At 61.0% G+C, this 47,641-nt stretch carries 39 protein-coding genes (1 of these 39 running past the window's edge); 23 read left to right on the top strand and 16 right to left on the bottom strand.

Annotation, left to right across the window (positions count from 1 at the left end):
• The first annotated feature begins 433 nt into the window (after nt 1-433).
• From paaA to paaZ, 6 genes are all read left to right on the top strand, one after another.
• Entirely contained in the window at nt 434-1,423 is a 990-nt protein-coding gene (paaA, locus tag EIY72_RS12995) for a 1,2-phenylacetyl-CoA epoxidase subunit PaaA (protein WP_093216999.1), read from the top strand.
• A 28-nt stretch (nt 1,424-1,451) separates the two neighbouring features.
• Nucleotides 1,452-1,733, top strand: coding sequence for a 1,2-phenylacetyl-CoA epoxidase subunit PaaB (gene paaB, locus EIY72_RS12990; protein ID WP_007943393.1), 282 nt, complete (start codon nt 1,452-1,454; stop codon nt 1,731-1,733).
• 8 nt (nt 1,734-1,741) lie between these two features.
• Nucleotides 1,742-2,503 (top strand): 1,2-phenylacetyl-CoA epoxidase subunit PaaC, encoded by a 762-nt coding sequence (gene paaC, locus EIY72_RS12985; RefSeq protein ID WP_093216995.1) that lies wholly within the window; start codon nt 1,742-1,744, stop codon nt 2,501-2,503.
• Nucleotides 2,490-3,023, top strand: coding sequence for a 1,2-phenylacetyl-CoA epoxidase subunit PaaD (paaD, locus tag EIY72_RS12980; protein WP_093216991.1), 534 nt, complete (start codon nt 2,490-2,492; stop codon nt 3,021-3,023). Before paaC ends, paaD begins: the two co-directional genes overlap by 14 nt.
• A 34-nt stretch (nt 3,024-3,057) precedes the next feature.
• A complete protein-coding gene (gene paaE, locus EIY72_RS12975) occupies nt 3,058-4,134 on the top strand; it encodes a 1,2-phenylacetyl-CoA epoxidase subunit PaaE (RefSeq protein WP_093216989.1) in 1,077 nt (358 codons plus the stop codon).
• A gap of 204 nt (nt 4,135-4,338) precedes the next feature.
• Nucleotides 4,339-6,393 (top strand): phenylacetic acid degradation bifunctional protein PaaZ, encoded by a 2,055-nt coding sequence (gene paaZ / locus EIY72_RS12970; RefSeq protein ID WP_093216984.1) that lies wholly within the window; start codon nt 4,339-4,341, stop codon nt 6,391-6,393.
• Nucleotides 6,394-6,563: 170 nt separating this feature from the next.
• On the opposite strand, the gene EIY72_RS12965 is transcribed toward paaZ, so the two are convergent.
• From EIY72_RS12965 to EIY72_RS12955, 3 genes are read right to left on the bottom strand one after another with little or no spacing between them, the layout of a single operon-like run.
• Nucleotides 6,564-7,472 (bottom strand): helix-turn-helix domain-containing protein, encoded by a 909-nt coding sequence (locus tag EIY72_RS12965; RefSeq protein ID WP_093216981.1) that lies wholly within the window; start codon nt 7,470-7,472, stop codon nt 6,564-6,566.
• Nucleotides 7,469-8,887, bottom strand: coding sequence for an aminotransferase (locus EIY72_RS12960; protein ID WP_093216976.1), 1,419 nt, complete (start codon nt 8,885-8,887; stop codon nt 7,469-7,471). Before EIY72_RS12960 ends, EIY72_RS12965 begins: the two co-directional genes overlap by 4 nt.
• A gap of 57 nt (nt 8,888-8,944) precedes the next feature.
• On the bottom strand, nt 8,945-10,051 hold the full coding sequence (locus EIY72_RS12955) for a polyamine ABC transporter substrate-binding protein (protein WP_093216971.1): 1,107 nt from the start codon (nt 10,049-10,051) through the stop codon (nt 8,945-8,947).
• A 214-nt stretch (nt 10,052-10,265) separates the two neighbouring features.
• Here EIY72_RS12955 and EIY72_RS12950 point away from each other — a divergent pair, with 214 nt between their 5' ends.
• The 5 genes from EIY72_RS12950 to EIY72_RS12930 all read left to right on the top strand — a co-directional run bounded on the left by EIY72_RS12950 (nt 10,266) and on the right by EIY72_RS12930 (nt 17,167).
• Nucleotides 10,266-11,048 (top strand): enoyl-CoA hydratase-related protein, encoded by a 783-nt coding sequence (locus EIY72_RS12950; protein ID WP_093216966.1) that lies wholly within the window; start codon nt 10,266-10,268, stop codon nt 11,046-11,048.
• Nucleotides 11,045-12,226 carry an acetyl-CoA C-acyltransferase family protein gene (locus EIY72_RS12945; protein WP_093216961.1) on the top strand — a complete coding sequence of 394 codons (1,182 nt, stop codon included), beginning with the start codon at nt 11,045-11,047 and terminating at the stop codon, nt 12,224-12,226. Before EIY72_RS12950 ends, EIY72_RS12945 begins: the two co-directional genes overlap by 4 nt.
• 890 nt (nt 12,227-13,116) lie before the next feature.
• Entirely contained in the window at nt 13,117-14,286 is a 1,170-nt protein-coding gene (locus tag EIY72_RS12940; protein ID WP_093216952.1) for an aromatic ring-hydroxylating oxygenase subunit alpha, read from the top strand.
• Nucleotides 14,287-14,431: 145 nt separating this feature from the next.
• Nucleotides 14,432-16,093, top strand: a complete 1,662-nt coding sequence (locus EIY72_RS12935) for a choline dehydrogenase (protein WP_093216948.1) — start codon at nt 14,432-14,434, stop codon at nt 16,091-16,093.
• 9 nt (nt 16,094-16,102) lie between these two features.
• Nucleotides 16,103-17,167: a GlxA family transcriptional regulator gene (locus EIY72_RS12930; protein ID WP_093216943.1), complete on the top strand. Its 1,065-nt coding sequence runs from the start codon at nt 16,103-16,105 to the stop codon at nt 17,165-17,167.
• Between the two features lie 8 nt (nt 17,168-17,175).
• On the opposite strand, the gene EIY72_RS12925 is transcribed toward EIY72_RS12930, so the two are convergent.
• Nucleotides 17,176-17,940 carry a class II aldolase and adducin N-terminal domain-containing protein gene (locus tag EIY72_RS12925; protein ID WP_093216939.1) on the bottom strand — a complete coding sequence of 255 codons (765 nt, stop codon included), beginning with the start codon at nt 17,938-17,940 and terminating at the stop codon, nt 17,176-17,178.
• A 273-nt stretch (nt 17,941-18,213) separates the two neighbouring features.
• Here EIY72_RS12925 and EIY72_RS12920 point away from each other — a divergent pair, with 273 nt between their 5' ends.
• The 3 genes from EIY72_RS12920 to EIY72_RS12910 all read left to right on the top strand — a co-directional run bounded on the left by EIY72_RS12920 (nt 18,214) and on the right by EIY72_RS12910 (nt 22,123).
• Complete coding sequence (locus tag EIY72_RS12920; RefSeq protein WP_093216934.1) at nt 18,214-19,164, top strand: choline ABC transporter substrate-binding protein; 951 nt, start codon at nt 18,214-18,216, stop codon at nt 19,162-19,164.
• 248 nt (nt 19,165-19,412) lie between these two features.
• Complete coding sequence (locus tag EIY72_RS12915) at nt 19,413-20,534, top strand: HlyD family secretion protein (protein WP_093216931.1); 1,122 nt, start codon at nt 19,413-19,415, stop codon at nt 20,532-20,534.
• Complete coding sequence (locus EIY72_RS12910) at nt 20,531-22,123, top strand: DHA2 family efflux MFS transporter permease subunit (RefSeq protein ID WP_093216926.1); 1,593 nt, start codon at nt 20,531-20,533, stop codon at nt 22,121-22,123. Before EIY72_RS12915 ends, EIY72_RS12910 begins: the two co-directional genes overlap by 4 nt.
• A gap of 106 nt (nt 22,124-22,229) precedes the next feature.
• Here EIY72_RS12910 and EIY72_RS12905 read toward each other — a convergent pair whose 3' ends face one another.
• Complete coding sequence (locus EIY72_RS12905; protein WP_132680138.1) at nt 22,230-22,667, bottom strand: hypothetical protein; 438 nt, start codon at nt 22,665-22,667, stop codon at nt 22,230-22,232.
• A 294-nt stretch (nt 22,668-22,961) separates the two neighbouring features.
• Nucleotides 22,962-23,402: a carboxymuconolactone decarboxylase family protein gene (locus EIY72_RS12900; RefSeq protein ID WP_093216917.1), complete on the bottom strand. Its 441-nt coding sequence runs from the start codon at nt 23,400-23,402 to the stop codon at nt 22,962-22,964.
• Between the two features lie 215 nt (nt 23,403-23,617).
• On the opposite strand from EIY72_RS12900, the gene EIY72_RS12895 reads away from it, so the two are divergent.
• Complete coding sequence (locus EIY72_RS12895; RefSeq protein WP_093216912.1) at nt 23,618-24,124, top strand: sigma-70 family RNA polymerase sigma factor; 507 nt, start codon at nt 23,618-23,620, stop codon at nt 24,122-24,124.
• Nucleotides 24,124-25,086, top strand: coding sequence for a FecR domain-containing protein (locus EIY72_RS12890; protein WP_231985530.1), 963 nt, complete (start codon nt 24,124-24,126; stop codon nt 25,084-25,086). Before EIY72_RS12895 ends, EIY72_RS12890 begins: the two co-directional genes overlap by 1 nt.
• Nucleotides 25,087-25,191: 105 nt before the next feature.
• On the opposite strand, the gene EIY72_RS12885 is transcribed toward EIY72_RS12890, so the two are convergent.
• From EIY72_RS12885 to EIY72_RS12875, 3 genes are all read right to left on the bottom strand, one after another.
• On the bottom strand, nt 25,192-26,634 hold the full coding sequence (locus EIY72_RS12885; RefSeq protein ID WP_093216908.1) for a mechanosensitive ion channel family protein: 1,443 nt from the start codon (nt 26,632-26,634) through the stop codon (nt 25,192-25,194).
• Between the two features lie 222 nt (nt 26,635-26,856).
• On the bottom strand, nt 26,857-27,540 hold the full coding sequence (locus EIY72_RS12880) for an isochorismatase family protein (RefSeq protein WP_093216903.1): 684 nt from the start codon (nt 27,538-27,540) through the stop codon (nt 26,857-26,859).
• A gap of 92 nt (nt 27,541-27,632) precedes the next feature.
• The gene (locus EIY72_RS12875) at nt 27,633-28,499 is read right to left on the bottom strand and encodes a pirin family protein (RefSeq protein WP_093216898.1); all 867 of its coding nucleotides are present in this window, start codon (nt 28,497-28,499) and stop codon (nt 27,633-27,635) included.
• Nucleotides 28,500-28,603: 104 nt separating this feature from the next.
• On the opposite strand from EIY72_RS12875, the gene EIY72_RS12870 reads away from it, so the two are divergent.
• Nucleotides 28,604-29,512, top strand: coding sequence for a LysR family transcriptional regulator (locus EIY72_RS12870; protein WP_093216893.1), 909 nt, complete (start codon nt 28,604-28,606; stop codon nt 29,510-29,512).
• A gap of 128 nt (nt 29,513-29,640) precedes the next feature.
• Complete coding sequence (gene dkgB / locus EIY72_RS12865; RefSeq protein ID WP_093216890.1) at nt 29,641-30,444, top strand: 2,5-didehydrogluconate reductase DkgB; 804 nt, start codon at nt 29,641-29,643, stop codon at nt 30,442-30,444.
• On the opposite strand, the gene EIY72_RS12860 is transcribed toward dkgB, so the two are convergent.
• The 7 genes from EIY72_RS12860 to EIY72_RS12830 all read right to left on the bottom strand — a co-directional run bounded on the left by EIY72_RS12860 (nt 30,441) and on the right by EIY72_RS12830 (nt 40,929).
• Nucleotides 30,441-33,677, bottom strand: coding sequence for a transporter substrate-binding domain-containing protein (locus tag EIY72_RS12860; protein WP_093216886.1), 3,237 nt, complete (start codon nt 33,675-33,677; stop codon nt 30,441-30,443). The two genes, dkgB and EIY72_RS12860, sit on opposite strands and share 4 nt — an antisense overlap.
• On the bottom strand, nt 33,678-34,304 hold the full coding sequence (locus EIY72_RS12855) for a response regulator transcription factor (protein WP_093216882.1): 627 nt from the start codon (nt 34,302-34,304) through the stop codon (nt 33,678-33,680). It abuts the gene before it with no gap.
• A gap of 60 nt (nt 34,305-34,364) precedes the next feature.
• Nucleotides 34,365-34,814 carry an ANTAR domain-containing protein gene (locus EIY72_RS12850; RefSeq protein WP_231985529.1) on the bottom strand — a complete coding sequence of 150 codons (450 nt, stop codon included), beginning with the start codon at nt 34,812-34,814 and terminating at the stop codon, nt 34,365-34,367.
• Between the two features lie 104 nt (nt 34,815-34,918).
• On the bottom strand, nt 34,919-35,635 hold the full coding sequence (locus EIY72_RS12845) for an MgtC/SapB family protein (RefSeq protein WP_093216878.1): 717 nt from the start codon (nt 35,633-35,635) through the stop codon (nt 34,919-34,921).
• Nucleotides 35,636-35,703: 68 nt separating this feature from the next.
• On the bottom strand, nt 35,704-38,418 hold the full coding sequence (gene mgtA, locus EIY72_RS12840) for a magnesium-translocating P-type ATPase (protein ID WP_093216875.1): 2,715 nt from the start codon (nt 38,416-38,418) through the stop codon (nt 35,704-35,706).
• Between the two features lie 557 nt (nt 38,419-38,975).
• The gene (locus tag EIY72_RS12835; protein ID WP_093216871.1) at nt 38,976-40,313 is read right to left on the bottom strand and encodes a lysine N(6)-hydroxylase/L-ornithine N(5)-oxygenase family protein; all 1,338 of its coding nucleotides are present in this window, start codon (nt 40,311-40,313) and stop codon (nt 38,976-38,978) included.
• Nucleotides 40,314-40,446: 133 nt separating this feature from the next.
• A complete protein-coding gene (locus tag EIY72_RS12830) occupies nt 40,447-40,929 on the bottom strand; it encodes a sigma-70 family RNA polymerase sigma factor (RefSeq protein WP_093216868.1) in 483 nt (160 codons plus the stop codon).
• A 307-nt stretch (nt 40,930-41,236) separates the two neighbouring features.
• Between EIY72_RS12830 and EIY72_RS12825 the strand changes: the two genes are divergently transcribed.
• The 5 genes from EIY72_RS12825 to EIY72_RS12805 form a co-directional block, all read left to right on the top strand.
• Complete coding sequence (locus EIY72_RS12825) at nt 41,237-42,409, top strand: efflux RND transporter periplasmic adaptor subunit (protein WP_093216864.1); 1,173 nt, start codon at nt 41,237-41,239, stop codon at nt 42,407-42,409.
• Nucleotides 42,410-44,383 (top strand): MacB family efflux pump subunit, encoded by a 1,974-nt coding sequence (locus tag EIY72_RS12820; RefSeq protein WP_093216859.1) that lies wholly within the window; start codon nt 42,410-42,412, stop codon nt 44,381-44,383.
• 7 nt (nt 44,384-44,390) lie between these two features.
• The gene (locus EIY72_RS12815) at nt 44,391-45,800 is read left to right on the top strand and encodes an efflux transporter outer membrane subunit (RefSeq protein ID WP_093216855.1); all 1,410 of its coding nucleotides are present in this window, start codon (nt 44,391-44,393) and stop codon (nt 45,798-45,800) included.
• Between the two features lie 239 nt (nt 45,801-46,039).
• Entirely contained in the window at nt 46,040-47,449 is a 1,410-nt protein-coding gene (locus tag EIY72_RS12810; RefSeq protein WP_093216850.1) for a PAAR domain-containing protein, read from the top strand.
• Nucleotides 47,446-47,641, top strand: partial view of a hypothetical protein gene (locus EIY72_RS12805; RefSeq protein ID WP_093216845.1) — the 5' portion only. It continues 188 nt past the right edge of the window; the window shows 196 of its 384 coding nt (coding positions 1-196); the start codon lies at nt 47,446-47,448; its stop codon lies beyond the right edge, outside the window. The genes EIY72_RS12810 and EIY72_RS12805 overlap by 4 nt, the downstream gene beginning before the upstream one ends.

Below are 47,641 nucleotides of genomic sequence, written 5' to 3'. Positions count from 1 at the left end.
TAGGCCCCGTCGGCAGGCTGAGTGGAGGGGTTTATCCGGGGGTGGGAGCGCAGCGACCGTGCGGCGAAGCCGCACACATCGAGAGGAGGTGCAGCGAAGCAAACCGTAGGCGATGCCCCCGGATGAATCCCGGAGCGAAGGAACCCGAGCCACGGCGAGGGCCGAACGCTGGGGCAAGACTTTTTGGTTCCTTTTGTGTCGTTTGACAAAAGGGACTCGCCGTAAGGGCGAAACCATAAGCAGCCGTTACCGCAGCAACGGATATGCACACAAAGCACAAAGCACAACGCACAAAACAAGAACAACAATCGACCACTCATCCCAAAGCGATACAAAAACACATACGACACGATATTTTCCGTTTGATATTAATTTCTGTATCGCTTATAAAGTTCCCAATGCCCCAGAACAGATTCCAGGCGGGAACACAAAAATGTACGCACAGCTCGTAGAAACCGGCGTCAAGCGCATCAAGGACCTCTCGGAGATGTCCGAAGAGGAACGCGCATTCCAGGAAAAAATCGATTCAGAAATCAAGATCGAAGCCAAGAACTGGATGCCAGATGCCTACCGCCAGACCCTGATCCGGCAGATTTCCCAGCACGCCCACTCCGAAATCGTCGGCATGCTGCCCGAAGGCAACTGGGTCACCCGCGCGCCTTCGCTCAAACGCAAACTGCAACTGATGGCCAAGATCCAGGACGAAGCCGGTCACGGCCTGTACCTGTACAGCGCCATGGAAACCCTGGGCGCCGACCGCGATGAAGAAATCGCCAAGCTGCACAGCGGCAAGGCCAAGTACTCGAGCATCTTCAATTACCCGACCCTGAACTGGGCCGACATGGGCGCCGTGGGCTGGCTGGTCGATGGCGCCGCGATCGTCAACCAGGTGGTGCTGCAACGCACCTCCTACGGTCCGTACTCGCGGGCGATGATCCGTATCTGCAAGGAAGAGAGCTTCCACCAGCGCCAGGGCTACGAAATCCTCCTGACCATGATGCGTCATGGCAATCAGGCGCAAAAAGACATGGTCCAGGACGCGATCAACCGCCTGTGGTGGCCGTCGCTGATGATGTTCGGCCCGAGCGACGAACACTCGCCGAACAGCGCGCAATCCATGGCCTGGAAAATCAAGCGCCAGAGCAACGACGAACTGCGCCAGCGCTTCATCGACCAGACCATCCCGCAACTCGAATTGCTCGGCTGCACCTGCCCGGATCCTGACCTGAAGTGGAACGCCGAACGCGGTCACTACGACTTCGGCGAGATCCAGTGGAACGAATTCTACGAAGTGCTCAAGGGCAACGGCCCGTGCAACCAGGAACGTGTCGCCACCCGCCGCAAGGCGATGGAAGACGGCGCCTGGGTTCGCGAAGCCGCCGTCGCCCACGCCCGCAAAAAACAAAACAAGAACGCCGCCTGATTCGGCCACCTGATCTGGAGACACCGCCATGTCCGAATGGACCCTTTTCGAAGTCTTCGTGCGCAGCAAGCACGGCCTGAACCACAAGCATGTCGGTAGCGTGCACGCCGCCGACACCACCATGGCCATCGAAAACGCCCGCGAGCTGTACACCCGTCGCAGCGAAGGCGTGAGCCTGTGGGTGGTGCCGTCGGCGCTGATCACCGCTTCGTCGCCGGATGAAAAAGACCCGCTGTTCGATCCGTCGGACGACAAGGTGTATCGCCATGCCAGCTTCTACGAGCTGCCGGCCGAAGTCGGGCACATGTGAGGTCGACCATGGACAACAAGACTGATCTGATCGAATACCTGCTGCGCCTCGGTGACAGTGCCCTGATCCAGGGCCAGCGCCTGTGCCAGTGGTGCGGCAAGGCCCCGGCCCTGGAAGAAGAGCTGGCGCTGATGAACGTCGGCCTCGACCTCGTCGGCCAGGCGCGCAACTGGCTGGAATATGCCGCCGAACTGCTGGGCGATGGCCGTGATGCCGATCACCTGGCGTTCCGTCGCGACGAGCGCGCCTATCGCAACCTGCTGCTGGTGGAACAACCCAACGGCGACTTCGCCGTGACCATGCTCAAGCAGTTCCTCTACGACGCCTGGCATTTGCCGGTGTTGCAGGGGCTGAGCCAGTCCAGTGACGAACGCCTTGCCGGCATCGCCGCCAAGGCGGTGAAGGAAGTGACCTATCACATTCGCCGCTCCGGTGAGTGGATCGAGCGCATGGGTGACGGCACCGAGGAAAGCCACCAGCGCATGCTCGCGGCGATTCCTGAAGTCTGGCGTTTCACCGTCGAGCTGATCGCCGCCGATGACAGCGAACAGCGTCTGTGCGCCGCCGGCATCACCCCGGACATCGCCAGCGTCGCCGCGCAATGGCAGGCAAAGGTCGAGGCGATTTTCGCCAGCGCCACCCTGCCCGTCCCGGCTGCAGCGAACTACTTCTACCTCAATGCGCGCAAAGGCCTGCACACCGAACACCTGGGCATTTTGCTGGCGGAGATGCAGTTCCTGCCACGAGCGTACCCCGATGCAACCTGGTGATCTGATCGCCAGCGACCTCGGCGCCCGGCCGGCTCAACCGACCGACCTGGCAGCCGCGTGGGCGATCCTGTCGGAGGTCATGGACCCGGAAGTGCCGGTGGTCAGCGTGGTTGACCTCGGCATCGTCCGCGATCTGGACTGGCAGGCCGGTCATTTGCACGTGGTGGTCACGCCGACCTACTCCGGTTGCCCCGCCACCGAAGTGATCGAGAGTGACATTCGCGAGGCGCTGGAACTGGCCGGATTCAAGGCGCCGCAATTGGAGCGCAAATTGACCCCGGCCTGGACCACCGACTGGATCAGCGCCAGCGGCCGTGAACGCCTGCGCGCCTACGGCATCGCGCCGCCCGAGGGCAGTTCCAGCAAGCGCAGCCTGCTCGGCGAAAGCCCGCAGGTGCTGTGCCCGCAATGCGGCAGCGCCCACACCGAGGTGCTCAGCGAGTTCGGCTCCACCGCGTGCAAGGCGCTGTACCGCTGCGTCGATTGCCGGGAACCGTTCGACTATTTCAAGTGCATCTGAGCGGCGAGTCGCCCGTCTCAGCTGGAGAACAACAATGAGCAAATTTCACAGCCTGACCATCAAGGACGTGCGCGCCGAGACCCGCGATGCGGTGTCCATCGCCTTCGAGATTCCCCAGGAGCTGCAAGACAGTTTCCACTTCACCCAGGGCCAGCACCTGGTGATGCGTACGCATCTGGACGGCGAGGAAGTGCGTCGCTCCTATTCGATCTGCACCGGGGTCAACGACGGTGAACTGCGCGTGGCGGTCAAGCGTGTGGCCGGCGGGCGTTTCTCTGCGTTCGCCAACGAACAGCTCAAGGCCGGACACACCCTGGAAGTCATGCCACCGGCCGGCCACTTCTGCGTCGAGCTCGACCCGGCACGCCACGGCAACTACCTGGCGGTGGCCGCGGGCAGCGGCATCACGCCGATCCTGTCGATCATCAAGACCACCCTGGAAACCGAGCCCCACAGCCGCGTGACCCTGCTCTACGGCAACCGCTCCAGCTCCGGCGCATTGTTCCGCGAACAGCTCGAAGACCTGAAAAACCGCTACCTGCAACGCCTGAACCTGATCTTCGTGTTCAGCCGCGAGCAGCAGGACGTCGACCTGTACAACGGCCGGATCAACGCCGAGAAATGCGAGCAACTGTTCACTCGCTGGCTGGACGTCAAAACCCTTGATGCGGCCTTCATCTGCGGCCCGCAGGAAATGACCGAAACCGTGCGCGACAGCCTCAAGGCCAAGGGCATGCAGCCCGAGCGCATCCACTTTGAACTGTTCGCCGCCGCCGGCAGCGAGCAGAAACGCGCCGCCCGCGAAGCCGCCCGTCAGGTGGACGCTGCTGTCAGCCAGATCACCGTGATCAGCGACGGCCGCGCCCTGGCCTTCGACCTGCCGCGCAACAGCGTGAGCATCCTCGATGCCGGTAACGAGCAAGGCGCGGAACTGCCCTACTCGTGCAAGGCCGGCGTGTGCTCGACCTGCAAGTGCAAGGTCATCGAAGGCGAAGTGGAAATGGACAGCAACCACGCCCTGGAAGACTACGAAGTGGCCGCCGGTTACGTGCTGTCGTGCCAGGCCTTCCCGATCAGCGACAAGGTCGTGCTGGATTTCGACCAGCTCTAAAAATCTCTCGAATACCTGTGGCGAGGGAGCTTGCTCCCGCTCGGCTGCGCAGCAGCCGCCCATCCGCTGAATCCGGTTTTTCTAAAGAACCGATTCCTGCATTTTGGGGTCGCTTCGCAACCCAGCGGGAGCAAGCTCCCTCGCCACAGTGCAGCTCAGTTTATTCGGCATCGCGCCATGCCTATTTTGATTCCAGGAGCCAACATGTCCCAAGCCCCTACCCTGCAAAGCTTCATCGCCGGTCGCTGGATCGGCCAGCAAGGCGCACAAATCCTGCGCAGCGCCATCGACGGCCATGAAATCGCCCGTACCCACGAAGAGCGCCCGGACTTCGCCGAGGCCATCGAACATGGTCGCCGCCAAGGCGTCAGCGGTCTGATGGCGCTGGACTTCCAGCAACGCGCCCAACGCTTGAAGGCCCTGGCCCTGTACCTGGCCGAGCGCAAGGAACAGCTCTACGCGATTTCCCACCACAGTGGCGCGACCCGTGCCGACAGCTGGATCGACATCGAAGGCGGCAACAGCACCCTGTTCACCTACGCCAGCCTCGGTTCCCGCGAGCTGCCGTCGGGCAACGTCGTGCACGAAGGCCCGGCCCTGCAACTGAGCAAAATGGGCTCGTTCGCCGGTACCCACATCCTGGTACCGCGCGGTGGTGTGGCCGTGCACATCAACGCCTTCAACTTCCCGATCTGGGGCATGCTGGAAAAGTTTGCGCCAAGCTTCCTCGCCGGCATGCCGTGCATCGTCAAACCAGCCAGCGCCACCAGCTACCTGACCGAAGCCGTGGTGCGCCTGATGGACGAATCCGGCCTGTTGCCGGCCGGCAGTCTGCAACTGATCATCGGCGGCACCGGCGACCTGCTGGACCGCCTGCAAGGCCAGGACGTGGTGACCTTCACCGGTTCCGCCGACACCGCGGCCAAACTGCGGGTCAACCCGAACCTGATCCGCAACTCGGTGCCGTTCACCGCCGAGGCTGACTCGCTGAACTGCGCCATCCTCGCCCCGGACGTGACCCCGGACGACGAAGAGTTCGAGCTGTTCATCAAGGAAGTCGCCCGCGAGATGACCACCAAGGCCGGGCAGAAATGCACCGCCATCCGCCGCGCCATCGTCCCGGCCAAACACATCGATGCAGTCGCCACACGCCTGCGCGATCGTCTGGCCAAGGTCGTGGTCGGCGACCCGTCGGTGGAAGGCGTGCGCATGGGTGCTCTGGCGTCCCACGATCAGCAGAAAGACGTCGCCGAGCGCCTGGAAATGCTGCTGCAGAGCAGCGACCTGCTGTTTGGCGCTCGCGACGGTTTCGAGCCGCGCGGCGTGAACGTCGACAAGGGCGCGTTCTTCGCCCCGACCCTGCTGCAAGCCCGCGACCCGCATGCCGAAGGTGGCGCCCACGACATCGAAGCCTTCGGTCCGGTCAGCACCCTGATGGCTTACGATGACATCGACGAGGCCCTGGCCCTGGCCGCTCGCGGCAAGGGCAGCCTGGTCGCCAGCCTGGTGACCAAGGATCCAAAAATCGCCGCCAAAGCCGTTCCGGTTGCCGCCGCCCTGCACGGTCGTCTGCTGGTACTGGACCGTAACTGCGCCGGCGAATCCACCGGTCACGGCTCGCCGCTGCCGCAACTCAAGCACGGCGGCCCGGGTCGTGCTGGTGGCGGTGAAGAGCTCGGTGGCCTGCGCGCGGTCAAGCACTACCTGCAACGCGCCGCGGTACAAGGCTCGCCGACCATGCTGGCAGCCGTCACCGGCGAATACGTGCGCGGCGCCAAGGTCATCGAGACCGACGTGCACCCGTTCCGCCGCTACTTCCAGGACCTGCAGATCGGCGAGTCGCTGCTGACCCACCGCCGCACCGTCACCGAAGCAGACCTGGTCAACTTCGGCTGCCTGTCGGGCGACCACTTCTACATGCACTTCGACGACATCGCCGCCAAGGAATCGCAGTTCGGCAAGCGCATCGCCCACGGTTACTTCGTGCTGTCGGCAGCAGCGGGTCTGTTCGTCTCCCCTGGTGTAGGCCCGGTTCTGGCCAACTACGGCCTCGACACCCTGCGCTTCATCAACCCGGTGGGCATCGGCGACACCATCCAGGCGCGCCTGACCTGCAAGCGCAAGATCGACCAGGGCAAGAAGAGCCCGCAGGGCGTTCCGCAAGGCGTAGTGGCATGGGATGTGGAAGTGACCAACCAGCTGGGTGAACTGGTGGCGAGCTATGACATTTTGACGTTGGTGGTCAAACGCGAGGATTGATCTGAAGCCCCGGTTGACCACACATCTGTGGTCAACCAACCCTCACCTGTAGGAGCGAGCATGCTCGCGATGGAGGTCAACGATTACGCGGACTGCCTGACAGCACGCGTCGTCGAGACGTTCTTCGCGAGCATGCTCGCTCCTACAGGGTTATGAGTGAGTCAGAAAGATCAGTGCCTGCGCAACCACTCGATAAACAGCGCAAACAACTCCGACTGCGAACCCACTTCCAGCTTCAGATACAGATTCTTGCGGTGCATGCGCACGGTTTCCGGGGAGATGCCCATCTCGCTGGCCGTGGATTTCACCGAATGCCCGCGCAGGACCATGTGCGCCACTTCCCGCTCGCGCTCGGTCAGCAGGTCGCTGCCGAAATGCTCGAACGCCGCTTGTACTCGATGCTTGAGATCATCGCGTAACCCCTGATCCTTATCACACTCGATCTCGTGCCGACGCAGCAAGCCACGCTGGCTGAATTCACTGATGAATTCCCGCACCAGCGGCTCCACGGCGCGCAGCAGATTGAGCTGATCCAGGCTCAGGCATTCGCCGCCGTAACCTTGAAACAGGCTCACGGAAATCTTCGTGTCGTTGCCGGTATCGACGATGTAATAACTGTCTTCCGAGCAACCGGCGTTCAGGTAATAGGCCTTGTAGTAGTCACTGTCGAAGAAGCTGTCCGGGGCGATTTCTTCCAGGTGATAAAAGCCCTGGGCCAGGCCCTGCTCCACCGCCAGGCAGAACGGATCGAGCAAATAGCCCCCGGAAAAATAGCGCTCCAGCAGCGAGACCTGATACGCCTCGGCAATGCCCAGTTGATGCAGCAACTGCGGGGCGCGATCCTTGCGCTCCAGGCTGATCATCATCGACTCCACCGACACCAGTTGCGCCAGGGCCGAGGCCAGGTATTGCAAGGCGTCAGGCTCGTCGATATGGGCGAATGCCTCGCGCATTCCCCCATGCCATTGGTGCAATGCCCCGAAGGGCATTGCGATCAGTGTGTTGTCGTCTGGTTTGCTCATGCCCCGCAGTCTAGCGGGTGCAGCGGCCCCTGGTAAAAGCCTGAATGGCAAATTCATTGGCCGCCATACTGGCCGCTGGCTTGCAGCTCGGCGGCGACTTCAATGATGCATTCGCGCAGGGTTTCGACGATTTCATCGACCTGGGCCAGCGTCAGGATCAACGGCGGCGACATCACGTTCAGGTGCATGATCGGCCGCACCAGCAAGCCCCGAGCCTGGGCGCGCACGTGAATTTTCTCGCCAATGTTGACCTCGTCCGGGAACAACGCCTTGCTGCGTTTATCGGCGACGAACTCCACGCAGGCCATGAGTTTCTGGCAGCGCACGTCGCCCACCAGCGGCAAGTCGCGCAGGGTTGCCAGGCGTTCTTCCAGATAGGCGCCGACGGTATCGACGTGGGCCAGCAGGTGTTCCCGCTCGATGATCTCGATGTTCTTCAGCGCCGCGGTGCAGCACACCGGGTGCCCGCTGTAGGTGAAACCGTGGGTGAAGCAGCGACCCTTGCCCGGCTCGGCGATGACTTTCCAGATGCGCTCGGAAAAGATGCACGCGCCCAGCGGCAGGTAAGCCGAAGTCAGGCCTTTGGCGGTGGTGATGATGTCCGGCTGCACATCAAACACGTCGTAGGAGGCGAAGAACTTGCCCAGGCGTCCGAACGAGGTCACCACTTCGTCGGCGACGAACAGGATGTCGTAGCGCTGGCACACCTGCCACATGCGCTTGAGATAACCCTGCGGCGGAATGATCACCCCACCCGAGCCCATGATCGGCTCGGCGAAAAACCCGGCGACGTTGTCGGCGCCGATCTCCAGGATCTTGTCTTCGAATTCCTTGACCAGGAATTCAAGGAACTGCGCCTCATTCATACCGTTCGGCGCGCGGTACGGATTCGGGTTGGAGACGTGGTGGATCAACGGGTTGGCGTAGTCGAACTCCGGCACCCGGTCGGCGGCCTTGTTGCCGATCGACATGGTCAGCGTGGTCGAGCCGTGATAGGCGTTGAACCGCGCAATGATGTGTTTCTTGTGCGATTTGCCACGGCAGTTCTGGTAGAACTGGATCAAGCGGTAGGCGGTGTCGACGGCCGTGGAACCGCCAGTGGTGAGGAACACATGATCCAGGTCGCCCGGCGCCAGGCTGGCGAGTTTCTCGCACAACTCGATGGCCACGTTGTTGGACATGTCGGAAAACGGATTCGAATACGCAAGCTGCCGTACCTGATCGGCGATGGCCTCGGCCATTTCCTCGCGACCGAGGCCAATGTTGGTGCACCACATGCCGCCCACGGCGTCGAGAAAGCGGTTGCCATGGGTGTCGTAGATGTAGGCGCCGTCGCCGGCGACTATGTTCAGCGAGCCCTGTTCGGCGTGCTCGTCGAACATGTGGTAGCCGTGCATGTGGTGGGCCTTGTCGGCCTTGACCAGTCTGGTTTCGTCCGCTGGCGAAAATGCGGTGCGTGTTGGAGTCGCCATAAATAAACCTCTAACCGAATGAACTAACGATCAATGGACGTCGGGGGTGCGTCAGTGTCAGATGCCGCTTTTTACCGTGCTCCAGACCCGGGTGATGGCGCGCATGTCCTTGGCGTCCTGGGTTTTCTGCGGGAACAGGCGTTCGCGGGTTTGTGCGTCGGGGTAGATCGCCGGGTTGTCGCGCACTTCGGCGGTCAACAAAGGCGTGGCCGCCGCGTTGCTGTTGGCGTAGTTGATGAAGTCACTTACGTCGGCCATCACCTGCGGCTGCATCAGGTAGTCGAGAAACTTGTGGGCATTGGCGACGTGGGTCGCATCGGCCGGGATGTACATGTTGTCGAACCAGATCAGCGAACCTTCCTTGGGAATGAAGTACGCCAGGTTGATCTGCTTCTTGGCTTCGTTCGCACGGGCCATGGCGGTGGCGTAATCGCCGGACCAGGTCATGGCCATGCACACGTCGCCATTGGGCAGGCTGGTCAGGTAATTGACCGAGTCGAACTTGCGGATGTACGGCCGTACCGACAGCAGCAGGTCTTGCGCGGCTTTCAGGTCCGCCGGTGCAGCGCTGCGTGGGTCGCGCCCCAGGTACGTCAGGGCCATGGGGATGACTTCGGTCGGCGCATCGAGCAAGGTCACCCCGCAGTCGGCGAATTTGGAGACGATCTTCGGATCGAAAATCATCGCCAGCGAACCGATCGGCGCGTCCGGCATGCGCTCCTTGATCTTGTCGACGTTGTAGGTCACGCCGTTGCTGCCCCAGGTGTAGGGCGCCGAATACTGGGTGCCGGGGTCATAGCCTTGCAGGTCTTCGAGGATTTTCGGGTCAAGGTTGGTCCAGCCCGGCAGCTGTTTCTTGTCCAGCGGCTGGAACACCTTGGCCTTGATCAGCGGCGGCGCGAGGGATGCGTTCAGGACGATCAGGTCATAACCGGAGTGACCGGTGAGCAACTTGGCCTGCACCGTTTCGTAGGAATCGAAGGTGTCGTAGACCACCTTGATGCCGGTGGCCTTTTCGAAATCGGCGATGGTTTTCTCGCCGATGTAATCCGCCCAGTTGTACAGCCGCAGCGTGTTGCTGTCGTCCACTTGAGCGGCGTAGGCATTCAATGTCAGGGGTACAACAAACAGACTGGAAATCACCTTAAGCAGCGTCTTGCCCATAGCAAATGCACCTTATAGCGAGTTCGGCTCTGGATGAGCGGATGCCCCTACTATTGGCGGATTCACCCAACGCAGCCATACCCCGAATGGGTGTGTGTCGTTTTCAGCACAGTGCAATGGCAAAAAACAGCAGCGTGGTTGACCCGTTTTGCCATGGTCCAAGGTTTGTCCGGCGCTTAAAGTGACCACCTGAACCGAATAGGCAGGGCCTGTGATGACCGACCTGATCAAACAACAACTCAAGGATGGCGTGCTGACGCTGACCATCGACCGTCCCGACAAGCTCAACGCGCTGAACAATGCGATGTACACGCGCCTGGCCGACCTGTTGCTGGCCGCCGATGAAGACGAGCAGGCCGGGGTGATCATCCTCACCGGCGGCCCGAGCTGCTTCACCAGCGGCAACGACCTGGTGGATTTCCTCCAGCATCCGCCCACTCATCTGGACGCCCCGGCCTTCCGGCTGATGAAAGTCGTCATCCACCTGCAAAAGCCGTTGATCGCCGCGGTGTGCGGTGCGGCCATCGGCATTGGCACCACAGTGCTGCTGCATTGCGATCAAGTATTGGTCACACGCAATGCCAAGCTGCGCATGCCGTTCGTCAACATCGGCCTGTGCCCGGAATTCGGCGCCAGCCTGTTGTTGCCACGTCGTCTGGGCCATGCCCGTGCGGCACGCCTGCTGTTGCTGGGCGATGGCCTGGACGGCAATGACGCGGTGAACTGGGGCATCGCCAACGAAGCCTTCGATGACGGCGAACAATGCCTGGCCGCCGCCGAGAAAATCGCCCGACGTTTGCTGGCCCTGCCGCAACAAGCCCTGCGCCAGTCCCGGCAACTGCTGAAACAGGCGACGCTGCCTGAGCTGGAAGCCACCCTGCGTGAAGAAAACACGCTGTTCATCCAGCGCCTGAACACCGAAGAGGCGAAAACCGCCTTGAACGCCTTGCTCAATCGCAATACCGACAAGCATCCATCGAAAGGAAACCAGCCATGAACACTCCTGACATCTACGTCGTCAGCGCCGCCCGTACTGCCATCGGCACCTTCGGTGGCGCGCTCAAGGACGTGCCCCTGGCCGATCTCGCGACCACCGCCGTCAAAGCCGCCCTGGAACGCGCAGCCGTGGACCCGGCGCTCGTCGGCCACTTGGTGATGGGTAACGTGATCCCGACCGAAACCCGTGACGCCTACATCTCTCGCGTCGCCGCGATGAACGCCGGTATCCCGAAGGAAACCCCGGCCTACAACGTCAACCGCCTGTGCGGTTCGGGCTTGCAGGCGATCATCAACGCCGCCCAGACCCTGCTGCTGGGTGACGCCGACATCGTCGTCGGTGCCGGTGCCGAATCCATGAGTCGAGGCCCGTACCTGCTGCCATCGGCCCGTTGGGGTTCGCGCATGGGCAACGTGCAGGCCATCGACTACATGCTGGGCATCCTGCATGACCCCTTCCATGGCATCCACATGGGCATCACCGCCGAGAACGTTGCCGCACGCAACGGCATCACCCGCGAAATGCAGGACGCCCTGGCGCTGGAAGACCAGAAGCGCGCGGCCCACGCCATCGCCAACGGTTACTTCAGCGAGCAGATCGCGACCGTGGAGATCCAGGATCGCAAGGGCACCAAGCTGTTCAACGTCGACGAGCACCCACGCGCGACGTCCCTGGAACAACTGGCCGCCATGAAGCCGGCGTTCAAGAAGGACGGTTCGGTGACCGCCGGTAACGCCTCGGGTCTGAACGACGGCGCCGCTGCGCTGGTGATGGCCACCGGTACCGCAGTGCAGGTCAACAACCTGAAGCCGCTGGCCCGTCTGGTCAGCTACGCCCACGCCGGCGTCGAGCCGGAACTGATGGGCCTGGGCCCGATCCCGGCCACCCGCCTGGCGCTCAAGCGTGCCGGTCTGAGTGTGTCCGACCTGGACGTGATCGAAGCCAACATCGCCTTCGCCGCCCAGGCCTGCGCCGTCAGCCAGGAACTGGACCTCGACCCGGCCAAGGTCAACCCGAACGGTTCGGGTATTTCCCTGGGGCATCCGGTGGGTGCTACCGGCGCGATCATTGCGACCAAGGCCATTCATGAATTGCACCGTACCGGTGGGCGTTATGCGCTGGTGACCATGTGCATTGGTGGTGGTCAGGGGATTGCGACGATTTTTGAGCGGGTTTGATTGAGCTGCTGTGATGCCGTTATCGCGTGTATATCCATTGCTGCGGTAACGGCTACTTAGGGTTCCGCCCTTACGGCGGGTCACTTTCGAAAAGCGCGAAAGTAACCAAAGCGCTTTGCCCCTTTCGTTCGGTGCCTCGCCTAGGCTCGGCATGCCCTCCTTCCGGTCCTGCTCCGTGGGCCCGCCGCCATCGGCCATCCATGGCCGGGGGCGGCTAAACCGGCATCCATGCCGGTTTGCCCACTACGCAGAACCTCCACTCGGCCTCTCGATGGGGCGAGTACCTCAACAGCGTCCGAGGCGGCCTACCGGCCGGCCTGGTTATTGATCGTACGCGTTTCTCTGTCGGAGCCGGCTTGCTGCGGGCGGCGTTCCGACGATGACGGCCTCACAGCCAGCCAATTTCTCACTGATGTATCCAGATCAAATGTGGGAGCCAGCCTGCTCCGGGCGGCGTTCCGACGATGGATGTCAACGATGATGCGGATGTCTGGATACCTCGGGTGTCCTGGCGTTTTTCGCGAGCAAGCTCGCTCCCACAGTCGGATCGCGGACCAGCCAACAATCAGGCCGGCTGTCAGGCCGCCTCGCTCTTGCTCTGCCGTGCCCCGTCGGAAGGAGGGCATGCCGAGCCTAGGCGAGGCACCGTACGTCAGGGGATAGAGCGCTTGGTTACTTGGCGCTCTTCCAAGTAACCCGCCGTAAGGGCGGAACCCTAAGTAGCCTTTACCGAAAAAACGGATATGCCCCCATAAAAAAAACCAAATCGAGCTTGATGTTTTTCCCCACCAACTGGTCGCAATAAATCAATCCCACCCCCTCCCCGCCCCCTAGATTAGCTCCCAGAACACGAAGCCGAACCACACGGCCAGTCACCGAGGAGATCACCCATGAACAGTTTCCTGAACCGCAAACAGCAGAGCCCGATCGAAGGCTGGGATCACCAGGACCCGGAAGAAGCCTTCACCCTGCCCTCGCGCTACTTCTACGACGAAACCCTGTTCAAGGCCGAACGCGACAACATCTTCATGCACGCCTGGCACGTCGCCGGGCATGTCAGCGAGTTCGCCGAGCCGGGCCAGTACGTGGTGACGGATCTGTTCGACCAGAGTGTGGTGGTGGCAAAAAACCGGCAGGGACAGATCCATGCCTTCCACAACGTCTGCCAGCATCGCGGCAATCGCCTGTTGGAGGAACGCCGCGGAACCACCGGAGGCGTGGTGCGCTGCGCCTACCACTCCTGGTGCTACGAAATGGACGGCAGCCTGCGCAGTGCCCCCCGTTGCGAAAAGATGAAGAACTTCGAGCTGCAGCAGTTCAACATCCCGCAGATCCGCACCGAAGAAATGGGCGGCTTCATTTACTTCAACCTCGACCCGAAGGCGCCGTCACTGCGCGACCTGTTCCCCGGCGCCGACGAAGAGATGCGCCGGGTGTTTCCGGACCTGGCCGACATGCGCCTGATCGAGGAACAGGACGTGATAGTGCCCGCCAACTGGAAGGTGATCATGGACAACTCCATCGAGGGCTATCACTTCAAATTGTCCGGGCCGTGCCACATCGACCTGGCCAGACTCATCGATTTCAAGGGTTACCAGTTGAGCAAACGCGACAACTGGTGGACCTACATCGCCCCGGCCAACCTGACCGTGACAGAGGCCTACGGCGTGCCACTGCGCAAGGATCTCAACCCTGAAGAATGCTTCTTCAACATCGGCATGTGGCCGAACAACACCTTCTATACCTTCCCGTTCTCGGAGTTCCTCGGCTCGTTCATCATGATTCCGCTGGACGCCGAGCGCTCGCTGCTGCGCTTCGGTTACTACTCGAGCAACCCGCAGACCGCCGAAGTCAGCAAGGCCTGCATGAAGTGGATGAATGAGGACCTGGGACCGGAGGACATTGCGCTGAACATCTCGGTGCAGAAGGGTCTGCATTCGCTGGGTTATGACCAGGGTCGCTACATGATCGACGCCCAGCGCAGCAATGAAAGCGAGCATCTGGTGCATCACTTCCATCGGTTGGTGTTTGACGGGATTCACGGTAATTCCGCGACCTGAAAAGACACACGTCCCTGTAGGAGCGAGTACGCTCGCGATGGACTGTCAGGCAGCATGGATGTCACCTGATCCACCGCTTCGCGAGCAGGCTCGCTCCTACAGGTTTTTTGTGTGATGCCCCTTAATGGATGGAGCACCCCAAACCATGACCAACCATGCGTTTGATTACCTGATCGTCGGCGCCGGGTCCGCGGGCTGTGTGTTGGCCAATCGCTTGAGCGAAGACCCGTCGGTGCGGATTCTGCTGCTGGAAGCCGGCCCGGCGGACCAGAGCTGGACCATCGACATGCCGTCCGCCGTGGGCCTGGTGGTCGGCGGCACCCGTTACAACTGGAGCTACAACTCCGAGCCGGAACCCTGTCTCGACGGACGCCGCATCGGCACGCCACGGGGCCGTACCCTGGGAGGTTCGTCGTCAATCAACGGCATGGTCTACATCCGCGGCCATGCCCGTGACTACGACGGCTGGGCCGAAGCCGGCTGCGATGGCTGGAGTTATCAAGCGGTGTTGCCGTACTTTCGCCGCGCACAAACCCATGCCGATGGCGCCGACGATTACCGTGGTGCGAACGGGCATCTGCACGTTACCCCCGGTGATACGCAGACACCGCTATGCGCCGCATTTCTGGCCGCCGGGGCCGAGGCCGGTTACGGCTTGAGTGATGATTTGAACGGCTATCGTCAGGAAGCCTTTGGCCCGGTGGACCGCACTACACGCGCCGGACGCCGCTGGAGCACTTCCCGGGGCTATCTGCGCGAAGCATTGGCGCGGGGCAACGTGCAGGTGCACACCGACGCCCTCGCCCTGCGCATTCTGTTCGATGGCCAGCGCGCGATTGGCATCGAATACGAACACAGTGGCGAGACCCACCAGGCCTTCGCCTACCGTGAAGTGCTGCTGACCGCCGGGGCGATCAATTCGCCGCAACTGCTGTTGCTGTCCGGCATCGGCCCGGCGGCGGAACTGCGCGACCTGGGCATCGAAGTGAAGCACGATCTGCCGGGCGTCGGCCGGCGCCTCAACGATCATCCAGATACCGTGGTGCAGTACCTGTGCAAACGCCCGGTTTCGCTCTATCCATGGACCACCGCGCCCGGCAAGTGGTGGATCGGTGCGCGCTGGTTCGCCACCCACGACGGTTTGGCGGCGAGCAATCACTTCGAAGCCGGGGCGTTCATCCGTTCCCGAGCAGGGGTCGAGTTTCCCGATTTGCAACTGACCTTCATGCCGCTGGCGGTCAAACCCGGCACCGTCGATCTGGTGCCGGGACACGCATTCCAGATCCACATCGACCTGATGCGTCCCACCAGCCTGGGCAGTGTCACGCTCAACAGCACCGACCCCAGGCAGCCGCCGCGCATCCTGTTCAATTACCTGAAAACCGAGGAGGATCGAGCCACCATGCGTGCCGGTGCACGTCTGGTCCGCGAGATCATTGCGCAACCGGCCATGGCGGCGTTCCGTGGCGAAGAGCTGGTGCCCGGCCCGCAAGCGCAAAGCGATGAAGCGCTGGACGCCTGGGCGCGACAGGTCACGGAAACCGGCTACCATGCCAGCGGCACCTGCAAAATGGGCCTGGCCACGGATGCAGAGGCGGTGGTCGACGCGCAACTCAGGGTGCATGGCCTCGATGGATTGCGCGTAGTGGACGCCTCGATCATGCCGATGATCGTCAGTGGCAACACCAACGCACCGACGGTGATGATCGCGGAAAAGGCCAGTGACATGATTCGCGGTCTGGCGCCGCTACCGGCCGCCGATGTACCGGTGTGGACTCACCCGCAATGGCAGACCCAGCAACGATAGAGATCCCCCATGAGTCATCAGCCATCCACTAGCACCGATGCACGTTTCACCTGGCGACGCGGCGAGGTCGCGCCGCTGCGGGTGGCAGTACTGATGCTGCCGTCGTTTTCCAATTTCGGCCTGGCGGCGGTGCTCGAACCGCTGGCGATTGCCAACTGGCTGACCCAACGCCCGTTGTTCGAATGGTCACTGTTGTCGCTGGACGGTCAACCGGTGCAGGCCAGCAATGGCCTGAGCACCGTTGCCAATGACGGTTTGAAAAGCGATCAGGGCTTCGATGTGTGCGTGGTGCTCGCCAGTTTTGACGTGCACAAGCACAGCCGCAACCTCGCGCTCAAGAGCTGGTTGCGCAAGCAGGCACTGTTCGGCGCGGTGTTGATGGGCGTGGAAACCGGTACCGAACTGCTGGCCGCAGCCGGTGTGCTCGATGGTTACGAAGCCGCGGTGCACTGGGACAACCTTCAGGGCTTTCAGGAAAGTTATCCGCGGGTCCACGCCAAGCCGCAGCTCTACACCCTGGAACGCCAGCGCATGACCTGCGCCGGGGCGACCACGACGCTGGACATGTTGCTCGGCTGGATCGGCCAGAGTGTCGACAGCGAACTGGCGCGGGAAATCGGCATGCACCTGTTGATGGGCCAGGTACGCGCCCCCGCCGATAATCAACTCGATGGCAGCCTGACCAACACCGGGCTGTACGGCAACAAGATCCGCCGCGCCATCGCCTTGATGGAGCAGGCCCTGGAAGAACCCTTGGACTGTGAAGCGATTGCCGCCCAGGTCGGCCTGTCACGGCGGCAACTGGAACGGCAATTCAAGCACCAGACCGGCCTGTCGCCGCTCAAGTACTACATCACCTTGCGCCTGGCCAAGGCCCACAGCCTGCTGCAACAGACGCGCCTGAGCGTGGCGCAGGTGGCGGCCTGTTCGGGGTTCGGTTCGCTGGAACATTTCTCCCGCACTTACCGCGCCCGCTTCGGCTGCCCGCCCAGTGAAGACCGCAGTCAGGTCTGGACGGCGCCGGTGATGCGCCAGCCGTTGCGCAAGGAACACCGCCCGGTCGAGGCGGAGTGATCCGGCTTCTACAGGTTCGCGGTGTATGCCGTTGCCAGTGGATTCATCTGCCGGTATTCCGGTTCTTCCTCATCCAGGATGCCCATCAAGGCATTGAAATGCTTGTCGGCAAATCCTGGATATTCAAGCCACTGCCGGCAGGTCTTGCGCGCGATCTCATCGCTGGCAATGCGCAGTTCACGTCCGGTTGAAAGCGCGGTGATGTAGGTCTCGCACGCACGTTCGAAGTAGTAGAGGTCGTCGAACGCCTGGGCGATCGTCGGCGCCGCCACCAGCACACCGTGATTGCCCATCAACAGAATCGGTTTGTTCCCCAGCAGGCGGCTGACACGCTCGGCCTCGTCGCCCAGGCCCATGCCATCGAAGCCTTCATCGATCACCACACGCTCGAAAAAACGCATGCAGTTCTGCTCGATCGGCGGCAGCCGCGAATCGGCCAGGCAGGCCAGCGCCGTGGCGTATTTCGAATGGGTGTGCAGGATGCAGCGTGCGTGCGGCTGGTTGCGATGCAACGCACTGTGCAGCGCCCAGGCAGTGATGTCCGGTGCGTCCGGTCGATCGAGGCTGGCAGGATCATCGGCATTGACCAACAGCAAGTCGCCGGCCCTGATCTGCGAGAAATGCTTGCCGTAAGGGTTGATCAAAAACTCCCGACCGTCCCCCGACACCGCCACGCTGAAGTGATTGGCAATGGACTCATGCAGGTTCAGCCGCGCCGCCCAACGAAAAGCGCAGGCCAGGCGAATACGCAATTGCTCGACAGATTGGTTCATTCCGTGTGCCCCGGATGTTGATCGTTTGTCTGCCAGTGTAAAGACGCGCCCTGACCGGACTTGACGGGAAACGACAGGGTTTGCCGTTTTCCGGCGGGGTTTGGCTTGCGTGAAAGCGGCATGGTTATGCCGTGTTTGATCAAGGGCCCGTTGGCACTCGCGACCATAGTGAGTGCCACGACTCGACCCACCCGCAGGGTTCAGCGCGCGCACCTCCAACAATAAGAAGACTGCTTCACCCGCTGCCGACCGTTACCTTCGAGGAGTTGATCCATGAAAACCTTGCCGTTGCTTGCATCGCCCTTGTTCGCCTGTTTATGCCTGTCGTTACCAGCCCTCGCCGCCGAGCCGGAATCCTGCGCCACGGTGCACTTCTCCGATGTCGGCTGGACCGACATCAGTGTCACCACTGCCATGGCCAGCGAGGTGCTGGAATCCCTGGGCTACAAGACCAAAACCACCTTGCTGTCGATCCCGGTGACCTACCGCGCACTGTCGTCGGGCAAGGAGCTGGACGTGTTCCTCGGCAACTGGATGCCCACCACCGAGAATGACATCAAGCCCTACCGCGACGCCGGCACCGTGGAAACCGTGCGCGCCAACCTGCAAGGCGCCAAGTACACCCTGGCGGTGCCCGACTACGTATACAACGCCGGGCTTCATGACTTTGCCGACATCGCCAAATTCAAGGAGCAACTCAACGGCCAGATCTACGGTATCGAACCGGGCAACGACGGCAATCGCCTGATCCAGAGCATGATCGACAAGAACGCCTTCGGCCTGAAGGATTTCAAGGTGGTGGAGTCCAGCGAAGCGGCGATGCTCTCGCAACTCAAACGCGCCACGCGCAAGAACGAATGGATGGTGTTCCTCGGCTGGGAACCGCACCCGATGAACACCCGCAACAACATGAAGTACCTCAGCGGCGGCGATGACTTCTTCGGCCCCAACTATGGCCAGGCTACGGTCTACACCAACGTGCGCAAGGGCTACCTCAGCGAATGCAGCAACGTCGGCAAGCTGCTGCAGAACATGGAGTTCAGCCTGGCGATGGAAAACCAGTTGATGGACGCGGTGCTTAATCAGAACCAGAAACCAAGGGCGGCGGCCAGGGCGTGGTTGAAGGCCCATCCGGAGGTGTTGCAGGCGTGGCTGGTGGGCGTGAGCAGCCGGGAAGGCAAAGATGGGTTGGCGGTGGCTGGCGCCAAACTGGCCAGCCAATAGATCATCGAAAAAACCATGTGGGAGCGAGCTTGCTCGCGATAGCGGTGGGTCTGACGATAAGGCATCGAATGACACTCAGCTATCGCGAGCAAGCTCGCTCCCACAGGTTCTCCACCACGCATTGAAACTTCAATTCCCTTCTGACTTATCACCTGACGAGCGGCTGCAAAAAGCATTTGCCACAAAATATTACGTACGTCATATTATAGGCATCATAATTAAACACCGCCCTCGACAGGTACCCATCCATGACCAGCATGCCCACCGTTGAACCCGACCTGGCCACCCCGGTGAAACCCGCCAAGCCGGCCCTGCTCAAACGCCTGCTGCTGCCGACCGCTGGGATCGCGGCGCTGGTATTGGCCGGTGTGTATGGCGCGCATTGGTGGACAGCCGGACGTTTCATCGAGGAAACCGACGACGCCTACATCGGTGCCGACGTCACCGTCATCGGGCCGAAAGTCGCTGGCTACATCGAAGAAGTGCTGGTCAGCGATAACCAGCCGGTCAAGGCAGGCGACGTGCTGGTTCGTCTCGACTCCCGGGATTACCGTGCCCAACTGGCCAAGGCTGAAGGCGCCGTCGCCGCCGAAGAAGCCTTGCTGGCCAACCTCGATGCCACCGAACAACTGCAACAGGCCGTCATCGGTCAGGCCCGTGCCGGAATCGATGCCGCCGGCGCCGAAACCGCGCGCTCGCGTGACGACGACAGCCGCTACCAGAAATTGGTGAGCACCAACGCCGTCTCGGTCGAAAGCGCGCAACGGGCCAACGCCACGTTCAAGACCGCCCAGGCGCAGAGCAACCGTGCCCAGGCTGAACTGCTGGCCGCGCAACGTCAGTTGAACGTGATCGCCACCCAGAAGCAGCAAGCTCGCGCGGCGTTGATTCAAGCGAAAGCCGAGCGTGACCTGGCGCAGCTCAATGTCAGCTACACCGAACTCAAGGCTCCCGTCGACGGTGTCATCGGCAACCGTCGGGCGCGGGTCGGCGCTTACGCCCAGGCAGGTTCGCAATTGCTCTCGGTGGTGCCCTCGAGTGGGTTGTGGGTCGATGCCAATTTCAAGGAAGACCAGTTGGCGCGCATGACCCCGGGCCAGCGCGTGATCATCCATGCCGACGTGCTCTCGGGTCAGGCATTTCACGGTCACCTCGACAGCCTGGCACCGGCCAGCGGCGCGCAGTTCAGTGTGCTGCCACCGGAAAACGCCACCGGCAACTTTACCAAGATCGTGCAACGGGTACCGGTGCGGATTCACCTCGACCCGGCTGACAGCGTACTGGGCCACTTGCGTCCCGGCCTGTCGGTGACCGCTGAAGTCGACACGCGCAAGGAGCCTGAAGCACCAGCCGTTGCGAGCGCACCATGAGCCGCGCCCTCGCCGCCCCGGCGCAACCCTTCGATGCCGCGAGCATGGCCACGGCGACCAAAGTCTTCGCCTTCGCCAGCATGTGCATCGGCATGTTCATTGCGCTGCTGGATATTCAGATCGTCTCGGCCTCCTTGCGCGACATTGGCGGCGGGCTGTCCGCCGGCACCGACGAAACCGCCTGGGTGCAGACCAGCTACCTGATCGCCGAAATCATCGTGATTCCGTTGTCCGGCTGGTTGTCGCGGGTGTTCTCCACCCGCTGGCTGTTTTGTGCCTCAGCCGTGGGCTTCACCCTGACCAGCCTGTTGTGCGGCGTGGCCTGGAACATCCAGAGCATGATTGCCTTCCGCGCCCTGCAAGGCTTTCTCGGTGGCTCGATGATCCCTATGGTGTTTACCACCGCGTTTGTTTTCTTCAGTGGCAAACAACGGGTGATTGCCGCCGCCACCATCGGCGCCGTGGCGTCGCTGGCACCGACCCTGGGACCGGTGATCGGCGGCTGGATCACCGATGTTTCGTCCTGGCACTGGCTGTTCTACATCAACCTGGTCCCCGGCATTTTCGTCGCCGTGGCCGTGCCGATGCTGGTCCGGATCGACCAGCCGGAACTGTCGCTGCTCAAAGGAGCCGATTACCTGAGCATGGTGTTTCTGGCGCTGTTTCTCGGCTGTCTGGAATACACCCTCGAAGAAGGCCCGCGCTGGAACTGGTTCAGCGACAGCACCATCCTGACCACGGCCTGGATCAGCGGCCTGGCCGGCCTGGCCTTTATCGGCCGGACCCTGCACGTGGCCAACCCGATCGTCGACCTGCGTGCCTTGAAGGACCGCAACTTTGCCTTGGGTTGCTTCTTCTCGTTCGTCACCGGGATCGGCCTGTTCGCCACGATCTACCTGACGCCGTTGTTTCTCGGCCGGGTGCGTGGCTACGGGGCGCTGGACATCGGCCTGGCGGTTTTCTCCACCGGGGTGTTCCAGATCATGGCGATTCCGGTGTATGCCTTTCTGGCCAACCGGGTCGACCTGCGCTGGATCATGATGACCGGCCTGGGCCTGTTCGCCTTGTCGATGTGGGATTTCAGCCCGATCACCCATGACTGGGGGGCCAAAGAGTTATTGCTGCCACAAGCCCTGCGCGGGATTGCCCAGCAACTGGCGGTGCCACCGGCGGTGACCTTGACCCTCGGCGGCCTGGCACCGGCGCGGTTGAAACATGCTTCGGGGTTATTCAACCTGATGCGCAACCTGGGTGGCGCTATTGGTATTGCGGTTTGTGCGACCATTCTCAATGACCGCACGAACCTGCACTTCACCCGCCTGGCGGAGAACCTCAACAGCACCAACGAGGCCCTCAACCAATGGCTGTCCCAGGTCGGCAACAACTTCGCTGCCCTCGGTCAGAGCGGCGACGTCGGGGTCACCGCCAGCCTGCATCAACTATGGCTGCTGACTTACCGCGAAGCCCAGACACAAACCTACGGCGACGCATTTTTGATGATCGGCGTGTGCTTCGTCATCGCCACGGCGATGGTGCCCTTGATGCGCAAGGTGCAACCACCGGCAGCGCCGAGTCCCGATGCGCATTGATGGCTTTTTGCACTGAATCATGCCTCGCATCGGCGGCGCAGTTACACGCGGGGCGCAGGGTCATGAGCCAATCACGTCGGCCCATCGAAATGGCTAATACCGCCGTTTACATCGATGAACTGGAAGGAATGATCATTTGATTGAAACCGACCAATTCCACTTGCATGGCAACGTCGAAGATAGTTTGATCCGGGGCTCTGACTCTATACTCTAACCTGCAATTAAACTCCTGCGCCGCATAATTGATCTCCAACTTTATAAACCCATCAACTCCACGAATATGAATGACCGGCGATTCATAAACATAGATTGAAAAACGAGGGGCCCATTCATGGTATGTGCCGCTCTGAATATCTCCAGCAAGATCGAAACTTACGAGTTTTCTTGGTGAAGTTTGTGAAGCATCTTCATACCCTTCAAATACCAGCAAACCGTTGCGTTGCGTCATGCTCATTCGATTGGGAGTCACAGGATCAGTGTATCTCCTACACCAACCGTGCGCCTTTACCTGTTCCTCTGAGCTTTTAGAGTTACGTCCCGACATGACTTACCTCCAGAAATATCTCTCATATGCCAGGGTAGTCCGACACATGAGAAACAATAAGTCTGCAACTGCATAGCCCACAACTGTCATATATGACAGTTTACTCACACGGAATCATCGTTATAAATTCAAGTGTTCAGCTATTACCGAGAGGCTCAAGAATTTAACATTCTTTTTGAAAGTAACAGTTTTTCCTGATTCGAGGACCGGTCCGCGTCACGGTGGCGCCACTTGAGGCGCAAGGTGCAACCACCGGCCGCGCCGAGTCCCGATGCTCACTGAGGCGTCTGGACCTCAGGCTTGAGGCATTTTGCGAAAGCCGATGGCCAGGCGGTTCCAGGCATTGATGGTGGTGATGGCGACGGTCAGGTCGACCATTTCCTTGGCGTCGAATTGCGAGGTGGCCAATTCGTAGTCTGCGTCCGATGCATGGGTCTGGCTGATCAGGGTCACCGATTCGGTCCAGGCCAGGGCGGCGCGTTCACGTTCGGTGAAGAACGGCGTTTCGCGCCAGGCTGACAGCGTAGCCAGGCGACGCTCGGATTCGCCACCCTTGCGCGCATCGGCGCTGTGCATGTCCAGGCAGAAGGCGCAGCCGTTGATTTGCGAGGTGCGCAGCTTGACCAGTTCGATCAGGTTCTTTTCCAGCGGTAGCTTCGACACCGCGGTTTCCAGGGCGATCATCGCTTTCAGGGCATCAGGGGAAGCGGTGTAGAAATCGATACGAGGTTGCATGGTGTGCTCCAGGGCAAGTGGGTGTGTGGCTAAGTTAGTCCTGAGGCTCGCCGGAACAAATAGCCAATCTTTCAGAAGTCGAGTAGGCCACTGCGGGTGCCTGTTTGAAAGAAAGTGCTATTTGAGAATTGCCATCAGTTAGCCTGCACCCCTAGAATGCGATCAATTCTTAATTGCACTCAGGCCAGGATGCCCGAATCGAGTATCGACCTGCCATGTCATCCGCCGAACAGCCCCTGAATCAACAGATCCATACCCTTTACAGCGACCACCACGGCTGGCTGCAGAACTGGTTGCAGCGCAAGCTGGGCAATCGTTGCGATGCCGCCGACCTGGCCCAGGATACCTTCGTGCGCCTGCTCACCCGCCAGGTCGCGCGGCCGCTGGGCAGCGAACCTCGCGCGCTGCTGACGCACATCGCCAAGGGCCTGGTGATCGACCGCTGGCGTCGGCAGGACCTGGAACGCGCCTACCTGGAGACCATCGCCCATTTGCCGGAGGCTGAAGTGCCTTCGCCGGAAACCCGCGTGTTGATCCTCGAAACCCTGTGGCGCATCGAAGCCTTGCTGCGCGAGCTGCCCAGCGCGACCCGCGAGGCATTTTTGCTGTCGCAGATCGAAGGCCTGACCTACGACCAGATCGCCAGGCGCCTGAATGTCTCGCTGATTACCGTCAAACGCTATATGCGCGCGGCGTTCCTTGCCTGCCTGAGTGTCGCCTGATGAGCAGCCCGATGATGATCAACCCGCAAATCCTCGGCGAGGCCGCCGACTGGCTGGTACAACTGCATTCAGGGACGGCCACTGCATCCGACCGCCAGGCCATCGAGCAATGGCGTAGCCGCAGCGCCGAGCATGCCCAGGCCTGGCAGCGCGCGGAATCCTTGCTCGGCGAGTTTCGCAGCGTACCGGCCAATGTGGCGATCCAGACGCTGCAACGGGCTTCCCGTCGCGAGGGTCTCAGCCGTCGACAAACCCTTACCCGCCTCGGTTTGCTGCTGCTGGCCGGCCCGCTGGGCATCGCTTCGCAACACCTGCCGTGGCAGCAATGGAGCGCCGACCAGCGCACCGCCGTGGGCGAACAGAAACAGCTGCAATTGCCCGACGGCAGCCAGTTGCTGCTCAACACCGACAGTGCAGCGAACATCGCCTTCAACCCGAGTGAACGACGGGTGCTGTTGATCAATGGCGAAGCCCTGATCAAAACCGCCACGGATTCTGGTGCACGCCCCTTCGTCGTCGAAACGCCGCAAGGCACCACCCGAACATTGGGGGCCCGGTTCTGTGTACGCACGGAGGGTTCGCGCAGCCTGGTATCCGTGCTTGAAGGCCAGGTGGTGGTCATGCCGCAGTTGCTGCAGCAAGGCACCGTGCTCAATGCTGGCGAACGCCAGCGCTTCAAGTTGAACAGTTATGACAGGCCGGAACGTTTCGATGTTTCGGCGCTGAACTGGGACCAGGGCATGCTGCTGGCCAACAACATGCGCCTGGACGAACTGCTCGCCGAGTTGAGCCGCTACCGTCCCGGCGTCCTGCGCTGCCATCCCGACGTGGCGGACTTGCGCGTGTCGGGGGCGTTTTCCCTGAAAGATACCGACGCCAGCTTGCGCCTGCTCAGCGACAGCCTGCCGCTGAACATCAGCTACCTGACGCGATACTGGCTGTCGGTGGAACCGCGGGTCTGAGTCGTATTCACTGCCGCCATCGCGAGCAGGCTCGCTCCCACAGTTGATCGCATTCCCCTGTAAGACGGCTTTGCCACCCAGGGGAGTGATCCGCGCAGTGGCCCTTCACACCCGTTTACGCAGCCACTGCAAAAAGCCCTTTTTCGCCACCGTCACCGGCACTTCCTGGGTCAGGGTCCTGGCTTTCATCAGGCGGTAATCGAGCAGGGTTTTCATTGCCTCGTTGATGTCGTGGCGGGCGTCCAGGCAGGGTTTGAGGTAAGACTTTTCAATGCGGTACAAACCGCAGAAGGTCTTGGCGGCGAAGCGTGCAGGGACTGAACTGTCGGTCAGGATGCCGGCCTCGCCGATCACCTCACCGGGCCCCATGCGCCCGGACTCGAAAGGCGCGCCGTGGCGCGTCAGCGTCACCGAGACCACCCCGGATTCGATGATGAACAGATGATCGCTGACCTCCCCCGCTTCCAGGATCGTTTCCCCGGCACGGAAGGTCTGCAGGGTCATGTTCTGGCTGAAGGTCTCTTTCTCTTCCTGGCGCAAGGTAGAGAAGATCGGCGAGCTGTCGAGCAACGCCCGTGGCCGGGAAAGGTTGCTCAGCGGTGCGGGCTCCACACTCGACAGCAAGTTGACCCCGGACGCCTGCAAATGCCGGTAGGCCAGGTCATAGAGTTGATTGCGCACCGAACGCTTCTCGTCCATCGAGGCGACAAACCCGCTGATTTCGTAGATCGCACCGGTATTGCTGGCGCTCTTCAAACCGACACTCGGCGACGGTTTGTCCATCAGTGCACGGCACCCTTGCATGGCGCGCTCCAGCGCGTCGATCACCGTATTGGGGCGTGCATGGGGGCTGACTTCAACGGAAATGGAAATGCCGAACATGTCGTTCGGCCGGCTGAAATTGATGATCTTGGCCTTGGCCGCCAGTGAGTTGGGGATCACCGCCATGCAACCCTGGGAGGTTTGCAGACGGGTGGCGCGCCAGTCGATGTCGATCACCTGGCCTTCCATGCCGTCGATGGAGATGTAGTCATCGAGTTGATAGGGTTTGGTGGTGTTAAGCACGATTCCGGAGAACACGTCGCTGAGGGTGCTTTGCAACGCCAGGCCGACGATGATCGCCAATGCGCCGGAGGTGGCCAGTACGCCCTTGACCGGCAGATCGAGGACATAGGCCAGGGCGGCAATCACCGCGATCAGGAAAATCACCGCACCGAGCAGATCCTGCAGCAAGCGCCCGGTGTGCCCGACCCGCTGCATCATCACCGCGCCGATCAGCACCGTGAGCATCCGTGCGCCAAACAACCACCAGCCGATCTGCAACCCCGTCGCTGCCAGGTGCAGGGGCACATTGTCGGGCCAGGGCGCCGGCTCCATCGGGTTCATGCCTTCGTTGAACAGCAGCAGGCTGAACAGCGCAAAGATCACCACCCGCATCAATAGCTTCCACGGTGCGTGTTGATCACCGACCAGACGCCACAGGCCAAGGTCGATCAATATCAGCAAGAAGGCACAGACCAACGGGTGTTCGGTGAGCAGTGACAACATCAAGCAACTCCAGCACAGGCCAGTGACGCGACGATCGCGTGGATTGGCCTTAGTGTAGGAGCTATTGATTTGACTGGATGAACCCGTCAGGTTGAACACCCAAAAAATCCTGTGGGAGCGAGCTTGCTCGCGATTGCGGTAATACAGTCACTGAAACGCTGACTGTCGGTCGGCCTTCGCGAGCAGGCTCACTCCCACAGGAAAGCCGCAGAAGGCGTTCTGTCAGCGCTGCGAATCCAGCGCTTCGTGCTCATTCGCCACTTGCTGCGCCTTGAGGTAGCTCTCGATCAGCAATTGATAATGCGGCATGGCCTGGGCATAGACAGCGGCCCACTGCTCGGCGTCCGGGCGATTCCACGAACCTTGCAGCTCCGAGAGCGTCGCCATGATGTCGATGGGCACCACACCGGCCTGCGCCAGTCGGGCAATGGTCAGGTCGGTGGCCAGTTTCGAGTGGTTGCCGGAAGCATCGACCACCGCAAACACTTTGTAGCCTTCATGGGCGGCCGCGATGGACGGGAAAGCCAGGCACACGCTGGTCAGGGTGCCGGCGATCACCAGGGTCTTCTTGCCGGTGGCTTTGACGGCGGCGTGAAACTCGGCGTTATCCCAGGCATTGATTTCACCTTTGCGCGCCACGTATTGCGCATGGGGCGCTACCTCGTGGATCTCCGGAATCAGCGGCCCGTTCGGCCCCTGCGGCACAGACGCTGTGGTGATCACCGGCATGTTCAACAACGTCGCGGCCTTGGCCAGGGCAATGGCATTGGCGCGCAGTTGTGGCACGTCCATGTCCTTGACGATCTGGAACAGGCCGCTCTGGTGATCGATCAACAGCATGGCGCTGTCGTTGGCATCAATGGTCGGTTTCTGGCCGTTGAAGTTGGCTGCGTTGACGGTGTTCATGGGCTTTTCCTCTTTTTTGGGCAACAGCCATCCCTGGCCTGAAAACCGGCCTACTCATCCTGTGTAGTGTCGGGGGTATGAAAGTGCGCGGGTTAGCCGTGCACGCGGCCGAAACGGCCGGACTGGAAGTCGGCGAATGCCTGGTGGATTTCCTGCTCGGTGTTCATCACGAACGGACCGTGACCAACGATGGGCTCGTCAATCGGCTCGCCGCTGAGCAGTAGCACCACCGCGTCCTCGCTCGCTTCGAGTGTCATCTGCTGACCCTTGCGGTCAAACAGGGCCAATTGCCCCTGGCGCACCGATTCCAGACCATTGATCTGGATCGCGCCCCGCAGGACCACCAGTGCCGTGTTGCGCCCTTCGTGCAAATCCAGGGTGAGCAACTTGCCGGCCTTGAGGCGCAGGTCCCAGACATCAATCGGGGTGAAGGTCCGCGAGGGCCCTGTACGACCGTCGAACTCACCGGCAATCAGACGCAGGTGTCCGGCGCCGTCATTCAACTCGATGCGCGGAATGTCACTGTCGAGAATGGTCTGGTACCCGGCATCGGCCATTTTGTCCCTGGCCGGCAGGTTGACCCACAACTGCACCATTTCCAGGGTACCGCCGGTTTTCGCAAAGCCTTCGGAATGAAACTCTTCATGGATGATGCCCGAAGCAGCGGTCATCCACTGCACATCGCCGGGGCCGATCTTGCCGCCGCCACCGGAGGAATCGCGATGCTCCAGTTCGCCGTCGTAAACGATGGTCACGGTTTCGAAACCACGGTGCGGGTGCTGGCCCACGCCACGTCGTCCTGTAGTCGGGGTGAATTCGGCAGGACCGGCATGGTCGAGCAGCAGGAACGGGCTGATGTGTTTGCCCAGGTTGTCATAGGAAAACAGCGTGCGAACCGGAAAGCCGTCGCCGACCCAATGGGCACGTGGGCTGGTGTAGATACCGATGATGTTTTTCATGGTGTCTCCTGATGAAGTGAGTGAAGCCATGGACAAAGCTTAAAACCGTGACCTTTGCTGCGCTAGACTGCAAAAATCGGTTTTAGCGTTCTATCTGGAGAACGATGGTGGAAGACCTCAACACCCTCTACTACTTCACCCAAGTGGTGGAGCATCACGGATTTGCCGCTGCGGGCCGGGCGCTGGACATGCCCAAGTCCAAGCTCAGCCGGCGTATTGCCCAACTCGAGGAACGCCTGGGCGTGCGCCTGCTGCACCGCACCAGTCGGCATTGCTCGTTGACTGAAATCGGTCAGGCTTACTACCAACGCTGCCTGGCGATGCGCGTGGAGGCCGAAAGCGCTGCCGAACTGATCGAGCGTAATCGCTCCGAACCCCAGGGCCTGGTGCGTATCAGTTGCCCCACGGCATTGCTCAATTCCTGGGTCGGACCGATGCTGACCCGCTACATGCTCAAGTACCCGCTGGTCGAGTTGTTCATCGAGAGCACCAACCGCCGGGTCGACTTGATACACGAAGGTTTCGACGTTGCCTTGCGGGTACGTTTTCCACCACTGGAAAACACCGACATGGTGATGAAGGTGCTGGGCAACAGCAATCAAAGCGTCGTTGGCAGCCCGGCGTTCTTATCACGCCTGTCGACCCCCGCCTTGCCCGCCGATCTCAGCGGTCTGCCAAGCCTGCACTGGGGCGCGGCGCAGCGTGAGTACCAATGGGAATTGTTCGGCGACGATGGCCGCACGGCGGTGATCCGTCACGCGCCGAGGATGGTCACCGATGACCTGCTCGCCCTGCGCCACGCGGCCGTTGCGGGCGTCGGCATCGTGCACCTGCCCAGCGTAGTGGTGCGCGACGAAATCACCAGCGGTCAGTTGGTCGAACTGGTCCCCGGTTGGGCACCGAAAACAGGGATCATTCACGCAATTTTCCCATCACGTCGCGGACTGCTGCCATCGGTACGCTCCTTGATCGACTTCCTTGGTGAAGAGTTCAGCCACAGCGACATTGCCTGAGGGCCGAACCCTGCCCCTTGATGATTGTTGATTTGCGGTAAACATTGCTTTGCCCGGCCAGCGGTTTTTCTCAGGCAGGCAGATGCGGATACTGGCGCCCATTCCCACTGCAACCTCTGGAGTCATCAATGTCCATTCCCGCATTCGGCCTGGGTACGTTTCGCTTGCAAGGCCAGGTGGTCATCGATTCGGTGAGCACCGCTCTGTCCCTGGGCTACCGGGCAATCGATACCGCGCAGATCTACGAGAACGAAGGCGAGGTGGGTCAAGCCATCGCCGCCAGCGGCATTGCCCGCGATGAGCTGTTCATCACCAGCAAGATCTGGGTCGCCAACTTTGCCAAAGAGCGTCTGATCGACAGCCTCAGGGAAAGCCTGGCCAAGCTGCAAACCAACTACCTGGACCTGACCCTGATCCACTGGCCATCGCCCGAAGATCAAGTGCCGGTCGAGGAGTTCATGGGCGCCCTGCTCGAGGCCAAACAGTTGGGCCTGACCCGGCAGATAGGCGTCTCCAACTTCACCATCGAACTGATGAAACAGGCGATTGAGGCCGTCGGTGCCGAGCACATCGCAACCAATCAGATCGAGCTGCACCCGTACCTGCAGAACCGCCAGGTCGCGGCGTTCGCACAGAGCCAAGGCATTCGGGTCACCTCATACATGACCCTGGCCTATGGTGAAGTGCTCAAGGACCCGGTCATCCAGCAGATCGCCGAACGCCTGCAGGCGACACCGGCACAAGTCACCCTGGCCTGGGCCATGCAATCGCGTTATGCAGTGATTCCGTCCTCGACCCGCCGCGCCAATCTTGAAAGCAACCTGCGCGCGACTGCGCTGACCTTGGGTGAGGCCGACATGGCGTTGATTGCCACGCTTGATCGCGGTCACCGGCTGACCAGCCCCAAGGGCATTGCTCCCCACTGGGATTAAGCATCACGCTGCTCAAGCTCCTGCTCCAGGTGCAACATCGCCTGCTGCAACTGCTCGATGGCAGCGTCGATCAACGCCGGGCGCCCGTCACCGAGCGCCCGCTCCAGGTGCTCGCACCCCTCAAGCACGGCGGACGCCCGCACGATCATCGCGCCACCCTTGATCCGGTGCGCCAACTCGTGCAACCCAGGGTGTTTGCCATTGACATTTAACGTCATCAACTGAGCACGATCTTCGCGATTGCTCTGCGCCAGGTCATGCAGGACTTGCTCGAACAGCTCACGGTTGCTCTCGGCATAAGGTAGCAATCCACTCAAATCGAACACTCTGGAGGAACTGGTGTGCGTCTCCCGGACCGCCTCGATGGCAAAGTGGCTGGCCAGCCAGATTTGCAAATCTTCCAGGCGAATGGGTTTGAACAGACAGTCATCCATCCCTGCTTCCAGACAACGGATCTTTTCCTCGGCTTGTGCATTGGCGGTAAACCCGAGCACCCGCGTAGGCGCCAAGCCCTGCATACGCTCCTCTTCACGCATTGCGCGCGCCAGTTGGTAACCATTGAGTACCGGCATGTTGCAGTCGGTGATGACCAGGTCGAACGCCTGCCGACGCCATTGCTCCAGGCCTTGTGCACCGTCTTGCGCCGAATGAACGCGGTGCCCCAGATAGCTCAATTGTTGCGTAAGCAACAAGCGATTGGCGGGATAGTCGTCCACCACCAGAATCGTCAGCGCACGCGTAGCCAGCGGCGTCGCGACCACAGCAGCCTCAGCGACGGACAGTGTTGGCAGGAGTACCAGGTTCAGAGCGATCGCCACCTTCGTCCCGCGCCCGAGTCGACTGTCGAGTAGCAGTTGCCCGCCCATCATTTCGCAGAGTGTACGGCTGATGACCAGACCCAGTCCGGCGCCTTGCCGGGAGGAGTGCTGGTTGTCCTGCGCCTGGACAAACGGACTGAACAGGCGCTGCTGATCAAAAGCGCTGATACCGACGCCACTGTCTTCGATGCACAGATCGATGGTGAGATGGGCCGAAGCCTGCGGCTGAATGCGCAGCGTCAAACTCACCTCACCCGCCCGGGTGAACTTGATCGCATTGCTCAACAGGTTGGACAGCACCTGCTTGAAACGTGTCGGATCAAGCATGACGTCACAGTCACTGCCTTCGTCGAGCTCGACCCGCCATTTCAGGTTCTTCTGCACCGCCAGACCTTCAAAGATCCGGCATACCGACAATACCGAATCACGCAAATTGACCCGTTCCGGCATCAGCGACAGATGCCCCGATTCGATCCGGGCGATGTCGAGGATATCGCCGATCAAGGCTACCAGTTGCTGGCCCGCCTGCGACGCCACCTCAATCGCCGAGCGATCGGTCACCCCTTCATCCGCCCGCTTCTGCGCCAGTTCAAGCATGCCGATCAAGGCATTCATCGGTGTGCGGATTTCATGGCTCATGGTGGCCAGAAACGTCGTCTTCGCTCGATTGGCATCTTCGGCGGCATCCTTGGCCTCCTGCAATTGCCCCAACAATTGCTGGCGTTGCCGAATCTGTCGACGCTGCCAGATGATCCCGGCCAGGGCGAGCAGGAGCAAGACAGCAGCCCCGGCAAAGGCCTGGTAGATCACCTGCCGATGACGCAACCAGTAACTGTGCTCCACCATCGAGTCATAGCGCCCGGGTTGCGTCAGCTCATCGATTTCTTCCGGCGGGATACTCAACAGTGCCTTGTCCAGAATCGAATGCAGCTCGGTCGCGTCACGGTTGGTGGCCAAGGTACTGCGGGCCGGGTCACTGCCGACCGTGCTGGTGATTTGCAGGCGATCGCGGTACTGCCGCGCAATCAGATAACGGGCGCTGATCAGTGAGTTGATCCCGGCATCCGCCTTGCCATCGGCGACCATTTTCATGGCATCCGCCGACAAGGGCGCATCGATCAGGTGGATCTGTGCAAAGTTCTGACTGATGAATGGCCGGACAATGTTGCCCTGGGTCAGCGCGAGGCCTTTGCCGGCCATGTCATCCAGCGTCCTTGGACTGTCGGGCGCCACGCGTGTGACCAGTACCGACGGGCTGCTGAGAAATGCCCGGGTGAACAACAGTTCATCTTCGCGCTGGGAACTGAGGCCGATGCCGGCCAGCACGTCGATCTGCCCCGTCTTGATGGCGGTCAGCATCTCGACCACCGATTTCATGCCCTGGATATCGAATTGCAGCCCGGTGCGCAGACTGATTTTTTCCAGAAGATCGACAGCAACGCCTTGGTAGTTCCCTTCGCTATCGATAAAGCTGATCGGCGGAATATTGTTGTTGATCGCGACCTTTACCCGTGGATGCTGGCCGAGCCAACGTTGTTCGGCCAGGCTCAATTGCAGCGCCTGGGTAGCGGGCATGGACACCCCATTAGCCCCCCAGCGCCGCAGGATATTCATGCGTTCGTTGGCAGTGACGGCAACCAGCGCCTTGTTGACGATGGCCAGCAACGGCTGATTGTCACGGGCCATCGCAAAGGCAAAACGACCTGACTCCATGGGCGAGAAGTCACTCAGGCGGACATTGTTCAGGTAGTTCTTGCTGACCAGATAATGGGCACTGATTGCATCACCCAGATAGACATCGGCCTGACCGAACGCCACCGCACCCATGGCCGCCAGCGTCGAGGGAAAGAGTTCGACTTGTGCCTTGGAGTAGAACTGCTTCACGCTGTCTTCAGGCAAGTAGTGATAGAGCATCACCAGCCGCTTGCCGGCTAACGTCGGGTCGAGCACCTGGGGTGCCTCGGTCCGGGTGACCAGCACGGGTTGATCGTCCGCATAGGCCCTGGACATCTGCAACTGCGGGTCCTGGGTTTCATAGCGGTTGGCCGTTCCCAGCAGGTCCGCCTGCCCTTCCTTGATCGCCCGAACCGCATCGGCCCGCGAAGGATAGCGCCGCACGTCGATCGGCACCTGCAACAATTGCTCGAGCAACCCGGCGTAATCGGCGGTGATGCCCTCGAACATCTTGCCCGCCGCGTTGAATTCAAAGGGCGGGTAATCCGGCGCGGAAACGGCCAATACCAGGCGTCCCTTGAGCTTCAACCACCGCGACTCGTTTTCGCCAAGCGTGACGCTCAGGCCTTCGGCGCTGGAACGTCCGTGCAGTGTCATCGGCGCGGACTGCGCCCAGACCGCCGACGCACACAGGTAGAGGCTGAACAGTATCCACGCCGGCCATCGCCGCACACTGCTCATTCAGATCAGGTGATTGCGCAAGGCGAAATCCCTCAGGTGCACCAACGAACTCACGTTGAGCTTTAGAACCAGCCGGGTTTTGTAGGTACTGACCGTTTTGTAGCTCAGGTGCATGAGGTCGGCGATTTCAGTGTTGCTTGTCCCCCGGGCCAAGTACTGGAGGATGGTCAGCTCGCGGTTGGACAGCAGATCGATCAGCTGTTTTTCACTGCGCTGCAAGGCATTCATCGATACCGCTGTCGAGGGCAATTGCACAAAACAGGTGTAGCCGGCCAGGACCGTACTGACAGCCGCTTTCAGATCATCCAGGTTCTTGCTCTTGGAAACATAGGCCGCCGCGCCGGCGCGCATGCAACGCTCCTGGTAAAACTGCGCTTCCAGGGCAGTGAACACCACCACCTTACAGCGCACCTTTTCCGCCTTGATCCGCTCCAGCACATCCAGTCCCGGCACGCCGGGTAACCCCAGGTCAAGCAGGACGATATCCGGTTGATGCTGACGGACCAGCGCCACGACCTCATCACCGCGGGCCGCCTCATAGAGTCGTTTGAACCCCTCACCATCAAGCACCAGTTTGATCATGGAACGAACCACTGGATGATCTTCCACAATCAGTGCTGATTTCATGGCAACTCCCCCGAGAAACAGATCACCTTTACGCCGGGAAGCCCCCGGGCAGCGCCGTGGTTAAACAAAGCGGCTGCGCTGAGACTCTCGCACGGGAGAAACATAGGATCTACCTGACAGAATTGACAGTTCCGACGAACGGAGGCCAGGGTCAACCACCTTCATCAACGCCTGGATACCAGCCTGATCGGGCAACGCGGCGTGGCTGATATGCAGGTTTTTGCGCGCAGCTTTTTTCAATACCGGCGGGCAGTTGAAAAGCAGCGTGTGATGGATTTGCGGGTTGTCGATAAAAAAACCGGGCACGTCCAGTTCCCCGTCAGCGAAGGCTGCGTCGACTACCACCAGGTCGAAGGGGCCGCATCCGAACTCCACCAGTGTCAGCAACTCATCCTGAGTCGGCACGGGTGCAATCCGGTAATACCCCAGCTGGTTGAAAAGCCGCTCGATCTTCAATCGGTGGAAGTGCTGCCCATCGGCAATCAGGATTCGTAATGCTTTGTTCGGCACGGTGACCTCCGGACGAATTGGGATTCGAGAGGTCGCGAAGGCTACGCAAGCGCTGCATAACTATCTGTAGGACTATTCCTAAATACGCTTCGGACGAGCTGACCTCATTCAGTGGTACTTGGACTCCAGAACGCTTGCACCACCAAGGTCGACATCGAGATCCGTGCCACCAGGGCGTCCAGCTCATCACCATCGACCGAAGTCGTTGCCAGCGTTGCTTCGACTTCGATCTCATCCGCGCCGAACCCGTGTACGTCCACGTCACTGGCCGGGTAATTGCTGCGTTCAAGCTCCGCTTCGAGCAGCGCCAGCACGGCTTTCTGCTGCGTGCGCCGGGCGATCACGTAGACAATATTGGTGACCTCCGCCGAAACCACGTCCAGCGGCTGACGGTTGAGGTTGTTGACGATCGGCCGCAACAGGGTATTGGCGGCCAGCACGAACAACGTGCCGAGGACAGCTTCGGCCAACAGGTCCGCACCGGCGCAGGCACCTACCGCCGCCGAGGTCCAGAGGGTGGCGGCCGTGTTGAGGCCACGTACGTTACCCTCTTCGCGCATGATCACCCCGGCACCGAGAAAACCGATGCCGGACACCACATAAGCCACGACCCGAACCGCGCCTTCGGCACCGCCGAGACGGTTGGCCATGTCGACAAAAATCGCCGCACCGACGGCCACCAGCACATTGGTGCGCAAGCCGGCGGTGCGTTGCCGGTACTGCCGCTCCAGACCGATCAGGCCACCGAGGATGAAGGCCGCGGTGAGACTGACCAGGGTGTCGAGCAGGGAATCCAGGTTGATGTTGTTGATGGCTTGCATGTCAAAGCTCCTTGAAAACGACGCTCCCCTGTAGGAGCGAGCAGGCTCGCTCCTACACTTTGGCAGCCTTACTGCCAGCCAAACCGGCGGATGTAGAACCCTTTCACTGCCTGGGTCAGCGCCATGTACGCCAGCAGAATCACCGGCAGGAACACGAAGTACAGCGATGGCAGTGCCTGCAGCTTGAAGTAATGCGCCAGCGGGCCCATCGGCAGGAAGATCCCCACGGCCATGATCAGCCCGGTCATCACCAGCAGCGGTGTGGCCGCGCGGCTTTGCAGGAACGGAATCTTCGGCGTACGAATCATGTGCACGATCAGCGTCTGGGTCAGCAACCCCACCACGAACCAGCCCGACTGGAACAGGGTCTGGTGGTCCGGGGTGTTGGCATCGAATACGTACCACATCAAGGCGAACGTGGTGATGTCAAAGATCGAACTGATCGGCCCGAAAAACAGCATGAAGCGGCCGACGTCCCCTGGCTGCCAGCGTTGTGGTTTGCTGAGCATTTCGTCATCGACGTTATCGAACGGGATGGCGATCTGCGAAATGTCATACAGCAGGTTTTGCACCAGCAGATGCATCGGCAGCATCGGCAGGAACGGAATGAACGCACTGGCCACCAGCACCGAGAACACGTTGCCGAAGTTCGAGCTGGCCGTCATCTTGATGTACTTGAGCATGTTGGCGAAGGTCCGGCGGCCTTCCAGCACGCCCTCCTCCAGCACCATCAGGCTCTTTTCCAGGAGGATGATGTCCGCTGCTTCCTTGGCGATGTCCACCGCGCTGTCCACCGAGATACCGATGTCGGCCGTACGCAGGGCCGGTGCATCATTGATGCCGTCGCCCATGAAGCCGACTACGTGGCCGTTGCCCTTGAGCAGGCGCACAATGCGTTCCTTGTGGGTCGGGGTCAGTTTGGCGAAGACGTTGGTGGTCTCCACCGCCTTGGCCAGTTGTGCATCGGTCATGCGTTCAATGTCGTTGCCCATCAGCAGGCCTTGTTGTTCCAGGCCCACTTCGCGGCAGATTTTCGCCGTCACCAGTTCGTTGTCGCCGGTCAGTACTTTCACCGCCACACCGTGAGCGGCCAGGGCCTTGAGCGCCGGTGCGGTGCTTTCCTTGGGCGGATCGAGGAAGGCGACGTAACCGATCAGGGTCAGTTCGCGTTCATCGGCCAGGCTGTAAGTGTCACGTCCTTCAATCATTGGCCGCGCAGCCACGGCCACCACCCGCAGGCCTTCGGCGTTGAACGCTGCAGTGACCTGGCGAATCCGCGCCAGCAGTTCGTCGGTCAGCGCTTCATCGATGTCGCCATGACGCACCCGCGAGCACACCGCCAGGACTTCTTCCACGGCGCCTTTGCAAATCAGCAGGTGCGGCTGCTCACGCTCGGCCACCACCACCGACATGCGCCGACGGGTGAAGTCGAACGGAATTTCGTCGACCTTGCGAAAAGCAGTGCCGACTTTCAGTTCGCGGTGGATCTCGACGTGCTCCAGCACGGCCACGTCCAGCAGGTTTTTCAGGCCGGTCTGGTAGTAGCTGTTGAGGTAAGCCATCTCCAGTACATCATCGGAATCGTTGCCCCAGACATCGACGTTGCGCGCCAGAAAGATCTTGTCCTGGGTCAGGGTGCCGGTTTTGTCGGTGCACAGGACGTCCATCGCGCCGAAGTTCTGGATCGCGTCGAGGCGTTTGACGATGACCTTTTTGCGCGACAGGAACACCGCACCCTTGGCCAGGGTCGAGGTGACGATCATCGGCAGCATTTCCGGGGTCAGGCCCACGGCAATCGACAGCGCGAACAACAGGGCTTCGGTCCAGTCACCCTTGGTGAAACCGTTGATGAACAGCACCAGCGGCGCCATGACAAACATGAAGCGGATCAACAGCCAGCTGACCTTGTTCACGCCGTTCTGGAACGCGGTGGGCGCGCGGTCGGTAGCGCTGACACGCTGGGCCAGGGCACCGAAGTAAGTGCTGTTGCCGGTGGTGAGAATCACCGCCATGGCTGTGCCGGAGACCACGTTGGTGCCCATGAACAGGATGTTGTCCAGGTCCAGCGGGTTGAGCGTGTCACGGTCCTGCTGGCGTGGAAATTTTTCCACCGGCATCGACTCACCGGTCATCGCCGCCTGGCTGACGAACAGGTCCTTGGCGCTGAGCACCCGGCAGTCGGCGGGAATCATGTCGCCGGCCGACAGCACGATCAGATCGCCCGGCACCAGTTGCTTGATCGGCAATTCAATGCGGCTGGCGCTTTTGTCTTCCAGGTCACGGCGCATCACGGTGGCGGTGTTGCTCACCATGGCCTTGAGGGCATCGGCGGCCTGGTTGGATTTGGTTTCCTGCCAGAAACGCAGCAAGGTCGAGAGCACCACCATGGAGAAGATCACAGTGGCCGCTTTCATGTCCTCGGTCAGCCACGAGATGACGGCCAGCAGGGTCAGCAGCAGGTTGAACGGGTTCTTGTAGCAGTGCCACAGGTGCACGTACCAGGGCAGCGGTTGTTCATGCTCGACTTCGTTGAGGCCGTATTGCTCGCGCAGGGCTTCGGCTTCGACTTCGCTCAAGCCGTCGGTGTGACTGCCCAGGGAGTGCAGCAGATCACCAGTGTCATTGCCGGCGGCATTGACCAGGGTTTGCGCCAGGGTGGGCGGGACTTCACGGCTGACCGTGGTGTCGGTAAAGGTTTCCAGCAACGCCAGGCGACGGAAGTGCCGGGCGATGTGGCGGGTCCGCAGGAAACCTGCGAAAAATTCCTTGAGGGTAAGTTTCATGGCTGGTGCCCCTTTGGTCAGCCGGGAAACCGTCGAGCAGGTATGTCCATGCCTGTGCCACCGGAACCACCGGTACGGCAAGGCCTGGCACGCCAGTCACGAATGACAGGCGCGTCGATAGGTGCGGGCACGACATTAAATAGTCGAAACCACGCTCTGTTCAGCGTCGATGAGAGGGACGTCGGGACATGGCCAACGTGGGCCACGATCGGGATGCCGCTGCTCGCTTTTCGGCGAGACAACGGCAGAGGAGACTGCGCGTTATCTTGCCGAGAATATGCCGGTTACCGAGACCGGCCGACAACTGTCACTCGAACAAGTACCCACTGTGGGTCTCCGTAATTGATGAAATCGCGCGAAGCTTACGCCCCGATGTTTGAAGAGTAAACCCGTTACAAAATCTTGCAGGGGGAAATACGGGGTTCTTCAGGAAGGGTTCAGGAAGCTGAATTTGAGGTGGTCTTTTGGGCCCTATCGCCAGTAGGCCGGCTCCTGCAATGCAGGTTTGCGTAGGCGCCGGCTTGCTGGCAATGGGGCCCTCACCACCTGCGAACATATCAGCTGGCCGTGGCCAACAACACATCCACCACCGACCGCCCCTGCCCACGATGCTTGCCATGCTCATACAGCGACCCGGCGATTTCATCGGCACGAATCGGCAGGACCGACAGCAAGGTGTCGCTCAAACCGTGACTGGCCTGGCAGAAGCCCTGCATATAGAGGCCGACCTTGCAGCGCTCATCGGTGATCAGCCGATAATTGCGATCCACTTCGAAGTTACCCAGGTATTCCTCAAGCGGTGCCAACAGCTTGCGATGCAGCTGCCGTTCGTAACCGGTGGCCAGCACCACGGCGTCGTACAGACGGACCGTGACTTCCCCGGTGGCGTTGTTGCGCAGCGTCAGTTGCACACCGTGCTCGGTGGCGGTGGCCTTTTCGATGGTGGTCAGGGTGTGGAACGCATGACGGGCGATGCCCGAGACTTTCTGCCGGTAGAAGATCCCGTAGATGCGTTCGATCAGGTCGATGTCCACCACCGAATAGTTGGTGTTGTGGTACTCGTTGACCAGCCGTTCGCGCTCGCTGTCCGGTTGCTGGAACACCAGGTCGGTGAACTCCGGGGAAAACACTTCGTTGACGAAGGGGCTGTCATCGGCCGGTTTCAAGGCCGAGCCACGCAGGATCATGTCGACCTGCACCGAAGGGAAACTGTCATTGAGATCAATGAAGGCTTCTGCCGCGCTCTGCCCGCCGCCGATGATTGCAATGCTCATCGGCTGATTGGCCACGCAAGGTTGTTTGGCCATTTGCGCCAGGTACTGCGAGTGATGGAACACCCGGCCGTCATCCTTGAGGGCCTTGAACACTTCGGGAATACGCGGCGTGCCGCCAGCGCTGACCACCACCGAGCGGGCACTTCGCACATGCTGATGGCCTTGGGTATCTCGGGAGATGACCCGCAGCGCCTCGACCTGCTGGTTGTGCAGCACCGGCTCGATGGTCAGCACTTCCTCGCCGTAGCGACTTTGCGCGGTGAACTGCCCGGCCACCCAGCGCAGGTAGTCGTTGTACTCCATGCGGCACGGGTAGAAGGTGCCCAGATTGATGAAGTCCACCAATCGTCCGTGGGCCTTGAGGTAGTTAACGAAGGAATACGGGCTGGTCGGATTGCGCAGGGTCACCAGGTCCTTGAGGAAGGAGATCTGCAACTCGCTCTGGGTTACCAGCGTGTTGCCGTGCCAGCGGTAATCGGCCTGCTTGTCGAGAAACAGCACATCCAGTTGACCCTGACTCGCCCCGCGCTCCTGCAGCGCAATGGCCAGGGCCAGGTTCGAGGGGCCGAAACCGACGCCGATCAGATCGTGAACGAGGGGCGATGCAATTGCCTGTGTCATGTCCAGTGTCCTCTGGATGATCCCCGCCGCAACGGAGCATTGAACCTAAGTGACCTGACCGGCCAGAAGCCACACAACAGGTCGTCTGTTGACTAGGAACGAGGACAATGAACAGAAATTTAGCACTGCAGGCTCAGCGCTCTTCCCACTGTCGCATGCGTATACGGCAATGCTTCATGGCATTGACAATGTGCTTTTCGACCAGGGCGCGGGAAATGCCCAGTTGCTTGGCAATCTCGGGGTGGGACAGGCCTTCGATCTTGCGCAGCAGGAAACTTTCGCGGCACAGCGGTGGCAACTCCGCCAGGGCACGCTGGAGCATGTCCAGGCGCTGGCCGTGATCGAGTGCGCTTTGCGGGGAGGGGGTGAAATAACGTTCTTCGCTGTCGAGCACGTCCAGCGACTCGGCCTGACGCAAGGTGTTGCGCCGATGGTCGTCGATCACCAGATTCAGCGCGGTGCGATAAAGGAATGCCCGGGGCTGCTCGATCGGCGCGTCGCTGGTTCGTTCCAGCACGCGCAGATAAGCGTCATGTACCACATCTTCGGCCACCTGACGGTTACCCAGCCTGGCGTTGAGGAAGCACACCAGCTCGCGATAGTAGTTTTCCAACATGACTCCCGTCCGCAGGAGGCTGCGGATACTTTCCTTGAGGCATTGTGCCGAGACTGAAATAAACAGTGGCACGATAGTGGCAGTTTAGGTGCGTAATTTATAGTAATTCTCATATAGATTTAAAGCGCTGCGTTTCCTCGCCCGCCAAATAGTGAGCGCTTTTGTGGGAGCGAGCTTGCTCGCTCCCACCTTAGATAGCGTCTCACTCTAAATTCTTGCCTGGGCTCAACGTTTACAGGACAGCCCCCCGTCCCTGCCCGGCCCCGCCGCTGAACGACGGGCCGATTTCCTTTGGCCGGAAGCCTGAATGAAACGTTCCCGACAGACCCGTCGCGCCTTGTTTGCAGCCCTTTGCCTGATTCCCGTCATCGCCGTGGCGGCCTGGCAGATCCTCCCGCCGGGCCGCGAACAGTTCGCCACCGTCCAGGTCTCCCGCGCCGATATCGAAAGCAGCGTCACCGCCCTGGGCACCCTGCAACCACGTCGCTACGTCGACGTCGGCGCCCAGGCGTCCGGGCAGATCCACAAGATCCATGTCGAAGTCGGCGACCAGGTCAAGGAAGGCCAGTTGCTGGTGGAAATCGATCCGTCGACCCAGCAGGCCAAACTCGACGCCGGGCGCTTCTCCGTCGAAAACCTCAAGGCCCAGCTACAGGAACAACGGGCGCAACACGAACTCGCCCGGCAGAAATTCCAGCGCCAGCAGAACCTTGCCGCCGGTGGCGCCACTCGCGAGGAAGATGTGCAGACCGCCCAAGCGGAACTGCGCGCCACCCAGGCCCGTATCGAGATGTTCCAGGCGCAGATCCGCCAGGCCGAGGCCAGCCTGCGCAGCGATCAGGCCGAACTGGGCTACACGCGCATCTATGCGCCCATGGCCGGCACCGTCGTTGCCCTGGATGCCCGTGAAGGCCAGACCCTCAATGCCCAACAGCAAACGCCATTGATATTGCGCATCGCCAAACTGTCGCCGATGACCGTGTGGGCCGAGGTCTCGGAGGCCGACATCGGTCACGTCAAACCCGGCATGCACGCCTGGTTCACCACCTTGAGCGGCGGCAGCCGGCGATGGAGCAGTACCGTGCGGCAGATCCTCCCGGTGCCGCCCAAACCGCTGGACCAGACCAGCCAGGGCAGCGGCAGCCCCACCAGCACCAGCAAGAGCGGCAGCGCCCGGGTGGTGCTGTACACCGTGCTGCTCGATGTCGATAACAGCGACAACGCACTGATGGCGGAGATGACCACCCAGGTATTTTTCGTCGCCGACCAGGCCAAGAACGTCTTGACCGCGCCGGTCGCAGCCTTGCAATCAGGTACTGAACCCGACAGCCAGACCGTCCAGGTCGTGGCGAAAAACGGCGACATTCAACAACGCAACGTGCGCACGGGTATCAGCGACCGTTTGCGCGTGCAGATCCTCGACGGTCTTTCCGAAGGCGATCACCTGCTGATCGGCCCTGTCGACGGGAGTGGCGGTTGAATGCACACGCCGCTGATCGAACTGTCCGCCATCCGCAAATCCTACGGCGGCGGCGACGCCCCTGAAGTCCACGTATTGCGCGGCATCGACCTGTCGATCCACGCCGGCGAATTCGTCGCCATCGTCGGGGCTTCCGGCTCCGGCAAGTCGACACTGATGAACATCCTCGGCTGCCTCGACCGCCCGACCTCGGGCGAATACCGTTTTGCCGGGGACAACGTCGCCACCCTGGACAGTGACGAACTGGCCTGGCTGCGCCGTGAAGCCTTTGGCTTCGTGTTCCAGGGCTACCACCTGATTCCCGCGGGCTCAGCCCAGGAAAACGTCGAGATGCCGGCCATCTACGCAGGCTTGCCCGCCGCCGAGCGTCACGCCCGCGCTGCCGCCCTGCTCGACCGCCTCGGCCTGGCTTCACGCCGGGGCAATCGCCCACATCAACTGTCCGGCGGCCAGCAGCAACGGGTGTCCATCGCTCGAGCCCTGATGAATGGCGGTCACATCATCCTCGCCGACGAACCCACCGGCGCCCTCGACAGCCACAGCGGCGCCGAGGTCATGTCCCTGCTCGACGAACTGGCGAGCCAGGGCCACGTGGTCATCCTCATCACCCACGACCGTGAAGTGGCGGCCCGGGCCAAGCGCATCATCGAGATCCGCGACGGCCTGATCATCAGCGACAGCGCCGAGGACAATCCATCCGCACAACATTCCGCCGCCCCCGGTGCGCTACAGGCTGTCGACCTGCGCAAGCGCCTGACCCAAGGTGCAGAAGCCACGGGCGCCTGGAAAGGTGAACTGGTGGACGCCGTGCACGCGGCGTGGCGGGTGATGTGGGTCAACAAGTTCCGCACCGCGCTGACCCTGCTGGGGATCATCATTGGCGTGGCCTCGGTGGTGGTGATGCTGGCCGTCGGCGAAGGCAGCAAGCGTCAGGTGATGGCGCAGATGGGCGCCTTTGGCTCCAACATCATTTACCTCAGCGGCTCGGCCCCCAACCCGCGCACGCCGCCGGGCATCGTCACCCTCGATGACGTCGCCGCCATCGCCAGCCTGCCCCAGGTCAAGCAGATCATGCCGGTGATCGGCCAGGAGGCCGGGGTACGTTTCGGCAACCTCGACCATTTGAGTTACGTCGGCGGCAACGACACCCACTTCCCAAGCATCTTCAACTGGCCGGTGGTCGAGGGCAGCTATTTCACCCGCGCCGATGAGCAGAATGCTGCGGCTGTCGCAGTGATCGGCCATAAGGTGCGGACCAAGTTGCTCAAGGACGTGGCCAACCCGATTGGCCAATACATCCTGATCGAGAACGTGCCGTTCCAGGTGGTCGGCGTGCTCGCGGAAAAAGGTGCCAGCTCCGGCGATTCCGACAGCGACGACCGCATCGCCATTCCTTACTCGGCGGCAAGCGTACGGCTGTTCGGCACCCACAACCCCGAATACGTGGCGATCGCTGCCGCCGACGCACGCAAGGTCAAGGAAGCGGAACAAGCCATCGAGCAATTGCTGCTGCGCCTGCACAACGGCAAACAGGATTTCGAACTGACCAACAACGCGGCGATGATCCAGGCCGAGGCACGCACGCAAAACACCCTGTCGCTGATGCTCGGCTCGATTGCCGCGATTTCCCTGCTGGTGGGTGGCATCGGCGTGATGAACATCATGCTCATGACCGTGCGCGAGCGCACCCGCGAGATCGGTATCCGCATGGCCACCGGCGCCCGCCAGCGCGACATCCTGCGCCAGTTCCTCACCGAAGCAGTGATGCTCTCGGTGGTCGGCGGCCTCACCGGCATCGCCCTGGCGCTGATTGTCGGTGGCGTGTTGATCCTCAGCGAAGTCGCCGTCGCCTTCTCTTTATTTGCGGTGCTGGGTGCCTTCGGGTGCGCCTTGGTCACAGGCGTTGTCTTCGGTTTCATGCCAGCGCGCAAAGCGGCGCGACTCGACCCGGTCACGGCCCTTACCAGTGAATGATCTCTCGATGAAACCGCGTCCTTTCAAGCCATCCCTCAGCCTACTCAGCCTTTGCTTGTTGCTCAACGCCTGCGCCAGCCCCACTCTGCGTCCGGACAGCGGCATCCAGCCGCCCGCAGCCTGGCAATCGCCGTACACCGCCGGCATCGCGCAGGACAACCGGCAGTGGTGGACGCGTTTCGGCAGTCCGCAATTGGCGGGGCTGATCGAACAGGCCCGGCTGGGCAGCTACGATCTTGCCGCCGCCATGGCACGGGTGCGTCAGGCCCAGTCGGACACTGTGATTGCCGGTGGTTCGCAGCTGCCCGAGGTCAAGGCCGGGCTCACTGCCAACCGGCAAAAACTGTTGCGCGGTGATGGTTACAGCCAACTGGATGCCGACAGCAACAACGATGCGGTCGACTACTTCAGCGCTAACCTCAGCGCCAGTTACGAGATCGACTTCTGGGGCGGTCAGCGCGCCGGCCGTGACAGTGCAGCGTTCAGCCTGCAAGCCAGCGAGTTCGACCAGGCTACTGTCGAGTTGACCCTGCTCAGCGGTGTCGCCAACACCTACGCGCAAACCCTGTCACTGCAGGAACAGAGCCGCATCGCCGAACTGAACCTGGCCAACGCCCAGAGCGTGTTGCGACTGGTGCAGACCCGCTTCGATTCAGGCTCGGCCACCGCCCTGGAACTGGCGCAACAGAAAAGCCTGGTGGCGGCACAGCAACGGCAACTGCCGCTGGTGCAGCAACAGGCCACGGATGCCCGGATCAGCCTCGCGGCCCTGCTCGGCCGCCCGATGCAGCAATTGGCGCTGCGCCAGGAACGATTCGATCAACTGACCTGGCCCGTGATCGATGCCGGTGTGCCCAGCCAGTTGCTCAGCCGACGCCCGGACATTGCTCGCGCCGAAGCTCAGCTTGCAGCAGCACAGGCAGACGTCACCGTCGCCCGCGCAGCCATGCTGCCGACCGTGACCCTGACCGCGGAAATCGGCTCCGGCGCCGATCATGCCCACGACATTTTGCGCAGCCCCTTCTACAACCTCACTGCCGGGCTGCTCGCGCCGGTGTTCAACAATGGTCGCCTCGGCGCCCAACGGGACAAGGCCACGGCCCGTCAGGAAGAGCTGCTGGAAAGCTATCGCGGGGCAATCATCAACGGTTTCGCCGACGTCGAAAAAGCCCTCAACGGCATTCGCGGGCTGGATCAACAGCGGCAATGGCAGAGTGAAGAATTGAGCCAGGCGCAGACCGCCTTCGATATTGCCCAGAGCCGTTATCAGGCCGGAGCCGAGGACTTGCTGACCGTGCTGGAGACCCAGCGCACGCTGTATGCCGCGCAGGACCTGAATGTGCAACTGCGGCTGTCGCGGATGCAGGCGAGCATTGCCTTGTACAAGGCGTTGGGTGGCGGATGGCAGGGACTCTAACAAGAGAAGTTGCCATCCTGTTTTGCATCCGAAGACGTGCAAAAACGCCATTGCCCCGCCTATTTCTGTGGTCCTTTTCACCAGTGCCCGTAAGGCATTTCCTGATTTTCCCAACCCTCTTGAGTTTCCTTTTCGCCCACGTAGTTTGCGTTACGCCACTCATCCCGAGTCGGCTTGGCGCTGGTTAACAGTGGCGCGCCTCACATGAATGGGGCGCCGGTAGAAAAGGAGATCAATCAATGGCAATAGGATATTTCATTCGCCTGGGTGACAAGACCACCTGCGGCGGCGAGGTGCTGGAGGCCGACACGCGCATCACGATGCTCGGTATGGCCCACGCGCGTGAAGGCGACCGGGTTTCCTGCGGGATAAACGGCGAAACCTACACCATAGAAGGCGGTGTCTCCTTCTTCAATAGCAATGGTCGGCTCGCCGCCGGTTCGCTGGACAGCTTGAGCGGCTGCCCGTGTAAGGCCGAGTTGATCCCATCGGTGCTTACCAACAAATACGAATCGCGCAATGACGCAGCGCCGCAGACCACCAGGGCCGTCGCCCAACCGGACACAGCGTTCGCCAGCAGTCCACCAGCGCCACGCTCATCCGGCTTCGCGTCTGCATCGAGCACGCCCAGGTCCGTGCCCCTGGGCAGTGCCACAGCCGAGGAACCCGGCTTCTACATCGTTCCGAAAAGCACTACCCGCGAACAACTCGAAGCCGACCTGTTCACCCTGCGCGACCCAACGGTGATGGGCAAATTCAAACTGCTCAATCCTTACCGGCACGAGGTCAAGGCCGGCTCGATGATCGTGCTGAGCGACCCCAGCAACTACCAGTGCACCCTTGAAGAAGCCCTGCTCATGGGCGTGGCGGCCAGGACCAATCAGATCCTCGAAACCCTCAGCCCGGAAGAAGCGGATTTCATGGTGCAGCACCGGGAGGTCATCCAGAGCTTCCTGACCTATGGCTCGCAAGCCGTCGGTGTCGGCGCGAGTGTTTTCAAGAACAATCTGGATAACGTCAGCGACACCCTGAAAAAAATCGAAGCGCTGCATCAGCATTCCTTTCTGCGCGATGGCCACCTGAGTTCACCGACATTTCTCGCAGAACGGCAAAAACTGTTCGCCACACTCGATGTTCACATGACCATCCTGACACGCAAAGGTATCGGTTTCCCCCATCATCCCGATTTGAATCGTGCGCTGTTCCTTTCGCCACCGAGTCTGGTGCACCGCTGGACGGAAGCGGGCGGCGTGGGGCAGATGCCGGGGTATGCGACTCACTTTGATGGGGTGGCCAGGGCGTCCAAATACGTTCAGTACGGTGGTTGGGTTGGGACGGCTATTGGTGGCGGGGTGTCGGCTATGAAGGTTCAGGATGTGTGCAGAGCGGGGAGTACCGAGGCCTGCAAGCGAGTTAAATTTACAGAGGCAGGGAGTTTTGTTGGGGCGATTGGGGGTAGCGCGTTGGTTGGCAGTATGGCTGTGCCTTTGATGAGTGGACTCTGTGTTGTTTTTACAGTACCTACAGCCGGTTTTGCGCCTTTGGCATGCAGCATTTTGGTAGCAGGTATCGGTTCATACGTTGGAGGAGAGTTGGGTAGCTCATTTGGTGAGTTCTTTGGCGATGAAATTTACGAGGTTGTAAAATGAATACTGCAAATTTGGTATTCATTAGTTTGGGTGGAGTGTTTGTCGTTGGAGTTTTTCTGAGCCTTGGATCAGCTTTGTATATTAGTTATACCAAGGGTGATCAGATATCTACACACTTCAAAAAAGGTTCCACCTACCTGGCTCACGGTATATACAGACGCTCCAGCTTCTATGGCAGGGTGCATTTAATAG

This window comes from Pseudomonas vancouverensis, assembly GCF_004348895.1.
Classification (GTDB): Bacteria; Pseudomonadota; Gammaproteobacteria; order Pseudomonadales; family Pseudomonadaceae; genus Aquipseudomonas; species Aquipseudomonas vancouverensis.
This window is presented reverse-complemented; position numbering and strand designations above follow the sequence as displayed.

What these genes read in the sequence shown, in the direction of transcription:
- paaA (WP_093216999.1), top strand. Translation starts at nt 434, where the DNA reads ATGTACGCACAGCTCGTAGAAACCGGCGTCAAGCGCATCAAGGACCTC.
- paaB (WP_007943393.1), top strand. Translation starts at nt 1,452, where the DNA reads ATGTCCGAATGGACCCTTTTCGAAGTCTTCGTGCGCAGCAAGCACGGC.
- paaC (WP_093216995.1), top strand. Translation starts at nt 1,742, where the DNA reads ATGGACAACAAGACTGATCTGATCGAATACCTGCTGCGCCTCGGTGAC.
- paaD (WP_093216991.1), top strand. Translation starts at nt 2,490, where the DNA reads ATGCAACCTGGTGATCTGATCGCCAGCGACCTCGGCGCCCGGCCGGCT.
- paaE (WP_093216989.1), top strand. Translation starts at nt 3,058, where the DNA reads ATGAGCAAATTTCACAGCCTGACCATCAAGGACGTGCGCGCCGAGACC.
- paaZ (WP_093216984.1), top strand. Translation starts at nt 4,339, where the DNA reads ATGTCCCAAGCCCCTACCCTGCAAAGCTTCATCGCCGGTCGCTGGATC.
- EIY72_RS12965 (WP_093216981.1), bottom strand. Translation starts at nt 7,472, where the DNA reads ATGAATTTGCCATTCAGGCTTTTACCAGGGGCCGCTGCACCCGCTAGA.
- EIY72_RS12960 (WP_093216976.1), bottom strand. Translation starts at nt 8,887, where the DNA reads ATGGCGACTCCAACACGCACCGCATTTTCGCCAGCGGACGAAACCAGA.
- EIY72_RS12955 (WP_093216971.1), bottom strand. Translation starts at nt 10,051, where the DNA reads ATGGGCAAGACGCTGCTTAAGGTGATTTCCAGTCTGTTTGTTGTACCC.
- EIY72_RS12950 (WP_093216966.1), top strand. Translation starts at nt 10,266, where the DNA reads ATGACCGACCTGATCAAACAACAACTCAAGGATGGCGTGCTGACGCTG.
- EIY72_RS12945 (WP_093216961.1), top strand. Translation starts at nt 11,045, where the DNA reads ATGAACACTCCTGACATCTACGTCGTCAGCGCCGCCCGTACTGCCATC.
- EIY72_RS12940 (WP_093216952.1), top strand. Translation starts at nt 13,117, where the DNA reads ATGAACAGTTTCCTGAACCGCAAACAGCAGAGCCCGATCGAAGGCTGG.
- EIY72_RS12935 (WP_093216948.1), top strand. Translation starts at nt 14,432, where the DNA reads ATGACCAACCATGCGTTTGATTACCTGATCGTCGGCGCCGGGTCCGCG.
- EIY72_RS12930 (WP_093216943.1), top strand. Translation starts at nt 16,103, where the DNA reads ATGAGTCATCAGCCATCCACTAGCACCGATGCACGTTTCACCTGGCGA.
- EIY72_RS12925 (WP_093216939.1), bottom strand. Translation starts at nt 17,940, where the DNA reads ATGAACCAATCTGTCGAGCAATTGCGTATTCGCCTGGCCTGCGCTTTT.
- EIY72_RS12920 (WP_093216934.1), top strand. Translation starts at nt 18,214, where the DNA reads ATGAAAACCTTGCCGTTGCTTGCATCGCCCTTGTTCGCCTGTTTATGC.
- EIY72_RS12915 (WP_093216931.1), top strand. Translation starts at nt 19,413, where the DNA reads ATGACCAGCATGCCCACCGTTGAACCCGACCTGGCCACCCCGGTGAAA.
- EIY72_RS12910 (WP_093216926.1), top strand. Translation starts at nt 20,531, where the DNA reads ATGAGCCGCGCCCTCGCCGCCCCGGCGCAACCCTTCGATGCCGCGAGC.
- EIY72_RS12905 (WP_132680138.1), bottom strand. Translation starts at nt 22,667, where the DNA reads ATGTCGGGACGTAACTCTAAAAGCTCAGAGGAACAGGTAAAGGCGCAC.
- EIY72_RS12900 (WP_093216917.1), bottom strand. Translation starts at nt 23,402, where the DNA reads ATGCAACCTCGTATCGATTTCTACACCGCTTCCCCTGATGCCCTGAAA.
- EIY72_RS12895 (WP_093216912.1), top strand. Translation starts at nt 23,618, where the DNA reads ATGTCATCCGCCGAACAGCCCCTGAATCAACAGATCCATACCCTTTAC.
- EIY72_RS12890 (WP_231985530.1), top strand. Translation starts at nt 24,124, where the DNA reads ATGAGCAGCCCGATGATGATCAACCCGCAAATCCTCGGCGAGGCCGCC.
- EIY72_RS12885 (WP_093216908.1), bottom strand. Translation starts at nt 26,634, where the DNA reads ATGTTGTCACTGCTCACCGAACACCCGTTGGTCTGTGCCTTCTTGCTG.
- EIY72_RS12880 (WP_093216903.1), bottom strand. Translation starts at nt 27,540, where the DNA reads ATGAACACCGTCAACGCAGCCAACTTCAACGGCCAGAAACCGACCATT.
- EIY72_RS12875 (WP_093216898.1), bottom strand. Translation starts at nt 28,499, where the DNA reads ATGAAAAACATCATCGGTATCTACACCAGCCCACGTGCCCATTGGGTC.
- EIY72_RS12870 (WP_093216893.1), top strand. Translation starts at nt 28,604, where the DNA reads ATGGTGGAAGACCTCAACACCCTCTACTACTTCACCCAAGTGGTGGAG.
- dkgB (WP_093216890.1), top strand. Translation starts at nt 29,641, where the DNA reads ATGTCCATTCCCGCATTCGGCCTGGGTACGTTTCGCTTGCAAGGCCAG.
- EIY72_RS12860 (WP_093216886.1), bottom strand. Translation starts at nt 33,677, where the DNA reads ATGAGCAGTGTGCGGCGATGGCCGGCGTGGATACTGTTCAGCCTCTAC.
- EIY72_RS12855 (WP_093216882.1), bottom strand. Translation starts at nt 34,304, where the DNA reads ATGAAATCAGCACTGATTGTGGAAGATCATCCAGTGGTTCGTTCCATG.
- EIY72_RS12845 (WP_093216878.1), bottom strand. Translation starts at nt 35,635, where the DNA reads ATGCAAGCCATCAACAACATCAACCTGGATTCCCTGCTCGACACCCTG.
- mgtA (WP_093216875.1), bottom strand. Translation starts at nt 38,418, where the DNA reads ATGAAACTTACCCTCAAGGAATTTTTCGCAGGTTTCCTGCGGACCCGC.
- EIY72_RS12835 (WP_093216871.1), bottom strand. Translation starts at nt 40,313, where the DNA reads ATGACACAGGCAATTGCATCGCCCCTCGTTCACGATCTGATCGGCGTC.
- EIY72_RS12830 (WP_093216868.1), bottom strand. Translation starts at nt 40,929, where the DNA reads ATGTTGGAAAACTACTATCGCGAGCTGGTGTGCTTCCTCAACGCCAGG.
- EIY72_RS12825 (WP_093216864.1), top strand. Translation starts at nt 41,237, where the DNA reads ATGAAACGTTCCCGACAGACCCGTCGCGCCTTGTTTGCAGCCCTTTGC.
- EIY72_RS12820 (WP_093216859.1), top strand. Translation starts at nt 42,410, where the DNA reads ATGCACACGCCGCTGATCGAACTGTCCGCCATCCGCAAATCCTACGGC.
- EIY72_RS12815 (WP_093216855.1), top strand. Translation starts at nt 44,391, where the DNA reads ATGAAACCGCGTCCTTTCAAGCCATCCCTCAGCCTACTCAGCCTTTGC.
- EIY72_RS12810 (WP_093216850.1), top strand. Translation starts at nt 46,040, where the DNA reads ATGGCAATAGGATATTTCATTCGCCTGGGTGACAAGACCACCTGCGGC.